The sequence below is a fragment of the Treponema sp. genome (genome assembly GCF_017430385.1).
Taxonomy (GTDB): Bacteria; Spirochaetota; Spirochaetia; order Treponematales; family Treponemataceae; genus Treponema_D.
Genome location: NZ_JAFRNB010000131.1, coordinates 57672 through 102502, shown reverse-complemented (window position 1 = coordinate 102502; position 44831 = coordinate 57672). Strand labels below are relative to the sequence as shown.

Here is a 44831-nt window from a genome sequence, read left to right as displayed (position 1 = left end):
CAGATTGCACAGGAAATAGGAAAAGTTCCGGTACTTTCTTTTGGAAACAGTGGCGGGGATGCTGCAATGCACAATTACTGTCTTTCAAATCCAAAATATAAGTCATGTGCTTTCATGCTGATTGCCGATGATGACGAAGATGACCATGCAAACCGCGAAAAAGCTTTGAAACTCGGCGAGCAATGGAAACAATCTGGCTATGTGGTCATTTCCATGCGCGACGATTTCAAAACAATTTACGGCGAAAACGTAAAGAAAGTTGACTTTAAGTTTTAGCCTGATTTTCAGGGCCGGGATTGCTCGCTAAAAGCGGATCCTAGCCCTTAATTTCCTTCACGGAATTATCATCGTTCAAAAGGACAATCTTCGGCTTCCAGCTGTCGGCGTCTTTTTCATCAATCTGAGTGTAGGTCACGACGATGATTTTATCCCCCGGCTGGGCAAGACGAGCCGCAGCACCATTAAGGCAGAATTCACCCTTTTTGCCAGGAATTATATAAGTTGCAAGGCGAGCACCATTATTGATGTTAAAAATCTCGACCTTTTCCCAAATATGCATCCCGGCCTTTTTGACAAGCTCCGTGTCAATAGAAATAGAGCCTTCATAATCCAAAATTGTCTGAGTAACAGTAGCCCGATGCAGTTTAGATTTCAAAACCTCGATATTCATACAATCTCCTATGAAAATTAACCACAGATGTCACAGATTACACAGATTAGAATTTTATTATAAGAAAATCTTTCGGGTTAAAACGAGAAATTTTCGTGTATCAAAATTTTTTAATCTGTGCCATCGGTGTAATCTGTGGTTTCTTATTATTTATTCAGTTCCAGTGCGATTCTCAGACCGTCCAGAACTAGCTGGCTTTCAACACGGTCGAAAAGCCCGGATTCTTTGAACAGGTTTGCAAAACCGCCCGTTGCAATCACGATTGGTTTTTCTCCGTGGAACACTTCTTTTGTGAAGCGCGAAATAAGCTCGCGGATTGAGCCGAGAGTGCCGTAATAAAGACCCGACTGAATCGCCGTTACTGTGGAATTTCCGCAGGCTCGTTCTGGCTCGACAATCTCAACGCTTGGAAGCTGGGCCGTACCCGAAGAAAGAGCGTGCATCATCATGTTGATTCCCGGCAAAATCGCGCCGCCAAAGTATTCATTTTCTTTTGTGATAACATCGACCGTCGTTGCCGTTCCCATGTCCACCACGATGATATGATTTTCGAGTTTTAACGAACTTGCTCCGATTGCAGCCGCAATTCTGTCCGCACCGATTTCACGAGGATTCGAGTAGCGCAGTTTGAGGCCGGTTTTGATCCCGGAACGAATCATGAGCGGCTCAATTCCAAAATATTTCACGCAGGCACTTGTGAGAGCGTAGTTCAAAGATGGAACGACAGAACAGAGCGCAATGTCCGAAATCAGTTTGGAGTCAATTCCGTTTTCGCGAAGCACTGAACGCAAAAAAATGCCAAGTTCGTCCGAAGAAGTGCCTTTTGTGGTGGCGCATCGGAAAGTGAGCACGATTTTTCCGTTCCTGTAAACGCCTCCAGAAAGCTGAGTGTTCCCGACATCAAGTGTTAAAATCATAAAATCTCCTAAAATCAACCACAGATTATGTGTTTTAAGGGGGAAAGCCTTTCCCCTGTGCCACACTTCGTTGTGGCACACCCCCATCTACGGGGGCTACCCCCGTAACGCCCCCAAAATCATATCTGACATTTCAGAATTTGTTTTGCCAGTTGCCACACATTCGCCATCGGATTTTAAAATCTTGAAGGGATGTTCCTCTTTGGTAATTTCAGACAAATCATTGTACACAACAAAATCAGCTCCGCTGTGACCGAACAATTTTGTGACCGCACGAGTTTTTTCGCTTTCGTCCGCATTGTTGGTCAGCTTAAAGCACACGACCTTTGCGTTTGCGTTGCCACCGAGCTTTGCCCATTCGTGCAGATTGTCCGCGATTTTTGGGGATGCTTTGAAAGTCACAGTCATTTCACTTCCTGAGTGAAGCTTGGGAGCGTTTTTGCCCGCCTTTACGGTTTGACCGCCAATCGTAATAGTGTCCGGCACAAAGTCGCTCACCGCTGCCGCATGAATCACAGCATCGTAGCAAGAAGGAGTAAGCTCGGCTTTTATTGCTTTCGCAAGATCTTCACCAGTCTGAAAAAAAATCATTTTAATAGAAGAATCTTGTGGTTTTATCGCGTTTTCTGCCGTAATCAAAGTGACTTCATTCCCTTTGCGGGCCAATTCATCGGCAAGAACGGCACTTGTCCGCCCCGTCGAAGAATTAGTCACCACGCGAACACTATCAATGTACTCACGGCATCCGCCGCCTGTAATTAGTATTTTCATAAGTTTTTTTATTGCCACACCAAGCGCACTCGTTGACGCGCTTGCTTAGATTCGAAATTGCTACGCAATTTCAGACTAAGAAATTAAGAACTTTATATATTGAGTTTCCGTAGGAAACTTGAATCAGTGTGACTATTTTAAATTCTCCCTTATAAAATCAAGCGTTCGCTCTGGTGAAATCAGTTTTCCCAATCCCACAGATCCGCAGGCCAGCCTTCCTTCTTCGGTCGGAAGAATTTTCGTTCCCCATGATTCCAGCTTTTTGAGATTTTCCTGTGTGGCTGGATGTGCGAACATGTTTGAGTTCATTGCAGGAGCAAGAAGAACTGGCTTTTCAAAATTGTTCGCAAGGAAGGTTGCGCCAAAAAGATCGTCACTCAGGCCAGATGCAAGGCGTGCGATGCAGTTCGCGCTTGCCGGGTAAATGATAATCAAATCTGCCCAGCTTTGTGCGAGCGTGATGTGCGGAATGCAGTCCGGCTTTCGCGCGAACATGTCAGGCGTGAGAGCTTCGCGGCGGCTCAAGCCCTCAAAAACTGCTGGCTGCAAAAACTTCAAGGCTCCGCAGCTCATTGTCACCTGAACTTCAGCCCCTTGCTTTACCAGAAGGCTCGTAAGCTCGCAGGCTTTGTAGCATGAGATTGAGCCTGTCACATGAAGTAAAATGTGCTTGTCTTTCATAAAATCGTCTCCTTCAAAAAACGGCTCCCAGTCGTGGAAACGGCTTATCGAAAACGCAGGCTAGCCTGCTACACGCTGTTTGTGCTTGTAACTATATACGTTTGCCGCTTACGCGGCAGCACAAACAGAGTGTTTTCGTAAGCCGTTTCGCTCCTTCGCGCCGTTTTTTGCATTAGCTGTGATTATTAAAATCAATCACCTTTCTACATTATCAATCAATCGGACTTCTTCGAGGAAGACTGCGGCATAGAGTCTGTTGTCTTTGGCCGTTACGTAGTCTACTTTGAAGCCGGCTTCTTCCAAAGCTTTTGTGATTTCAGATTCGCTTTTGCCGCTTGCCAGAATTTCGTGGAAGCGCGGGGCAAGGGCGAGCCCTTCTTTGCTCAGCTTGCGGTTTCGGCTTGAAATTGCAAGGCCGTTGGCTTCACGCACGATCGGGCATGGAACAAGCTCAACGTCCATGAAGAATGCCTTTACCATGCCGTCCAAAAGCTTGTACTGCTGATAGTCTTTTTCGCCAAAATATGCCTTTGTTGGCTGCACAATGTTCAAAAGCTTCATTACGACTGTGAGAACGCCGTCAAAATGCCCAGGTCGTTTTGCTCCGCACAGCTCGTGGCTGAAATCTTTTTCTGTGAGCATGTATTTGTAGTCATCCGGGTACATTACCGGGTAAGTCGGTGCAAAAAGATAATCAACTCCGGCTTTTTCAAGCATGGCACAGTCATCATCAAAGTTTGCAGGATAAGTCTCCAGGTCTTTTTTGTCGTTGAACTGAGTCGGGTTGAGATAAACGCTCACAACGCTCACTTCGTTCTCAGAAATCGCGCGTTTAATCAAAGAAAGATGTCCGTTATGAAGACCACCCATTGTCGGCACAAATCCGATTGTTTTTGAAGCAAGAGTTTTTCTCAATTCTTTAAATTCTTCTGGTGTTTTTATAATTTTCATAATTTGTTCTCCCAAAATTATTAACCACAGATTACACAGATTACTCAGATTTTTTTATTATAATCTGTGACATCTGTGTAATCTGTGGTTTTTATTTTGTAAATTGTTCTTCCGCATTCGGGAATGTTTTATTCTTACAGCCTTCGTCGTATTCGTTCAATGCTTTTTTGACAAGTTCTGCTCCTTCGATGAAGTGGCGCACGAATTTTGGCTTGAATTTTGAGAATCCCAGCATGTCGTGAAGAACGAGAACCTGTCCGTCAACTTCGGCACCGCCGCCAATTCCAATAATTGGAACAGAAACAGCCTTTGCCATCGCTGTTGCGACTTCAGAAGGAATACATTCCGCTACGATTGCAAAACAACCTGCTTTTTCGAGTGCGATTGCATCCTTAATGAGCTTTGCCTTTGCTTCTTCGGTGCGTCCCTGAACTTTGTAACCGCCCATCGCGTGGTAAAATTGTGGAGTAAGCCCCAGATGCCCCATGACAGGAATTCCAGATTCAACGAGATGCGAAATCAGCTCAAGGTTTCCGTCTGCACCTTCGATTTTTACGGAATCAGCCCCGGCCGCAATCAGCTTGCCCGCAGCCTCTGTGCCCCTCTCAAGACCGAGCCTTGTGCTCAAAAAAGGCATGTCCGAAACCAAAAATTTGTTTGGAAGCCCGCGGTGAACGGCCCTCGTGTGAAGTGCCATTAAATCGACTGTGGCGGGAATTGTGGTTTCTTCGCCGTGCATGACGTTTGCAAGGCTGTCGCCCACGAGAACGCAGTCAACGTTTGATTCGTTTACAAGACATGCCATTGTGTAATCGTAGCATGTCACCATAGAAATAACTGATTTTTCGGCCTTCCGCTTTGGGAAATCCGCTGGTGAGAGTTTAGTCATAGTACCTGCCTTTAGGTCAAGTCTAAGATAGAAATTGTGTAATGCTTGTGCGTAAAAAACGGCACATTGATGTTAAAGGTCAATTTTCTCAACGAGAATAACTGCCATGCACACTAATATATAGAAAGAAATGTTTTTGTACAAGAAAAAAAACTTATTTCCTACAGATCTTCGTCTTCGTAATCTTCGAAATCTTCATCTTCATCGTAATCTTCATCATCTTCAGCATATTGGTTCAAAAGTTCGTATAAAAAGGCATATTCATCATCTTCTTGTGCTTTTGGCTTCCCGGTCTGTTCAATATCCTCAAAATCCTCATCATCTTCAGCAGAAATGCCTGCACCGATATCGCATCCTTCAAAAATATTCTTCATGTAAATTGCGTTCGCCTTGTTTTTATCGTCAGCAAAAATGAAAACCTGCCCGGCCTTCTCGCTCGGAACGAACCCTGTCATGAAAAATAGGTCTGTATCTCCGGCAAACAAATCTACAACTTTAATGGAATCTTCCTTGCCAGCCTTCAGTTTTTCAAAATCAACGAAAGCAAGATAATAAATATGCTGTCTGTATTCCGAAGAATAAAGCGAGATTGTCAGAAATCCATATTTGCCATCGCCTGAAATTTTTCTGAGTGAAATTGTGATGTCTTCTGGATTTTTAAAATAATCTTTCAGATTGATTTTTTTGATTTCAGAGAAATTTTCATCCCAAAAAACGATGTATTCCTGATGCTTTCCAGAATCTTCCTTGATTAAAATAGAACCAATTCTGTTTTTCATGCTCAAATCTGCGGAAGAAACATTTTGGGCGGTCAGAAAATCTGTGAATTTGTGTTTTTCTTCTTTTTGCTTTGCCCAGTCATAAACAAAATAGCGTTTTTTCCCGTCAGAAGTTTTTTCGCTGGCAATAAATTTATTTTTGTCTTCACTGAATTGCTCAAAAAGCTTAAAATTTCGCCAGTCCGTGATTTCGGGGCGTTTAAATTCTTTTTCGCTGTGCTCATAGATGAAATATCCTGCCTTTTCGTCCATGTTGAACTCGACGAGAAGCCTGTTTTTGTCGAGCGGGAAGAGGTCGCTCACATAGCCTTTCCATGAAAGAACCGGGATTATCGAATTCTTTATGTTTGTGTCCGCATTGTAGACATGGAACATCTGCGATGAAGTTGTGTAGATAAAGCCTGTGTCACAGTCCGCGTAAAGGAATTTGTCTAGCCGTTCCCTTGGATATTCGCACAAAGTTTTCTGGCGCAAAAATCCTTTTTCGTTGAAGCTCAGAACGCTGTATCTTCCCCAGCCATCGACCGTGAGCGAAGAATTGTCTTTCCATGGAACGATTTTCCAGAAAATGTCATTTTTGAAAGAGCGTAATTTCGGGTCTATTGAATCATTTCGGATGAAAATTTTTTTTGCGGGAAGGGCGATTGAAAGCGTGTTCAAAGCCAGGATTGAAAGGACTGTAAGGATAACTTTTTTCATTTAATTTCTTTTCTCCGTGAAAATCCTAGCATTTTTATCGCGAAAGTTCTAGGACAAGAAATGCTGGCTTAAACTGATGATTTTCCTGCATGTTTTTTGAAAAACTTTTCCAAAACATATAGACCATACTGCGTATTTGTTTTATATTCACTTTTACATCATTAGTATTTTTTGGTGAAACATTGATTTAGGTGGTATTTCATGTTTAATCGTGAGGACTACATTTCTGATTCAGAATGGAATCGGTTCTTAGAGTTTTCAAAGGATTTGGAGACTCCCAATGTTGTGATTAATCTCAAACAGATTAAGTACAATTTCATCAAACTCCGCGATTCTTTCCCTTATGCGCACATTTATTATGCTGTCAAATCGAATCCGGGGGAGCCAGTGCTCAAAATGCTTGCAGAGCTTGGTTCAAATTTCGACATCGCTTCACGATATGAGCTGGATAAAATCATGGCTCTTGGCGTTACAGGCGACAGACTTTCTTACGGAAACACAATCAAAAAAGCAAGAGACATCAAGTATTTTTATGATAATGGCGTCCGTATGTTCGCAACTGACTCAAAGGACGACCTCAAGGCAATCGCCGAGAACGCTCCTGGAAGCCGCATTTATGTCCGCATGTTAATGGAAAACACCCAGAGTGCTGACTGGCCTTTGAGCCGCAAATTCGGTTGTCATCCGGACATGGCTTACGATTTGCTCGTTATGGCCCGTGAGCTGGGGCTTACTCCTTACGGTGTTTCATTCCATGTCGGCAGCCAGCAGCGCGATATTGGTGCATGGAACGATGCGATTGCAAAAGCTTCTTATTTGTTCTCATCCCTCGAAGAAGAAGAGGGCATCCGTCTTTCAATGATTAATATGGGCGGAGGTTTCCCTGCTCACTATATTCAGCCAACGAATGAGCTTGAAACTTACGCTTCGGAAATCACCCGCTATTTGCACGATGACTTCGGCGATGAAATCCCTATGATTATCCTTGAGCCTGGCCGTTCTCTGGTCGGTGACTGCGGAATTCTCACCAGCGAAGTAATCCTTGTAAGCCGCAAGAACAACACTGCATTGCAGCGCTGGGTTTATCAGGACTCAGGAAAATTCAACGGCCTTATCGAAACTTTGGACGAGGCTATGAAATATCCGGTCATCTCATCAAAAGACGGTCCTGGAGTTAAAGAAGGCGAGGTAATCCTTGCAGGCCCGACCTGTGACAGTGCGGACATTATGTACGAAGACTTCAAGTACAAGCTCCCGCTCTCGCTCAAAGCCGGCGACAAGCTCTACTGGCTCACGACAGGCGCATACACCAGCACCTACGCCAGCGTAGAATTCAACGGCTTCCCACCGATAAAGACTTACTTTATGTAAGTTTAAGTGCCTGCTTTTAGCGGGCATTTTTTTTGCTTTTTTCGGAAAAATATGATAAAATTATTGCAACTTTCTTCAATAAATAGTGTCTAAGATTCTGAGACACAACGCTTTTTGCGTTTTTATGAGGTTTTTGAAAAATGAATTTTTATTCTGACTATGTAGAAGGTGGAAAGGTTTACACAAATTACGAGGACTTAAAAAAGAATTTCAAAATCAAAGTCCCACAAAATTTCAATTTTTCTTACGACATAATTGACCGATACGAGGAACTGGAGCCGAACAAGCGTGCTTTGGTTTGGTGCGATGATTCTGGTGAAGAGAGAATCTTTACATTCGCCGACATCGCTCGCGAGTCTCGCCGAACAGCAAACTATCTCGTATCAAAAGGAATCAAAAAAGGCGATGCGGTCATGCTCATCTTGCGTCGCCGCTACGAATTCTGGTTCTTTATCACGGCCTTGCATCGAATCGGAGCTATTGCTGTTCCTGCCACAAACCAGCTTTTGCAGAAAGATTTGGAGTACCGCACAAACGCAGCCCAAATCAAAATGATTGTATCTTACGACGACACAATTCAGGAAGAAATCGAAAAGGCTCTTCCGGCTTCTCCAAGTGTAAAATCTTTGGTGACAGTCCAGAGTGATCGTGAAGGCTGGATTTCATATTCAAAAGAAATTTCTTCTTTCGGAACGGAATTCCCGCGTCCACAGGGCGAGCTTGCAACTCACAATGATGATGTCATGCTCCTTTACTTCACTTCGGGCACTTCCGGCTATCCAAAGATGGTTCAGCACAATTTTGCTTATCCTCTCGGTCACATCGTCACAGCAAAATACTGGCAGAATGTAATCGATGACGGCCTTCATCTCACGGTTGCTGAGACTGGCTGGGCAAAATCAGTCTGGGGCAAACTTTATGGTCAGTGGATTTGCGGTTCGGCAGTCTTTGCTTATGACATGGTTCAGTTTAAGCCGGGAATTATGCTCAAGAAAATCTAGCAGTACAAAGTCACAACTTTCTGTGCGCCGCCGACTGTCTACAATTATCTTGTTCGTGCTGACATCAACAAATACGATCTTTCATCACTTAAATATCTTGTTACGGCAGGTGAAGCCCTTAATCCTGAGGTTTACAAAAAAGTCTACGACGCTACAGGACTTAAAATGTTTGAGGCTTACGGTCAGACTGAGGCAACCGTTATGGCAGGCAACTTCCCTGGCATGGAACCAAAACCGGGCTCAATGGGAAAACCGGCTCCAGGCTACGACATTACAATCGTTCGCCCTGACGGAACAAAATGCGATCCAAAAGAACCTGGCGTTATCGTTGTAAATCTTGAAAACGGCCGTCCTTTCGGTCTTTTCACAGGCTACTATCACGACGAAGAAAAAACAAAGTCAGTCTTTGAGAACAACAAATACCTCACAGGCGACACAGCGTATTACGATGAAGACGGCTACATCTGGTTCATCGGCCGCAACGACGATGTAATCAAAAGTTCCGGCTACCGAGTATCACCATTCGAAATCGAAAGCATCTTGCAGCAGCACCCGGCTGTTCTCGAATGTGCCGTAACAGGAGTTCCAGACCCGCGCCGAGGCCAGGCAATCAAGGCTACAATCGTACTCACAAAACTCTACGAAGCAAGCGAGCAGCTTAGAATCTCAATCCTCGACTGGATGAAAGAAAAAACCGCAAGCTACAAGCATCCGCGCATCATCGAGTTCGTAAGCGCATTGCCAAAAACAATCTCCGGCAAAATCCGCCGAGTAGAAATCCGCGAAAACGACCAAAAAAAAGATGAAAAATAAACCACAGATGTCACAGATGAACACAGATTATATATTTCATACAAGATAACTCATCGTATTTTACGAAAGATTTTCACATATGAAATTTTTAATCTGTGGTTAAATTTTAAAAGTCTATTCCTTGATAATAAATGCCTTGCATGGATGCAAGGATAAAGCAAGGAGAGAAAATTCTGTTTGCCGTAAGGTGAACAGAATTTTCTCGTTAGAACAAAAAATACATGGATGTATTTTTTGTTCTTAAAAGTCTATTCCTTTCAAAAATCTTTCCTGGAATTCTGGGATGCCTGCCAGATTGATTTGAATTGCTTTTTTTGCCAGTGCTCTTGCTTTGTCTCGGAGAATATTTGAGAAGAGCAGGGCACTTGCTCCTGAAAGAGCCGCGTTCCCAAGCTGAATCGTTCGCTTTTCAAGCTGTGGCGGCAAAAGTCCGATAGTCGTTGCTTCACTTAAGTTGATTTTTGAGCCGAACCCACCCGCAATGCAGAATACCGGCGTTTCTTCGACATGTTCAAGTAAAAATTCCAAGCCTGTTTTGACCGCAGATTTTGCCAGCTGTAAGTTGCGGATATCCTGCTGAGACAGATAAACTGCCGGAGTCAGCTCAATGCAATAAGTTCCGTCGCCGAGTTTTGATTTTTCACGCGTAATTTTCCCATTTTTATCGATATATTTGTTTTTGAGCATGACTGCCGCCGCGCTGATTAAGCCTGTGCCGCACAAGCCACGCGGATTTTTCTCGCCGATTGTGTGATAGTTGAGCTTTTCGTGCATATAAGTCACTTTGTCGATTGCGCCCTCAATTGACGGCATTCCGCAGCTGATGTTTGCGCCCTCGAATGCTGGTCCCGAAGCCGCCGAAGTGCATAAGATTTTGCACGGCTTGTCGTCCTGTTCCGGAACATAAAGACAAAGCTCGCTGTTTGTGCCGATGTCCGCAAGAAGAAGCGGTGCCGTGATTTTTGATTCCCATGGACGGAGCGTTTGCGGCAAATTTTTGCCACCTGGAACCGGGAAACCGGCCGCGACCATTGAGCAAACTGTGTCCGCGCCGATAAATGCACCGACACAAGGCGGAAGATAGACTTCAGTTGATGATGGAATTACGCTTGATTCAAAAATCTGGATAAGTTCGGGCGTTGGTTTGTCCAGCTCAGGACTGTTTTGAACGACATTGCCTTCGCGGATTTGCCCCCATGTCGTTTCAATGTCAAAAAGACTTGCCGGCGTAAAAGGAGCAGCCGCCATATTGTTCACAGATGCCGCAGTCAGAAAACTGAGCATGGTTGTGTTACCTGTGATTACGATTGACTTGACTTGCGGTTGAAAGCCACGCGGAAGTTTTGTGCCAGCCTCAAAAATAGCCTTTGAGAACATTTTTTCGAGCTGCCGGATGATGCAGTAGTGAAGGGCAGATGAGCCTGTTTCGATAATTGTTGAGGAGCCTGTAAGCGGCGGACGGACGGCAAATGCAATGCGGCGGATAATGTCGTAACCGTAGCGAACCTGATTGTTTTTTTCAGCGACTGTCACAAGATGCTTGCGGTGTAAAAGCGACCAGACGCTCACCGCAACGGTTGTTGTTCCAATATCTACGGCAATTCCAAGCTCTGCTGGCGAAGTATTAGATTCTTGCTGCTCTGGAATCGTTGGCATAGTTCCCTCTGTGACAATTTGCATATAAAAAGAATACACCCAAAGAGTCGAATTTTCAATAATAAATTTCTGAATAAATCTTATATAATAGAAGACTTATTTGTGTTTTGTGAGCCTTAAGACGACCGTGAAAAGATTGTCCCTTGAGCTTCCGCGCGGCATACTTTTGATGCTTGCCACAAGTACCGGAGCGAAGGAACTCAGGTGATATGAAAAATCATAGCCGAGAGAGAATTTGAATCCGTTTCCCCAGTTCGTGCTTTCATGGTCTTTTTCGCCTTCATAAGAGAAAAAGTCCGTTCGCCTGCCCAAAGCATAGTCTACCGAAGCAAAAAGTCCGCCCAAATTCGGATAAACGCGGAATCCTGCAAGAAAAGCGTAATCAATAAGATAAACATGATTCGAGCCGTTCCAACGCAAGTCAAAAACACTGTCACCGCCGAACGCAAACATAAGATTCTCATTCATCGGAAGAAGAAAAGCCGCATCCGTCGCGATAATTGACTGATTCTTGTCCCCGATTTCATTGTTTCTGTCCTTTGTGTCCGAATCCCTGTAAAAAACATAGCCCGAACCGATTCCAACCTCAAAACCGGCCGTCGCAAAAGAGGGAAGTGTAAAAAAAGCAAAAAAAAACGCAGAAATCAAAAAAATCTTTTTCATAAAACTATTATCGGCAAAAAAACAATTGGAATTTAGAAATTGGGCGGTCCGGCACAAGTGCCGTCGGGCTTTTCGGGGTTGTCATTCGCTACGCGAACGGCTGTCGCCGCCCCGCCAAGTAACGGAGTTACGATGCATCCCTACCGCGCAGTTACCTTCCCGTTTGTTCCGTCGAAAATCCTTTTTTTGAAGTTTTCAAAATCAGATTCCGCAATTTCGCCTTTTATCGTGATATTTTCTCCGAAATCTTCGTTCGTTCCGTAGAGCGTGAAATTTTCAAAAATCTTTTTTACGATCTGATACTGCTGATAATCACACACGAGCGAGAATCCTGATTTTTCGACCAGTTCCTCAAACTCTGAGACCGCAAGCACATTCTTAACACCGTCGCCATAAGCATGAACAAGCCCGCCTGTTCCTAGCAAAGTTCCGCCGAACCATCTGGTAATCGTAACGAGCAGATTCGTAGCCCCGCTTCCTTTGAGAACATCAAGCATGGGTCGGCCTGCTGTTCCACCCGGTTCCCCATCGTCGCTCATCCCCATGATTTCGGCATTCTTTCCGCAGATAAAAGCATGGCAGACATGAGTTGCATCAGCATATTTTTGTTTCTGCGCCTTAATTTTTTCGCGCACCTCGGCCTGAGACGAAATCGGAAAAAGTTCCGAGAGAAATCTGGAGCCTTTGATTGTTTCTTCTGCTGAAAAATAGCCTTTTGGAATTTTCATAAAATTTGCTTCCGTTACTCAAGATAAGCGGCGAATACCCAGCCGTCAGCATTTGTGTTCGACTCGCCTTCTTTCAAAGAGTCATCATTGACTTCCTGGACGAGAACCCAGTTGGATTTTAGCCCGTCAATTGTGTCATTTTTTCCTTCTTCAACAACCTTTACGAGCGTTCCTGGATTGAATGTATAGAATGAGCTTGAGTCTGCGCTTTGTGAAGTACGAATTTTGAGCCTGCAGATTGTAGTCGCATAGTCGCCTTCTTTTAGGATATGGCTTTTTCCTTGTGGCTCGCAATGTCTTGTCCATTCATCGTTATCATCAGTGAATTTATAGTTAAATCTATAGAGGTTGTTTTTATCCTGTCTGTTGAAGCTCCATTCATTCCGTTCAGCGTCTCCATACTCATTGACTTGGTAAATATAGTGGTAAAGACCGTCCTTGCCGTAATAATGATAGCCTGTTCCAGAAGGTCCACCGTCCGTGTCACAATAAACATATTCCAAAATTTTTCCAAGCCGAGCGGCATTATCTTTTACCTCAATAGTGTAGATTATTTTCGAGATGTTTCCGCCGCCCATTCCGCCGTGGAACTGATTGTCTTCCAAAAATGGAATCGGGTGTTCCATGTTGAGCGGATATGCAAGAGAAAGTCTTCCGTCGGTCTCAATTTCCAGTTTGTAGCTTTTCCCGTTATTGTCGATGTAATTCGCAGCGAGCATCCTGTAGCCGCCTTGTAACTCTGCCTCATCATAAATTATATAAGAATTAAGAGTTTCATCAATTTCTTTTCTTGAAGGAGAAACCCAGCCGTCTTTTCCTGCGTGCGGGGCATTGCTTATTCCTGAGTTGCAAGCACTCAATGCCTGCTGATAAACAACTGACATGCTTCCGCCGTTGCCGTCACTTACCTTGCTGATATTTCTCCTGCTCGTGATGTCCAGACCGCGGATTATACCTTCGCAGGTGCAGGTAATATTATCTTCTTCATAGAAAGCATCGCAATAATAAAGCGGATAAAGTGTGCTCATATTGCCACCATAACCGATTACGCAAGAAACCTTTACTTTTGTTCCGGCCGGAATGATTGTTAAGGCTCCGACCGGATCCGCCGCCACCGCCTCTCGATAAAAAAGACAGTCCTGGATAGTCACAGCATCCGTTCGTTTATAGTTCTCGCAGCAATAGTTTTCAAGAACCAAATCGAAGGTATTATAGCTGGATTCCCATCGCCAGCCTGTGTAGTCTGAAATATAGGTGTTCCCGTCATTGTCGTTTTTAGGGAAAAAGTCAGCCTCATAGTATTTATTATCTTTTATATAAGAAAGAATTTCATTGTAAGAAAGTGGCGAATCTTTTTTGAGGTAGCCGCCGAATACCCAGCCGTATTCTCTTTCAAACGCGTCAGCCCATTTTTTGCGAGGCAAAAGAATTTTTACCCATGCGGAAGTGATTCCGTCGATTGTTACCTCTTCACCAAGCTCTTCGAGAAGAACATAGTCGCCGTGGTTTAAGTCGCACCGTCTTTCTGAATCAAGCCCTTGCTGTTTTCTGACTGTAAGGCCTGCTTTTGAATCGACATACATTCCTTTTCGCAACTTTCGGAACTGATAGAACGGAGCAAATGCCGGATTTTCATATTGCCTGACTTCGTACTCTTTGCCTGGGGCTGTCCTGAAATCACGGATTGCACAAGCATAAGCAAAATCAGAAGCAGCTTGAATTTTTCCTTCCTCAAAATCAATTTCGTAGGCACGGTTGGACTCATTGTTGAAAGGAAATAGAGACGAAGAACAATAATATGGTCTTTTAAAATTCATCTTATTATATTTCGAATCGCCATTACATGCAGAAAGTGCTGCAAAAACTGTTTCATGCTCTTCCCAAAGCTTATACAACTCGGCGATTGAAGGAAGATACCAGCCGTCTTTGTATGGCGTGCCTATGAGATGGCTTTCTCTGTCCTCACCATAATTTTGTGCGAACTTGAAGGCCTGATATGAAAATTCTTCTTCGGTGTCGTCTTCATCAATGAATTTCAGGAAGTCTTTGATTTCTTTGAAATTTTCAGTTCCGTCCAAATTTCCTTCAAAAGAATAACGGCCTTTTTCACCGCTTACTTCACATTGAATTGGTTCTATATTTTTATCATATATTTTTGAATCTTCATCTGCCCATGAATGGTGAGTTTTTCCTTCATGAACTAAGCCAATTCCCAAAACGCGTTCCCTGCCGTCATCAGAACATTCCGTTCCGACATAAAAAATCACGGCAATCGCATGGTGTTTTTGCCTTGGGTTAAGAGTCTTCCCGTCTTCCCATGCTGTCGCCGTTCCGTCCGAAAAAAGAATGTCGCCCACGCTGTCAGGAGCTGCCTTTTCGCCAATTGGAGTTTTTTCTTTGGTGTAAGTTATTGTTTTTGCCGGCTTTTTCGAGCATGAGGCAAGCGATAAAATTACCGCCGCTGAAAATAAAATTGTTAAAAATTTTTTCATGCTTCAATCTCTAGCTTTGGATGCAAAATCTCTTCGTACATCACAGGCACGGTTAGGTAAATCCGAACCATCGCCGTGTACATGTTAATGAAATAAATCATGTCGATGATGAAAACGAGAACTGAAAGCCCGGAAGTTTTGCTTTCCGGAATAAAATTGACAATAACTGCAAGAAAAACCGCGATGAAAAGCTGCTTTCCGCCCGCACGGAGCGCAAAAAGAATCAGTCGGAACACATTTTTGCGCATCATGAGGTTACTTTTTTTGAAAAGCTGAAGAAGGGACATCGAAGGATTGTCAAAATGAAGCTGGAAAACGAAAACAAATCGAATCAGAACGAAAAGTCCGAGAACGAAAAGCACTCCCAGAAAAATCCCAACCAAAGTGAGCATGTCCACGGCCACGCTCGAAAGAAGCTCCGGCTGACCTGCAATCTGGTCTGCGTTTTGAAGGGCTGAAAGGTCGATTTTATCAAAAGAAAAATCCGGATTGATTTTATAGAAGATAAATTTCGTGACAAAGCGTGCGACAAGCGAAAGAATGGCAATCAAGCCGCCAAAAGCTCCTATTACTTTGCCTGCTGGATTGAGCCGGCGGAATCCAATAAAAAGAAAGCCAAGATTTGTGTATTCCCGGCGGGTCATCTTTAAAAGCATTATCGCGAAGCCAAACTGAAAGCTGAGCCATACGCAGATTGCAAAAAAAGCGAGCAGAAAAGTCTCAGCCTTGACCACAAGAGGATTTGCTCCGTTAGACAGAAGCCTCATTACAGGTGAAAGAAGTGCAAAAGAAGCGAGCGTCTCCATAATCGACATGAGAAAGAGCGCGTACATGATTTTTCCGAGATATAAAGAAGATACTTGGTTTAATTTGACCATCAGTTGTTTTAGATTCATAGGACTAAGAGTAGCATATTTGTGAGAAAAATAACAGATTCTTTGAGCAGGAAGAAAAATGGATTTGCATGAAAAAATTGCACGAAAAAAGCCGCTCCAGAACGGAACGGCTTGTGTATTACTTTATTTATTCTGTTACATCAAATTGCTCAACATAAGTGAAAGTGACTTGTCGCTTTCCGATTCTCATATCGGCGAATTTGCCGTTTGAGTAGATGATGACCTCGCTTGCCGTATTGAGCCTCGTGTCAAGCAAAGTCCCTTTTAAGACAGTTTTTTCCGCATCAGGATCGGCTATATAGTCGTAGTCAAGAAAGACATATTTGTAGTCTTTGCTTGGTGTCAGGTAATCCATGGTTTGCTTTTTGCTGTTTATGTCGATGACGACTTTTTCGGTTCTTGTTACAGCCGTGAAGTCAAGGCTTTTAACCGTTTCAGCAGATGCAAATATGGTTGATGCGACGAAAACCGCAAATGTAGAAGCAAAAAGTTTTATGATTTTTTTCATAAAGCCCTCCTTCTGGTAATTAGAATCCTCGGGAACTCCCATATCCCCAAAAGATTCTGTAGTAACCAAGCTTCAAATACATTATAAGGCCGAATCCGCCAATTGTCCAATAATTTTTACAGTCCAAGCTCCAGCTGAACACCGTCAACCTTGATTGATTCGACCTCATGGGTGCTCAATCGGACGCCTAGCGTCTTTAAGCCCTTTTCTTCAAAATCCTGAGCCTTGAACTTCTCTTCGGTAACTTTGACCCGTGGCTTTTTGACATAATTGAGCGTGAATGTGAATTTTTCACGCGTGTCGATATGAAGCACTTCCATTCCGTCCGGAGCGAGGAAGTAGTCACGGTTCATAATCCAGCTTGGGATTCGGCACCGTTTGATTGAAGCGTAGCCCGTGGCCGGGTCGCGGAAAATAACCGTGAAAAGCACTTTTGGGAGCTTTTCCTTGTCGGCGATGTCGCAGAACCACATTCCTTTGTCGATGAAAAGTTTGTCAGGAACATCGGTGATTGCGTACATGCCGTTGCGGCGGACGCAGATGATTCGGTCGTACGGAGAGACTTTCATAAGCTCGTTTCCGCCAGAGACATTGATTCCCAGGTAACCTTTTTCGTCGTAGCGCAGGCTCTGGTCTGCCTTTGCCACTTTTTTGACATCCACGGCGTTGAAATTTGCGATTTGTGTGTGCCGCTCAAGCTCTTTGGCCGGGAATTTTGAGATTATTCCGTCGAGATATTCAATCGCGCAGTCGGTGAGGTGCTTAAGTTTGCGGGCGATTTCCTTTAACTTGGCGTTGATTTCCTTTACTTCGGCGCGGTTTTTGTTGATGTCGTAAAGAGAGATTCGGCGGATTGGAATCTGGAGCAAGTGCTCGACATCTTCTTTTGTGATTTCTCGGATAAGCTCGTCCTTGAAGGGCACGAATCCGTCAACAACAGCCTTGATAACAGCTTCCTGAGTCTTCATCTCCTCGATTTTTTTGTAAATCCGTTCCTCGATGAAGATTCGTTCGAGTGTGCGCAGGTGTAGCTTGTCGGTGAGCTGATCCCGCTCGAATTCAAGCTCGTCCTTGATGATTCCTGTGAGTTTGCCAGCGTAATACTTAATGATTTCGGTTGCCGTCATCGCGACCGGCATGTTGTCCTTGATTACGAGCATCTGACATGCGATTGATTTTTCGCAGTCGGTGTAGGCGTAGAGCGAGTCGATTACATCCTTTGAGTAAACGCCCCTCGGCAGCTTGATTTCGATTTCGCAGTAGTCGGTAGAATAGTCCTCGACAGAGCTGATTTTGATTTTGCCCGCCTTGTAGGCCGCGTCGATTGACTCCAGAAGTGATTTTGAGTCAGTATCAAGCGGAAGCTCGGTGATGATGATTTTCTTTTCGTCTGAAGTGTCGAACTTTGCGCGCGAGATGATTTTGCCGTTTCCATCGTTGTAATTCGAGACATCAATTAAACCGCCAGTCGGTGCGTCCGGGTAAATCTGGAACTTTTCACCCCGCAAGCATTTGATTTCAGCTTCAAGAACTTCCTTAATGTTGTAGGGAAGAATCTTAGTGCTCATACCGACCGCAATTCCCTCAGCACCCATAATCAGCGCAACTGGAATCTTCGTGCGGTAAACTTCCGGCTCCGTGCTCCGGCCGTCATAGTTCGGGATATAGTGGGTGATTTTAGGATTCGTGACGAAAAATTCTTTTGCCAGCGGATTGATTCGGCATTCAATGTACCTGCCGGCTGCCGCGGTGGCTCCTGTAATCAGGTTTCCGAAGTTTCCCTGCTTCTCGATGAAAATACTGATCCACTTGAATTTTGGGTCCCGCTGCGCAAAAAGCCCCTTGTTGGCCAGGGTTACTACAGCTCCGTAAATCGAAGCGTCACCGTGAGGATGATAGCGCATGGTCTGACCCACGACATTGGCGACCTTCTGGAACCGTCCGTCGTCCATCTCAAAAAGTGTGTGAATGATACGCCTCTGAACCGGTTTAAGTCCGTCCTCCAAATCAGGAATAGCCCTGTCACGGATAACATAAGAAGCGTATTCAATAAAGTTCTTGTCGAATAAATTTTTTACAAATGCCATTTTCTTTCCTATATTTTAATTTATAAAGGGGAATGTCTTCCCCTCGGCTACAATTCGTCGCTTTCGCTCCTCATTTTCGCCTACCCCTTCTGCGGGGAAATCCCCCCGCAACGCCCCCTGCGAATAAAGCGTATTCCAGAGTATTTATGAAGATTTAGCGATGATGAAACTATGTATTTATGCCATTTTTCTTTCTTGTGTATAAAAGTCAAAAAGAAAGTTATCAGAAGATAATTTTTCTTGAATGTTACTTTCAATTAGAGTTTGTAAAGAATACATGACATACCACATCAAAACAGGCGGTACAGCATTCCCTATTTGCTTATAAGCGAAATGCTCTGAAACTGGAAATAGAAAATTATCAGGAAATGATTGAATTCGTGCAGCTTCTCTTGGAGTGAATCTTCGATAAATTTCTTTGACGGGGTCTACTAAAAGAACAGGGTCTCTAGAATTTATACTTGTTTTAGCTAAGTGTGATGTGATTGTAAGGCATGGAAAATTTAAATCCTGCCAAAGACCTCTTTTCATATTATTTTTTGCATTTTTCATGCCTTGAACGGCTTTATCTGAGAAATAATATTTCTTATTGTCTATAGCAAGTTTATCAATAACTTTTGAAAGAGGTGTATAATTCTTTTCTGTTACAACTGGAGCCGGATATATAAAAGTTTTGTGGATGTCATTTCGAATTCCAACTATTATTACGCGCTCTCTCTTTTGAGGAATCCCGAATTCGACAGCTTTAACAAGTTTAAAATCAACTTTATAGCCGCATTTTTCAAATTCCAATTTTATTTTGTCTATAATTGTTCCCTTTTTTAAAGTCATCAATCCTTTTACATTTTCACAAATAAAATATTGTGGATGTTTTTCGTTCAAAAACCGAACTATTTGTTTATATAGATTTGCACGAGCATCGTCTGTATCTTTTGTTGGATTTACTGTTGAGAATGATTGGCATGGAAAGCCACCAACTAAAACATCAATATCATCTTCAATCTTTGTGAAGTCTGCATCACAAACATCGCCGCAAACTGCTTTATGGGAAAAATTCGCATTGTATGTTTCAACAGCTTTTGGATCAAAATCAATTGAATACACAATGTCAAAATTTAGTTTCTTGTATTCTTTGCCAAGATAGGAAAAACCTCCTAAAATTCCAAGGTCACTTCCACCGCAGCCACAGAAAAGAGAAGCAACTTTAAGCATTTTCGCCTCCGTTTTCGATTTTTATATCAATAACATCATCCACGGATTTTTTTGAAATTTCAATCCTGTATGTTAATGGAATGACGGAAAGTTTATCGTCTTCATTTTTTTGACAGGGATTTTGCATTGTATAAATAAAGACACCTGTTCTTGTAAAAAACACTCGGTAAATAAAATAGGAGTCTTGTTTTTCTTTTGCGGCAACCCATTCATTTCTTGTAATATTTACAGAATCATACCATTCTGAATCATCGATTTTGGGTGCTGTTACGCGGCGAGTCGCTTTTACTTCAATATATTTACCCATTTCAGGATATTCGTTATTTCCGATTTTTTTTACGGCCATAACTGATTGAATATCGTAGCCTAAGCCTTTTTGTTTTCCAAAGAGTATGACTTTATTTACTAATCTAGGATTATATTTGCCAACACGAGTTTTCTCGTAATTAAATACAAATTTTTCTCCCTCGTCTCCTAATTCAACGGTGTTTCCATAAGCTCTGTAGCCACCCTCTGAATTTGTTTCTACAGACAAGGCTTCTATTTTTGTAGTAAAAGCTTTTTCCACATTGCTTAAACTCCCATAATAAGAGTACCATCGAAGTTGAAGTTTTTTAAAATTTTCCGAATTTGAAACATCTTCTTTTGTAATTAAAAACAATGGGCTCGAATTCCATTCTTTTGAAAACAAAGACAAAGTTTCATTTTCTTTATGGTTTAGATAAAGTGTTTTTTTTCCATCAATATATACCAGGTTTGCAAGTTCCAGATAATTAATTTGTTCATTGATATGCTGCCAGTTCCAAGAAGATTCTTTTTCATTTTGTATATCACGGAATTTTTTTGTTTGCCTGTCTTTTTCAAGTAAATCTACGATTTCTGTTGGCGTAGCGTTTCTTTTTAATGCATCAAGAGAATTTAAAACATAAACGCCAACTTCTTTTTTGGTTAAATATATATTTCGTTTTTCAGCTTCTTCAAGAACACTAATTAAATAACAGTATTGGCGTATGGAAATTCCATCAAAAAGTCGTTGTTCAACAGTTTTCTGTTTTTGCATGACATTTGGAAATTGCATTTTATAACAAATATCTTTGAAAAATGCAGGGATATCACCATCAGCTAGAAATTTTTTAGTCCGATCTGAGCAATAAATAATATCATCTGCTCCATGAACATACATTCCAAAAAGTTGTCCTGCAATTTCGGTTCTATGATTTTTCAGAGTTTTTTCATCTCTTGCCGTCGTGGGTAGGTACGATATCAAATTCTCATTGAATTTTTTATCAAATTCCTTTTTAGGGAGAGGACAAATATCATTTATTACTTTTGCATAGGCTGGCAACAAATCTTCCAATTGTGACTGTGACTTACCACGAATAATATCACAGCGATATTGTTTATTTATATCGTACATGCTTTTACCTCTCTAATTCAAGTTTTAGTTGTTTTGCAATTTCTTCTGCCATTAACGGTGGTACAGCGTTTCCAACCTGTCGAAGTTGGCTTCCTTGGTTACCTAAAAAGATAAAATCATCGGGAAAGGATTGCAGTCTTGCACTTTCTCTAACGGTTGGAACTCTATTAAATTTATAATGAAAATGGTGATTATGTCCACAGTCAATTGTAAAACTTGGTTTTGTACTGTCAAGGCGTGTCCATGCAATATGAACTTTACGAGTTTGTTGTAGTTCAAGCGGCAAATCCTTGTAATTTCCGCCATCAGGAACCATGCTGATAATTTTTTTTGTTTTTTCAGTATGAATTGTAATTTTATGGTTATACAACTTATTTGTATTTTTACGCATAAGTTTTTGATAATCTGTTTGAGGTGGCAAAGGATAAACATTGCCATCTAATATTGTCTCATCTGGTAAATCAGATATAGCTTCTTTAGAAGTGATTTTGTTTTTTATCGTTGCATTCGGGAACTTAAATTCAAGTTTATCAGAAAATCCTACAAATACAGCTCTTCTTCTATTTTGAGGCACTCCATAATCAGAAGCAGTTAATATTTTATAAACAACAGTATAACCTAAGACAGAGAAATCTTGCATTATGGAATCTTTTACAATCCCTCCCCCAATGGATAGAATATTTGGGACATTTTCCATTACAAATGCCCTTGGTTTAAAATAATTCACGAATTTAACAAAGTTTTTATATAATTTGTTTCGTTCATCATCAATTATTCGCTTTCCGGCAACCGAAAAACCTTGACAAGGGGGGCCGCCAATTATTACATCTATTTTTTTACCGTTTAGAGTTGATTCAATATCTTTTGGTTCTAGCGTAGATAAATCGGCACAAATTCCTTTTGAGTTTTTATGGTTATAATTAAAGGTAGTTATGGCATCTTGCCAAGCATCTATTCCAAGAAGAATATTAATCCCAGCTTTTTCAAATCCAAGTGAAAGACCGCCACAACCGCAAAATAAATCTAAAGCATTTAACATCTCTTATATATATCAACCTCTTTTCCGTATATTATCCCATGCGTTAGGGCATGGAACATCTGCGTAGCAGTTCACCGACATCCGTGTCGTAACGAGAACTTCGTTCTCGCAGAAATAGATTGCTTTTCAAGAACGCGACATCCTTGTCGCGACCAGAAAATAAAGACACGGTTGGCGGGGAATGGAGCGGTTAGCGGAAGTGTGGAACGCCTGACCGTTGCGAAGCAACGGTAACGCCCAACTTCTAATTACTAAGTCCTCACTCCTAAATTTCTATACATCAATCTCTGCATTACTTAATAGGTGTTCCTCGATGAACTTCCTTCGCTCTGGGGTATTTTTGCCCATGTAGAAGGATAGCAGCTGCGGGATAATCTTAAGCTGGCTCACTTCGACCGGGGTTAGGTGCATTGTCTCCGGGGCGATGAACTGCTCGAACTCTTCCGGATTGATTTCACCGAGACCTTTGAACCGGTTGACCTCGCATCCTTTTCCGAGCTTTTTCTGCGCGGCATCCCGCTCGGCCTCACTGTAGCAGTAGATGTTTTCCTTTTTGTTCCGCACTCTGAAAAGGGGAGTTTCAAGAATGAAGACCCGGCCGCTTGTGACGAGCTCCTCGAAGTAACCCAGGAAGAATGTGAGCACGAGGTTTCGGATGTGGAAGCCGTCGTTATCGGCATCGGTTGCGATTACGATTTTGGCGTATTTGAGGTTTTCCACTGAGTTTTCTATTCCCAGAGCCATCATGAGCTGGTAAAGCTCGTCGTTCTTGTAGATGTCGCTCTGTTTTTTGCCGTACATGTTCTCTGGCTTTCCTCGGAGAGAGAAGATTGCCTGATAGTCGGCGTTGCGTGAGTGGGTCATCGTGCCTGAAGCAGAATCACCCTCTGTGATGAAAATCATTGAATTCTCGCCTTTTTTTCCGTCCTGAACGAAATATCGGCAGTCCTTCAATTTTGGAATTCGGATGCTGACTTTCTTTGCGTTTTCTTTTGCCTGTTTCTTTACGCTCGAAAGCTCGGTGCGGAGTTTTTCGTTTGCTTCGATTTTTGCCTTTAGCCGTTCCGCTGCCTTCGGGTTCTTGTGGAGCCAGTTGTCCAAGCCCGACTGAACTTCACCGACAATCCATGCGCGGATGTCTGTGTTTCCGAGCTTGTTCTTTGTCTGGCTTTCAAAAACCGGGTCTTTTACTTTGACCAAAACAGCTGCCGTAATTCCTTCGCGGATATCCTCTGATTTATAGCTTGACTGGAAGAAATCGTTCACGCCCTTGATGAAGCCTTCTTTGAATGCCGCAAGGTGTGTTCCTCCGTCACTTGTGTACTGTCCGTTTACGAAAGAGAAATAATTTTCGCCGTAAGAATTTGTGTGGGTGAAAGCGAACTGAAGGTGCTCGCCTGTGTAAGAGCCGATTGGGTAGATTGTCTCGGATTCAAGCTCTTTTGTGAGAAGGTCGAGAAGTCCGTTCTCGCTTGCGAAATCCTGACCGTTCAGGCGGATTGTGAGGCCTGAGTTCAGGTAGGCGTAGTTCCACATTCGTTTTTCGACATATTCCATGTTGAAGGAATATTTTCCGAAAATCTTCTCGTCCGGGACGAATTCAAAATATGTGCCGTTTTTTGTGCCCGGTTTTACCGCGCCCGATTTGTTTGACTGTAATTTTCCTTCGGCAAAGACAGCCTCAACGCATTTCCCGTCTCGGATTGAGATTACGCGGAAATATGATGAGAGGGCGTTCACGGCCTTTGTACCAACGCCGTTCATGCCGACCGAGAACTGGAAAACATCATCGTTGTATTTGCCGCCCGTGTTAATCTGGGAAACGCAGTCCACGACCTTTCCAAGCGGGATTCCGCGTCCGTAGTCACGCACTTTTACGCGGTTGTCTTTGATTTCGACATCGATTTTTGTACCGAATCCCATGATGAATTCGTCGATGGAGTTGTCGATGACTTCTTTTAAGAGAATGTAGATACCGTCGTTCTGGTTTGAGCCGTCGCCGAGACGACCGATGTACATTCCGCTTCGCAATCGGATATGTTCGAGAGCATCCAGATGAAGGATTTTGTCGTCTCCGTAATCTTCGGCTTTAACTTCTTTTTGTGCTTTCCCTGCGTTCGGGTCGGCCTTTTTTGCGGCCTCAAGCTTTTTCTCGGCCTCGGCAATCGCTTTTTTGTCAGATGCTAGTTTTTCAACTTCGCTGGCTGAGCCTGTCGAAGCCGCCTTCTTTGACTTTGCGACGGTCTTGGCGTTGTCCCACGCACGGAATGTGCCTGTCTCGTCGATTCCGGCGACAGGTTTCTTTGATTTTGAAGAAACCACAGATTTCACAGATGACACAGATTTTGTTTCTGCTTTCTGAACGCCTTTTGTGCTTGAGGTTGTCGCTTTTTTTGTTGCAGTAGTTTTCTTTTCTGCAGATGCTGCCTTTGGCTCGGCTTTCTTTACTGTTGTGCTTGCCGTTGTTGATTTTTTTGCGACTGTTGTTGTCTTTGCTGCTGAACTTGCAGCTTTTGCGGTGGTTGTTTTTGCAGATGCCACCTTCGTTGTTTTTACCGCTTTTTTTGTTTCTGCGGCTTTTCCCTCATTCTCTTTTTTAGTTCCACCCATAACATACAAGTATATATAAGAAAAGAGAAGTAGTCAATTTTTCGCCTTTCCTACATTATCTTTCCTTCGTTCCGAAATCCTTGCTCTCAAAACTGGTTTCCGAAATTACTCAGCTGCGTTAAATAGCTTTTCTTCATCCATCAAATTGTGTTCCAAAAAACTAAAATATCCTGTTTTTGTAATTATGATGTGATCCAGAATTGAAATCCCCAAAAGCTCCGCGGCCTGATAAAGCCTCAGCGTAGTCTTAATATCTTTCGAAGAAGGATTTGGATTTCCGCCCGGATGATTGTGGCAAAGCACGATGGCCGAAGCATGTTCCTTGATTGCCTCCGCAAAAACTTCCGGCGGCCTGATTATCGCCATATTGCTTGCTCCTATGCAAATTACGCGGATTGAAATAATTTCCATGGAACCGTTCAGCGACACGCATAGAAAATGCTCCTGCTTTTGCATGGTATAGCTTTGGATATATGGAATTATGTCGCTCGGGCTGTCCAGTGCCACATCGGGATTCTTGCCGATTCTCCTTCCGAGTTCTAATGCCGCCGCGATGATAAGGGCTTTTGATTTTCCCATGCCGTTTATTTTAACAAGATTTTCGACCAGATTCTCAGAATTTGATGACATCACGATTTCCAACACTTGCCTTGCAAGGTCTTTTATCGGCGTTTGTTTCGTTCCGCTTCCTAAAATCAACATGATAAGCTCCTCATTGCTCGGAAAAGACAATCCGTGCTGAATCGTAAGCTCCCGGATTTCGATTTTGTTTTTTTCTTCAAATTCTTCAACTGATGGAAATTTAATTATTCTGCTCATAATTTCTCCTGTATATATATAGGAAAAATTTTTGCATTTTTGGCAATGTAAATCGAAAATTCTTCAAAAAAAGTGAAAAAAATCAGAATTTTTGAGGGAAAGCCGATAATCTGAGCATGGAAAAATTAAATTTTAAAATCAGAATCAATTTCTTATGTTTGAAACATGCTTTTTTTGTTGTTTTTGGAATCATCCTCACATCAACAATTTTCTTTTCGTGCGTGACCCCGCCTGCCAGGGAAGAATGTTCGCGCGAACTTTTGGGAACTGGAATCAAAAATCAGGAGCAGCTTGTTAAATTCTTTATGAATCACAAGCCGGACGGCGACAAAGCAAAAGTCACTCGTCTTGCAGGATTTTATATTGAAGAAGCGGCAATCGAAGGAATCAATTCTGATGTTGCCTTCGTTCAGATGTGCCATGAGACTGGATTTTTGAGCTTCGGAAACCTTGTTTTGCCGGAAATGAATAATTTTTGCGGACTTGGCGCGATGGATGCTGAGCACCCGGGAGAATATTTTGAGAGCGAGCAGATTGGTGTGCGCGCCCATATCCAGCATTTGCAGGCCTATGCCACAACGCCGGAAGTCGAGCTGAAGCAGGAGCTTGTTGACCCCCGCTACAGCTGGCCGCACAAAGCAAAACTCGCCCATACCGTCCACGATTTAACCAAAAACTGGGCCACAGACCCGGAATATGGAACTAAACTGGACGGACTTCTTTCAGAACTTAGCCAATGGTAGTTCCAACATAATCTTTGCCGTCGAGGATTGCGCGAATATTTTCGATGTTTTTTCCGCCGGCACAGATTACCTTCAAGCCCATTTCCTGAGCTTTTTTGCTTGCGATTGGATCAAACGGACAGTTTTTGCCCGGAACCCATTCGTCACCGACCATTTTGCGGAAGTCTGCCCAAGAAATTGAATCGAGCGGCTTTGCATCTGGATTCTTGCGCGGATCATCGGTGTAAACTTTTTCGATATTTGAAAGATTTACAACTGTGTCCGCGTTGAATTTTTCTGCCAGAAGGACAGCATCGTTGTCAGTTGAGAATCCTGGCTTCCAGCCGGCTGCAAGCAAAATCTTTCCAGTGAAGTCTTTTGCAACGGTCGGGTCTGTTACGACAGCCTCTTTGCACAAATCGCCGAAACTAGCCTTTACGAACTGAGCGTTCAAACGAGTCGCCATGATTCCAATCCAGTCAGCCGCATCTGTTCCTGCATTTTCTGCTGTTCCTGTAACTTCGCGGAATGCTTTCTGATAAATACGAGCAGGACCACCGCCACCGACAACCAAAATCAATCTGTCATCAGGATTCTTTGAAAGGAAATCCTTTACCATCGCAACGAATTTTGAGACAAATTCAGTGTCTGGATACTCAGGCGCAACAATAGAGCCGCCAACAGACAAAACCTTTGTGTTCATAAAACCTCCTAATTCCTCATTCATAATTAATATAAGCCGAGTACAATCGGGTCGTTCCAGAGTGAGCTGTAGTTTACATTTCCCTCGCTGGATTCTTCCCAGATTGACTGTAAAGCGTACGTTTTCGGGCGGTAGACAATCTTGCTGTTTTGAGAAATTGTCTGCTTGATTATATTCCAGCCTTTTGAGAACGCAATATGCTGGCCGTCCAGGTTGCCGAAGTAGAATTCCGCGTTGTTTTCGACCGGCCTGAATGATTTGTACGGTAAGCCCATTCCAAGCGAAATATCCGCCGGAACCCAACCAAAACCTTCGAGATAAAATTCAGTCCACCAGTGCGCCTGCGTTTTCATTTCTGAGTCAACAAGAATTCCCGCGATAGGCTGGCTTGGAATCCCGACCGCACGGAGCAATGTTGTATAGAAAATCGCAAAGTCGTAGGCATCGCCTTTTTTTGATTTGAGCAAATCCAAAGGCGAGGCGTCACTTTTCCGAAGCTCATCCCGGATTTTGTAATACTGGATTAGATAATCATAAATCAGCTTAGCCTGCCTGTACGGATTTGTTTCGGTTTTCCCGTTCAGCGTGATGATTTCCTTTGCAAATGCCTTGACCTTTTCGTTTGAACTTTGAATCAGATCGTCCGCCTTTACGGAATTTTTGAAAAGAATCCTTGATTTTATGTCCTGAGAATACGGTTTAACCGCCTTTTCGTTGATTTGAGTCTGAACCGCGTAAGTTGAAACGACGAAATTATGGCTGAACCTGATTTTTTCGCTTTTTGACGTCGCTTTTTTTAGTTCAAGCTGATGAATGACCGTATTTTTGTAGTCAGAAATTACCGGCTCCGGAACACATTCCGTAAGCTCGACCATCGGCTGCCATGAAAGTGCAACCGGTCGCGGAACCCTGAGAGTGATGTTCGTGCCGTTTTTTGTATCGATTGAGTCGATGTCGGAATTCAGCTGAAGGATGTAAGTTTTCCTTGTGCTGTAAGATTTTGTTCCGGCCGCAAGCTTGATTTCTTCGTTCACAAAATTGCTCTTGCCCTTGTCCGTTTCGACATAGACCGTGCCAGTTGCCGCTCCGTCAGGAATGCGTACCCTGATTTCAGAATCACTCCAATATTCGTAATCGTAATCGCTTTCACTTGCGCTGATTACGCCGAAGTCAAAGTCTGCCGTAAGCTCGCCCTGGCCGCTTCCCAAAGAACTTTCCTCTGCGTTTGCCGTGAATACGACCCTGCTTGCTCCACGTGCCGTTCCGAAGTCCGAGCCTTTGATTGTGAGGAGTGTGCCGTAGCTTCCAGACGGCGGAGTGATTTCAGTGATGACCGGCTGCAATGTCTTGATGTTCTTTGGAACAGCCACAGGAATTCCTGCCTCATTTGCAAAAAAGCCCGGTTTTGATTTGCCAGATTTTGTTACGACGATGACAAGACCGTCCTGCACATTGCTAGGAATCGTGAGCTTGATTAAATTTTCTGTCCATGTGAGATAGCCCGAGGCTGTGATTCTGTTGCCGCCGATTTCGACATAGTTGGTGCCGCGGATTGCCCCGAAATTTGTACCACGGATGACCATTGTGTCGCCCGCCTGACCGACTACAGGAATTACCGATGCGATTACAGGTATTTTCTTTGATTTTACTGTGGCGACTGAAATTGCGGAAAGTGCCACGACTATTATGAAAACATAAGAAAGCACCCTGAATAAAGAGTACTTTCTGAAAAGGAGAGAAAATGTATTTTTGAAGCTTCGTTTACTGCTGTTCTGTTTCGTTTTCTGTTTCATTTGGAAGTTCCATTATCTCCATATTATTACCGATTTCATGAAAATTTGGAACAGAAAACTTGATGGAAGATGATGGAAAATCCGGAATGAAAGGATCTACAGCCGTAAGCCGCTCGCGGAACCGCCTTCCGATTGAAGGTGCGTTCTGTGACTGCCGTGTGCCGAAAGAAGTGCTTGCGCCGTAGCTTGATGCGAGGTTTGTCGCGTAGATTGTCTTTTGCTCGACAGACAAAGTTTCAGTGCTTTCTGATGCAGGGGAGTCTGCCTTTGCGATTGCCGTGCTTTCAGAAGCTGGGGCTGGAGCGGCCTGTTTCTGCACGGACTCAGCCTTTTTTGGCTCAGATTTGACGGCGAGCATTTTCGGCAAGTCTTCCTTGTTGATGTTGCCGTCAATCACGACATCTTTTTTGGCGATTGGCTCAATGCTCTTTTCCTTCATTATTGAGATTGCCGCAACTGCCGTTTCCTTGGCTTTGCTGAGCGAATTATAATGAAGCGGAATGAACACGACTGCGAATACAGCTGCCGCGGCCGCAAATGATGAAGCGTATTTGATGAACGGAGTGACGAAAGATTTTGGCTCTCCTGCAAATTCGACGTTCTTTGCGTAACGCATTTTTGTCTGCAATCGTGCAAAACTTTCTTCGATAAATTGGTCCGAGACTGATTTTTCGTTTGAATCTTCCTGCAAAAGCGAGTGAAGTTTTTGCATTTTTTCAAGACGGGACTTCTCGCCCGAATCCGCCTGAACAATGCTTTCGTACTGAGAAACAAAACTCTCGGGCATTTCGCCGTCGATGTACACGGAATGTAAATCTTTTTCAAGAGATGTAGACATCATCAGCCTCCAATATCTTTTCAAGCTGCTCTCGCGCACGGAACATGCGGATTTTGACATTGCCTTCGGTAATGCCGAGCACCTTGCCGATTTCCTTGTAGTTGAGGTCTCCGTATTCGCGCAAAATAAGAACTTCGCGCAAACCTTTCGGGAGTTTGTTGAGAGCTTCGAGGGCAATTCGCTTTGCGTCTTCTTTGAGAAGATTTGTGTCCGCACTTTCGGAAGACTTTTTGCTTTCGTAGAGAACTTTGTGATAAGCCTTAGCCTCACGGGTCTTTCGTTTTGCATAATTGAGGCTTGCGTTTTTTACGACACGGATGAGCCAGAATTTTGCATCGTCAAGGCTTGGAAAGACCATTTGTTTTTCACTCGCCTTGATGTAAGAATCGTGAACTAAGTCCTCAGCTGCCTCTTCGTCATTCACAACACGCCATGCCACTTTGTAAAGCAGCGGAAATGTCTCGTTGTAAATGGCCCTGAAGTCAGACGGATTGCCAGCCGCATAAGTTTTGTGAATCTGTGAATCCGTCATTTTCCCTTCCTCGCATATACTAACAATGATGTCTGATATTAGTTACAAATTTTTGTTATTTTTTTTAGGGCACTGCCGCTTTGCGGCCGGGCTATCCGCCCTTCGCTAAATGCCCTACAGGATGTAGGGTAAAAGCTAAGAGAGAATTTTCTGAAAGAAAATTCTCGTTGGAATCACAAAATCCAAGGATGGATTTTGTGTTCCTTAGTCTCTTTTCCAGGTCGGCCCCTGTGGGGTGTCTATGATTGTGATTCCTCGGGCTGCCAAATCATTTCGAATCTGGTCTGCTTTTGCAAAATCCTTTGCTTTCTTGGCTGCTGTTCGCTCTGCAACAAGGGCTGTGATTTCTGCTGCTTCCGGGTCTCCTGCGTGGTCGTCAAGATGAGCATTTGCTTCCTCGGCCTGTTTTTTTGCAATCTCAATTGCGTTCTCAATTACAGAGAGCGAAATAACTTTGTCCATCGTGAAAATGTCTGCCAAAGCTGCACTTGCTTTCTGATTTTTGCCGTTTGAAGCTTTCTGTAATGCCGAGAGAGCGACAGGAGTTGCCAGATCGTTCTCAAGTCCTTCTTTAAATCGCTTGAGGTTCTCGCTTTCTGTCATTGAAGAAGCGATTTTTCCCAAGATGTCTGCAAAGTTTTCTTTTGTAAGCTCGATTTTTTCTTCGTCTTTTGTTTTTTTGATAAGTTTTGCAACTCGCTCATTTAATGCTGCGCGACCGTTTTTTGCGCTCTCCATTCCGTCAAGAGAGAATACGAGCGGCTTTCGGTAGTGACCGCCCAAAAGGAAGAATCGGTAGTCGAGCGGAGCGTAGCCCTTGCTTGTGAGTGAATAGCCTTTTTCGGCCGGCAAATCTGTCTGGAGCGTGATGAAGTGCCCGCTTGATTTGGACATTTTTCCGCCTTCAAGAATAAGGAATTCGTTGTGAAGCCAGTATTTTACCCACGGACCTTCCTTGCGCTCTTCTTCTGTAAAGCTTCCTTCGCTCTGAGCGATTTCGTTTGTGTGATGAACAGGAACATGATCGATTCCGCCTGTGTGGATGTCGATGTGCTGACCGAGATATTTCATGCTCATTGCAGAACATTCGATGTGCCAGCCAGGATAACCGCGACCCCACGGAGAATCCCATGTCATGGCCTGATTTTCAAATTTAGATTTTGTGAACCAGAGAACGAAGTCGCCAGGGTTTCGCTTGTTCTCATCGATTACGACTTCTTTGCGCTTGCCTTTGCCTGCGACGAGTTTTTCCAAGTCAAGATTTGCAAGTTTGCCGTAATCAGGGTAGGTTGAGATGTCGTAGTAAAGGTTTCCGCCAGCCATGTAAGTGTGGCCGTTTGCCTCAAGCTTTTTGATAAGCTCAATCATTTCGTTGATGTGCTCTGTTGCCTTACAGATTACATCCGGGTGGCGGATATTGAGGGCATCGATGTCCTTCATGAATGCTTCGGTGTAAAATTTTGCGACTTCAAGAACGCTCTGGTGTCGCTCTTCGGCTGTTTTGAGCATTTTGTCGTCACCGTCATCGCCGTCGCCAGTGAGGTGGCCGACATCCGTGATGTTCATTACATGCTTGATGTCGTAGCCTAAGAATTTGAGTGTCTTATCGAGGATGTCAAGGAAAACATAGGCACGAAGATTGCCGATATGCGCATAATTGTAAACCGTAGGTCCGCATCCGTAAAAACCGACATGATTCTCATGAATCGGCACGAATTCCTGCATAGTGCGTCCCATTGTATTGAATAATCGTAAAGCCATAATATCACCCTTTAAATTTCTCACAGAGGGCACGGAGTTCACAGAGAGTGTGTTGAACAAGGTATATTTGAAATATCTCTGTGTTCTCTTAAACTCTGTGAGGAATTTAAAAGTTCTCTGTGGATAAACCTCTGTTTTCTTTCTATAATATTCTTGATGAAAACTATAGAACAAATCGCACAATTTTTCAATGATAGCGAATATTTTACAGGAAGCGTTAAAATTAACGAGAATCTTGCAAAGCATACCACGATGAATGTCGGTGGTGAAGCAAAACTCTTTTTGGAGCCGAAGGATGGAGAGAGCCTTGTTTTTGCTGTGCGTTATTTTATAGAGGAAAATGTAAAATTTTTTGTGCTCGGCGGTGGCTCGAATGTGATAATCAGTGATGCTGGTCTTGATGCGGTGATTTCTACCCGAAAAATGAATCAGGTAAAATTCCTCACAGAGGGCACGGAGCACACAGAGAGCTTGATTGAGGGTGAAAAACTTCTTAACCCTGAAAGCCCTCTGTGCTCTCCAAATCTCTGTGAGAAATTCAAAAATCCTTTAAATCCGTGTGAATCCTCGTTAATTTTGGAAGTTGATTCCGGTTCTTCCTGGGGCAGCGTGATTTCTTTTTGTAAGAAGAATAATCTGGGCGGATTTGAGAGCTTTTCGGGGCTTAGCGGAACTGTGGGGGGCGCTCTTTTTATGAACGCGACATGCTTCGGGCTAAGTGCCTGCGACAATTTGCTAAGCGTGCGCTATTTTGATTTAACAGACGGTAAAATCCACGAATACGAGAAAGTTGATTCCGACTGGGGGTATAAGAAATCTCCGTTCCAAATTGGAAGAAAAGAATTTGATGCGGATGGACACGAATTAACTCGGATGAAAAATGGGGATTTTAAGGGGGAACCCCTTAGGAGTGGGGGTAGCGGAAAACGCGATAGCGGTTGTAGCGAGGGGGAGACTTCCCCCTTCCCATTGCTAACTGCTCATTGCTCATTGCTCATTTCTAAAATAATACTTTCTGCAAAATTTTCTGTCAAAAACGGCTTCGATTCCAAAAAATCTGAAAAGTGCATGAGTGAACGCCGCGAAAAAGGGCATTTCCGTGCACCAAGTTCTGGCTCTGCCTTCAAAAACGACGCGGTTCACGGAATTATCGCGGGCAAAGTGATTGACGAGTGCGGATTGAAAGGCTTTTCGGTTGGTGGCGCGCAGATTGCTCCGTGGCATGGAAATTTCATCATCAATCCTGAGCGAAAGGCTACGGCAAGAGACATCAAGGAACTTTCTGCCCGAATCAAGGAGATTGTGCTCGAAAAGACTGGATTTTCGCTTGAAAATGAAATTTTATTCATAGAATAGAAAAAAAATAGAGACAATTTTAAACTTTTGCGTTATACTGAGAAGAAGGCGGATAAAAAAGTGCTTCAATTATCATTTGTAACTTTTAAAAAAGACACTTATGTTTTGGTCGAAGGAAAAGAAAATCCTGACCGTTTTTACATTATTCAGAGTGGGCATGTAAAAATTACTCATCAGACAGAATTGCCTGGTGCCCAGAATGTCGTTCTCGGTCCTGGTGATTTCGTAGGTGTTATTTCTTGCATGGCACGCCGTGCTCAGATTGAAACCTGTATAGCTATGTCCGATGTTGTCTGTATTGCCGTTCAGCGTGATCAGTACATCGAGCTGATTGAGAAAAACACTGCCGTTGCTCTTAAAATTATCCGTACTTTTGCTAACCGAATGCGTGTCGTCAATGAGACTCTCATGGAGCAGACTCAGTGTGCGACTTCCCGTGAAGATTACGAGCAGTTATATAATGTCGGTGCATATTTTGATTCTCAGCAGCAGTTTGATATTGCTTTCTTCGCTTATTACCAGTATGTCAAAATGGAAAAAAACAGCGAAAATGCAAAAAAAGCTCTCAAACGAATCGCTGTTCTTAAGCAGCGTGTAAATGCGCCTTATGTTGAGCCAAGCCAGGATATGATCCGAAAATATCCGCGCGGTTCAATGGTTTTCTCTGAAGCTCAGAACGGCCCAGATATGTTCATCATCAAGGCCGGTTCAATCAAAATCTCAAAGGTCGTTGACGGCACCGAGGTCACTCTTGCCATGCTGAAAACTGGCGACATGTTCGGTGAAATGGCTTTGCTTGAGAAAAAGCCTCGTTCTGCAAACGCAATCGCCATGGATGACTGCGTTCTCATGTCAATCAACATGCAGAACTTCAACCAGATGGTCGCAACTCAGGCTCAGATGGTTGACCGCCTTACAACAACCCTTTCAGAGCGGCTTTGGTCTATGCAGAGACAGCTTGCAAACACATTGCTTCATTCAAATCCTGTCGCCCAAATGACTGATATGCTCGCGCTTCAAATCGAAAAAATGCGGGTTAATGTTGGAAAAGGCACGCAGTTTATGACTAACTTCACGGTTGAGGATATTGCGACTATGTGCGGTCTTTCAAAAAATGATCAGGCCCGCTGCCTTTACAATTTCATGAATTCTCCGATTGTCAAAATTGAAAAGGGCAAAATCTTTATTCCTGATTGTCTTGAGCTTTTGAAGCAGGCTGAATTCTACCGAAAGCAGTTCCAGCGTCAAAGCCAGAATAAAGACTAAAACTTATCAAAAAAAAACCGAAAATATAACTGATGAAAAAGATTTTATTCGCAGTTTTCGCGTTTTTTCTCTCAGCACAAATTTTCTCCCTGCCTAACGGATATTCTTCTGCAAAATTGGGGATGGATATTGATTCTTTAAAGGAAGCTCTCAAAAAAGATCATCAGTTTGGTTACCGCGGGGACAGGGATGTTTCTCTTTCTCCTTCGGACGGCCAGTTTTTGATTGAGACTGACGGCTCGCAGTTCGGATTTTCTTTTCTGGGCAGATGCTGGTTTCAGTTTGCGAACGACAAGCTTTATATAATCACCCTCAACTTGGACAGGAACAAGGTTGATCATTATTCAGTCTTCTCAAAACTCTGCGAAAAGTACGGAAATCCTGACGAGCTTTCGCCGAAAAAATCAGTCTGGCGGGACGGAGATGTGATTCTGTCACTGGAAAAGCCTCTTACTCTCAAATACACGGATGCAAAGGCTTTCGACAGCAAAAAAGATTCTTCAAATGTTGAAAAAACAACTGCCGAAAAAGCCCGCGACAAATTCTTGGATTCATTATAAAAATTCGACTCTGATGCACGCGGATAAACGCGATTTAGGTATTGTATTTTATGCGAAAAATTTTCTTTTTATTCACGATTTTCTCATTGATTTTTATTTCTACGGCATGTACTTCCTCTAATAAAAGACTTCCTGTTAAAAAACTTGTGCTCGTGAATTCGGAGGGCAAGGAAATCGTCGTGAAGGCGGAAATTGCCTCGACTTTTGATGAGCGCAAGAACGGCTTTATGTTCAGGCAGGAAATCCCTGACGGCACGGGGATGCTTTTTATTTTTGAGGAAGAGCAGATTCTGGACTTCTGGATGAAGAACACTCCGCATCCGCTCTCAATTGCTTATATCGACAAGAACGGAAAAATCCGCGACATTCTGGATATGACACCGTACAGCCTCGCGAATATTACGAGCAGCACAGAAGTCCTTTATGCGCTGGAAGTTCCGCAAGGCTGGTACGGCAAGGTGAATGTAAAGGTTGGAGACAAGCTTAAACTGAATTTTTAAACATCCAGTTTAGAAAGTTCCATTGCGGCGATTTTGTCATCCGGGTCGATTTCAAGAACCGTCTGGAAGTAGCCGGCAGCCATGCCTGGATTCCCTTCCTTGAGAGCCAAATATCCCAGATTTGAGATGATTTTTGTATTCTCGCTGTCTTTGGCCAGGGCTTTTTCGAGCAGTTTTTTTGCTTCTTTTATGTTGCCCTGCTCCAGAAGACAGATTGAAAGCTCGTTGTAAGTGTCGCTTGTGTCGCCGCCTTCGAGCGTGAGTGCTTTTTCAAATGCCATCTTTGCCTCATCGAAGCGGGCGAGTTTTCTCATTCCCCAGCCAAGCATGAACCATGCGTTCCAGACATTCGGGTTCTTTTCAAGGAATTTACGGATTTCCTCAACGCCTTTTTCTTCTTCGCCTCGGTCTATCAGCTGGTATGCAGCCTTGAAGTGGTCGTCGTCCATGTTGCGGTTTGCGATATTGTCCAGAATCTGCTGCGCACGGTTCTTTTTATAGACTCCGTTTTCGCCAAGCTCCTCGTCCTTTGTGTCGCATGTCAGGGCAAGGTATGTCTCAAAAACATCTTTTGCTTCCCTGTACTTGTGCTGCTTGAGGTAGTAGAAGCCCGCGTTGAAGAAAGCGTCCGGCAAAGGCGGTTCTGCTTCGAGGGCCTCGCGGTAGTAGTTGAGCGCGTCTTCATCGTAGGCATCGGCATCGTCGTGAAGACCTGAGCGGCGGTAAGAATCTGCACGCTGGTCAAGGAAAAGTGCCATGTTGAGGACGATTGTCATGTCTTCCGGGTCAAAGCCGTGGAGAGCGCGGAAAATTTCTTCGGCAAGCTCAAAGTCTTCGTTTTTTGCCTTGAGAATTGCCGCTTCACCGAGTTCTTTCTTTAGGTTTGGGCGTGCGTGGCTTAAGATTGAGCGGTAATACAAGATGTGCTCGTTTTTTGGATCATAAGCCATGATTGTGAGAAGACCGGCAAGAATCTGCTCTTCGGTAAGTTCCTTCATGTTGAATGAGCCTGGATCGTCATCAGCCTTTTTTTGTACCGGAAGAGGAATGGTTGTGTCGAGGTGGAACGCTTTGTCTGAAAGTGAGAAACCTTCCGGAATGTCGATGAAATAAACCGAGTCCAATGGAGAAGCTGGATTCATAAAAACTCCTGAAAAAAAAAGAATTGAAAGATAGTAAAAAATACGCCTACCGGAAAACCGATAAGCGTTTTGCTGACTGGAATTAGTTTTGTGTAGAAGCTGCAGGCTGTTGCTCGGCGGGTTGTGGTGGAGCCGATTGAGCTTCTGCTGCAGGTGCCGCAGCTTCGGGAGCCGGAGCAGCCGGGGCTGGCTCGGCCTGAGGCTCGGATGCCTGTGCCATGACCGCAGCCTGTGCTTCCTGAGCAGCCTTTTGCTGTGCAATTTGTTCGGAAGCAGAGAGCTGAACCTTGCGGACGGCCGTTAAGTATGTGTTCAAGTGCATTTTGAAAGACAGAGGAAGCGAACTTTCGTCGAATTTGAGGCTCGCGATACAGATGTCCTTGCGGCCGGGAATTAAATCTGCGGCAACGATAGTGCCACGGATGGATAGTATTTCGCTCGGCTCGTTGAATTCGAGACGGAGAACTGCTTCTTTGCCTGTGAGAAACTGCGACAAGCCGATAAGAACAACTCTTGCTCCTGAGAAAGAAATGTCGCGTACTACACAATGACGCGGAACGCTTTGAACTACTACATTACATTCTTCTTTTGCAAGGTTGAGCTTGCGTTTGCTGTCTTCGTTGATTGGGATACGCTCTTCGCGGCGGCGAACTGCATTTGCGTTTGCCTCAAGCAGACGGCCGCAGATTTCGATAAGGTCATCCGGCGGACGAGCCGTGAACTGGAGCGTTACGATAACCAGGTCTTTGGAATTCATGTATGGGCGCATTTCAGCAACCCTTGATGAAACAAGGAAGGTTATGATGCCGTCGTCTTCCTGCTCGTTGAAGCAAAAGCGCAGATTGGCTGTCGGATTGTTCTTTGCGGCAAGAGCCTGAAAAGCTCCGCCCTTTGTGCCGACAATAATCTTGGCATGCTGGAATGACGTTGAGTTGATAATGCAAGGCCACTGACCGCCGTTACATTTTACATAGACCTGGCGCGGATCGAGACCGAGCGCACGAATTATGTCTTTTGTGAAAGTTATTTCTGTGTCGCGGTATTGGTCATAATATTTTGTAAGCTGTTGGCTAGTAGCAATTCCCATATCCTTAATAATACCTTATAAAAACTATATCGTCAACAAAATCATTTGTTTTTGAAGCCTAGAAAAACGGCGGATTTTCTGCGGGTTTTGTAGGACAGGGCATTTTTTCCGTTTATGAAAAGCGAGCTGGAACCGCCACCGTCCATCTGCATGGCATCGCTTGCGCCGAGCGAGAGAATTATGTCCGCACATTCCGGGTAGGAAAGGCCGGTGCTTTGAGATCTCTTTTCTCCTTCTACTACAAGAAGATAGAGAGTCCTTCCGTCTTTTGAAAGCCCTATTGCCGTGCGCGAGTCCTTTGTTGCTGAGAATGGCTGTTTCTGGAAATCTTTGAGAATTGTGAAAAATCCTCCAAAAGCAAAGTCATATTCAGTGAAGTCTTCCCTAGTCTGATTTTTGAAAATCTTCGCGCTGTAACCCGAATCTTCTTTTTTAAGGCAGAGCGCGCTGTATTTTTCGATTGGAGGTGATATGAGTTTTTTTTTGGCAACATGGATTCCACAGATTTTGCGAGTTGAGCTGAGCAGGGAAACTTTTTTGTTTTTGTATATGCCGTCGAAGGGCACGGTGTTCACGCTGATGAGCGATTTTGTTTTTTTGGCGAATTCTTTTGCGGACATTCCCTTGAAGAATTCGGTTTTCTGGCCGTTTTTTTGAATGAAGTCTTTCTCAGAATTCGGAAAAGTTTCTATTGATATTGCTTCGCTTGTAAGGTCGATTTTAATGCAGTGGTATCGGAGCGGGGTAGTGTTGTCTTCGTGGAAAAGATATTCTGCCCAATCTGCATCCTGAATTTTCTGCCATTGATCTTGAAGCGGCTTTTGTAAAGAATTGTTTGTTGCACAGGAAAGAACTGCTAGTATTGGGAGAAGTGAAAGAATGGAAAGAAAATGCCGTAATGCTTTTTTCATATAAAAAAACCTCTGCAAGATAGCAGAGGTGAAGTTCCTTAGTAAGCAGAGCGCGAATCGTGTGATTTGCGAGTCTTCTTCATCATTTTGCGCTGAAGAGTCTTGTTCTTGCGGTTAAGGATTGTAGATGGTTTTTCGTAGTACTCACGCTTTTTGTATTCGCGGATGATACCTTCTTTTTCAACCATTCTCTTGAAGCGTTTTATTGCTTTCTCGAGGTTCTCTGTATCTTCTACCAAGATTGTTGCCATTGTGTTCACCTCCTCACTACCGAAGAATCCGTAAGTTCGGAAAGTTTATCATAAATTACGGATGTATTCAAGCGTTCGCCAGCATGTTTTCCAAAGAATCTTCGTGTCTGTGCAAATCTTTTTCCTGTTTTTCGCGGTTGAGATCCATTACGAAGCTGATGAAGTAATCTTCGAGCGTTTTGTGAGGGCCTGGAATATTGAGCCTTTTTCGTGCGCGCGCATTGTCACGGCGGAGAGAATATTGTTGGAAGAAGTCGCGGTAATCTTCGCTGACATCGGTTTTGACATCAGTGCCGAGGAATGAAGAGACTTCATCACGGCCGATTGCGGCGATTCCTTTTTCACGCAGAAGACTTTTGAGCTTGGTGATTTGCTCATAAGAGATTCCGAAAAGAAATTCTTCCATTGCTTGATTTACGCCCTGCTCACCGAGCTTTGTCTTGATGAACTGAGACCATTGCTCGTCGAGCTGGAAGGAAATCATGATAAGCTCGCTTGTACCCATCATTGTGCCGAATGCAGGGGCAAGCCTTGTCCTGGCCTTCCAAACTGACTGCAAGACCGGGGAAATGTCGGAAATATTCTGGTCGGCGCGGTGTTCCCAAAGAAGAAGAAGCGCAAGTGCAAGCTGCCGGCGGGTTTCCATTGTCAGGCTTGTGTCCCTGATAAGGTTGAGATAGACATCCTCAGCAAGGAGAAGGAACATCATGGAGATTGTCTCGTCATGGATGAGCGTTATGAATTTTGGATCCAAATCCGCTCTTTTTGCAATTTTTTCGAGTGATGAGAAAGTGTGCAATTTTGCGACGAGGAAGCCCTTACCCAGCGTAGCTTTTGACGGAAGCTGCAGGGTTGTATCGCCTTCACGGTTTGAGTTGATGAGAGAGTCGATTAGGGATGTAGGCGTGCGTGTGCCACCTGTTAAATCAGCGCGTTCCAAAAGTGAAGGGAAGCTTGCGATTGATATTGCGAGTTTTTTGAGATCGTCAATTCGTTTGTTTAAAGGCGCAAGCTGGTTTGCATGTTCTCCAGTTAGGCAATCACGGAGTTTGTGAACTAACTCCCTCTGGTGCTCCGTGAATACGATGATTCCAGTGTCGATTTCTTGCTGAGACTGTTCGGATTGATTGAAGAATTCATTTATGTCAACGGTTGTGAATTCTATTTTATTGTCGTTCATGTCTGTTACCGTAAAATGAAGCTCCGAAATCGTTGTAATTCCAGATAGCTTATTATATCACATTTTTGTCTAATTTCAATATTCTTTCGTGCCGATTGTAAGAATATGAAAAAATATGTCTTTCTGTTATTTTTGACGGTTTTCTCAGTCGCCGCAAGTTTTGCTGCTGAAGACATTTTGATTCATCCTGAGGACTTGCGTTTGGTCTACGATGACGGCGCGAATTTTGATTCAGCGAAGGGCTATCATCTTTATATAAGGAAGAAAACCCGGATTGAATCCGTCATGCTCGTTGAGACAACGAAGGATCCAGAAGGCAAGGAAGACAATTACGCTTACCGTGCGCTTGAATATAATTCGATAAACGGAGATGAAATCCGCTACCTTAACGGAAAAGTCCTTGATTCGCCGGGGGCAAAATATCCGCTGATGGACTCAACGCCGGAGCCTGACCCTGTTTTTGGCGAGGCCTTCCACATCTTCATCCCTTCAGAAATTGCTTATGGCTATCCGTGGACCCGAAACGGAGTTCTTAAAATCGGTCGCGGAACATTCATCAACATCCGCTCTTTTGAAAAAAAATATGGTGACTACACCGGAGACTATGCTGACAATCCTTTCATGTTTGATTTAGGAAAAGCCGTTGCGAAAAAAAGGCCACTTCCGCCACCTGAGCCTGAGCCTGATTTTCCTGAAATTGAGGAGCCTGCTGTAAGAGAGCCGGAAGTTCCTGCGCCTGTCCCGGAGCCTTTGGAGCCGGAGAGCGTGGATGAGGAGCCTGAGGTAATTCTTCTTACTGATGATTACAATCCTGATGCGGCGGAGAGCTTTAAGAATATCGCGGCTTTTGGCGGCGGAGAAATGGTCTACTCGAAAGGCCCGGAGACTCTCCCGGATGATATAATGGCCGCTTTGGATAGAATCGGTAACAAGGATGAAGCCGATGTCGTTTTCGCGATTGACACCACCGGCAGCATGAAGGACGATATTCAGAAACTGAGGAAAGTCTGGATTCCGCAGATGTTCGAAAAAATAAAGGATTTTAAAAGCCTTAGACTCGGACTTTTGCTTTACCGCGATTACGGTGACACTTACAAATGGATGAATCTTCCTGTAAAGAAATTTGAATTCACCGATAGAATCGAAGATTTAAGGAAGAATCTGAATGGATTCCATATTTACGGCACTGAGGGCGGTGACATTCCAGAGGCTGTTTATGAGGCACTTTTTGCCTCGCTTGAATATTACAACTGGCGCAGCAGTGCGGAACGGAAAATCATTCTGATTGGCGACGCAGAGCCGCATCCGAAACCTCGTGGAAGCGGAAAATATTCAAAGGAACTGGTCGCAAGTCTTGCCGAGCAGAAAGGCATAAAAATTGATGCGATAATCGTGCCCGACAACAAAAGCGACCGTGGAAGATAACTGCTGTTTTATCCGTGGATTATTTCTTTTTCCTGATTTTGTCCATTTCGAGCTGTGAAAGCTTGCTGTATGAGCCCGGAAGCGAGCCTGGCTGTGCGTTTTCGTAGATGCTCAAAATTTCGGTGAATACAGCTTCGGCCTGTTTGTATTTCTTTTGCTTCATGTACAAGTGTCCGATTTCATAAGATGCCTCAAGATAAACATCCGGCGTGTCGGCAAATCGTTCGGTGACGGCCTGATAATAGCACAAAGAGGCCTTGTATCTGCCGTTTTCAAATTCATTCTGGCCTTTTTGGATAAGCTCCTGCGCCGTCAAATCTTCAGGAATTTCTTTTGGCACTGACGAGCAAGATGCGAAAATTGCCGCAAAAAGGGCGGCAGCAAAAATTGATTTTAGAGTCGTTCGTTTCATACAGTAATAATAACAAATCAAAAGAAAAAAGGAAACAAGCAAACTGGGGGCGTTGCGGGGTGCGGTTCTGGCATAGCCCTTACCGAGACTCGTCTACAAACTCGTCTTACGAGTTTGTTCGCCTAATGGCGACCGACTCCCTACCCCGCAGAGGGGGTAGGCGACGCGCGGTTCAGGCATAGCCTTCACCGAGACTCACCTAGAAAGTCGTCTCACGACTTTCTTCGCCTTCGGCGACCGGCTCGCTAAGGGGGAGACTTCCCCCACTTTTTGTGTTAAAATAATTTTATGTATCACTTCATCGTAAATGTTCATGGGGGGAGTGGCAAGGCTTTCCTTAAATGGAATAAAATGCGTGCGCTTTTAAGGGCAAAAAATGTCGAATTTAAGGTTCATGTTCCCCAGAGGGTAGGACATGCCACCGAAATTGCAAGAAATATTTCTTCTTTGCCCGAAGATGACATTAAGATTGTCATCGTTGGCGGCGACGGAACGATTAACGAGGTTCTTAACGGAATCACAGATTTTTCTCGCGTGAAGATGGGACTTATTCCGACTGGTTCAGGCAATGATTTTACCCGCGGAATGAAGCTTCCACGGCACAATCAGAAAAAAGCCCTCGACATCATTCTGAAGTCAAAAGGTGATACAAAAATTGATTTGGGGCGTAGCACGGTTCTTTCGACTGGGGATTCGCGGATTTTTGGAATCAGCTCAGGTTTTGGACTTGATGCGATTGTCGGAACCGGGATTAACGAGGCTAAAATCAAAAAAATCCTTAACTGGGTGCATTTGGGCAAACTCAGCTATGCTTTTTTGACCGTGCAGACTCTTTTTACGATGAAAACTTATTCTGTTTCGCTCAAATTTGATGATGATGCGCCGCTTTTCTTCAATAAACTGATTTTCCTTGCGGCGATGAACTTTAAGGCTGAGGGCGGCGGCGTTCCGATGACTCCAAAAGCCAGGGGCGATGACGGGGAGCTTTCAATCTGCATGGCGGCAGGGGTGCCAAAGTTCCTGACATTCCTTCTGTTCCCGCTTCTTTGCATGGGCTTGCATTCTCATTCCAAAGGATTTTATCTGCGCAACTGCAAGTCTCTTGTGCTTGAATCTGATTCAAAGAGCATCCTTCACACGGACGGCGAGCTTGTCGGCAATGTGGACAAAGTGAAATTCGAGGTTCTGCCTCAAAAATTGACCATGCTGGTTTAAGGGAGTCTCATTCTGGAAAAAAACGCGGATTCAGCATCTGTTTTCTCATTTTGGAAAGATTTGACTCCGAATCAGTCGGCTTTTCTCGAAAATTCTGTCCGCACAGAGGTTTTTCTGGCCGGAAAATTGATTCATCGCTCGGAAGAGGGGTGTCGGGGGCTGATGGCGGTCATTTCTGGCAGCTTGCGAGTTTATTGCGTTTCTGAGGAAGGGCGTGAAGTTACTCTTTACCGGGTTGAGTCCGGCGAAATCTGTGTTCTTTCGGCTTCGTGCCTTATGGATTCGATTGTTTTTGATGTTCTGATTGAGGCTGTTGAAGAAACTCGCGTGCTAATGATTCCGTCGGCAGCTCTTCACAAAGTCGAGCAGGAAAATCCGCTTGTGGAGCTTTACATTTACAAAAACGCCACGGAAAAATTTTCCGAAGTTCTCTGGACGATTCAGCAGGTTCTTTTTATGAAAATTGACCAGAGAATTGCGCTTGCTTTGCACGATGAGAGATTGCGACAGAAGAGTGATGTCCTTTCTATTACGCATGAAGATTTGGCAAAGCAGATCGGCAGTGTGCGCGAGGTTGTTTCCAAAACGCTCAAATATATGGAAGAAGAAGGACTAGTCCGTCTTGGCCGCGGCAAGATTGAGATTCTGGATAGGGATTTTAAGGTAGAAAACGACCCGCTTGCGGGGCAAAACTCACGAGGTGAGTTTTGAGTGAGTCTCGGTGAAGGCTGTGCCTGAACCGTGTCTTTTGTGTAACTTTATCACATACCTTTTTTGATTTTCTGGCTATCCTTATGCTAAGAGGTGGCTATGAAATCAAAAAAATATGCCCGGGTAGATGAGTCTCGGTGTGTGGCCTGTGGGGCTTGCACGAATGTTTGTCCGCGCGGGGCAATTTCTGTCGTTCAGGGATGCTTTGCGCGTGTTGATTCTGAGATTTGCGTGGGCTGCGGCTTGTGCGGTAAAACTTGCCCTGTGGGTTGCATTTCTCCTGTAGTTCGGGAGGGTGCGGCATGAAAACTAAAAAATGGTACAACTATCTTTGGATCTGGTCGATCGTGTATTTTGCGCTTGGATTTTTTAACATCCTTTTTGCGTGGCTCGGTATGGTTGATTTTATCCTTCCGCTGATTTTTGCAATTGCCGGCGGAAACAAGGCTTTCTGCAACAAGTTCTGTGGGCGTGGGCAGCTTTTTAATCTGCTGGGGGCTTCGCTCAAACTTTCCCGAAATAAAACGACTCCGCGTGCAATCAGTTCAAAATGGTTTCGCTACGGTTTTTTGGCGTTCTTCCTTACGATGTTCGGCAACATGGTTTTTCAGACATGGCTTGTGGCGAACGGTGCAGAAAATCTTCGCCAGGCTGTCAAACTATTCTGGACTTTCCGAGTTCCGTGGAAATGGGCGTATAATCCGGCATTTCTGGGTGAAAGCCTTGCATGGGTCGCACAATTCAGCTATGGTTTTTATAGCCTTATGCTGACTTCGACTCTTATCGGGCTTATCGTG

The 44831-nt window shown here is 43.9% G+C and carries 42 protein-coding genes and 1 pseudogene (1 of these 43 only partly in view); 13 read left to right on the top strand and 30 right to left on the bottom strand.

Annotated features, from left to right (window positions below; translation table 11 throughout):
* Nucleotides 1-276 (top strand): hypothetical protein (locus tag IJJ71_RS09850; protein WP_296846675.1); only part of this gene is annotated, 276 nt, incomplete at its 5' end.
* A 40-nt stretch (nt 277-316) separates the two neighbouring features.
* Here the strand turns inward: IJJ71_RS09850 and panD are convergent.
* The 7 genes from panD to IJJ71_RS09815 all read right to left on the bottom strand — a co-directional run bounded on the left by panD (nt 317) and on the right by IJJ71_RS09815 (nt 6357).
* Nucleotides 317-670, bottom strand: a complete 354-nt coding sequence (gene panD, locus IJJ71_RS09845; protein ID WP_296846673.1) for an aspartate 1-decarboxylase — start codon at nt 668-670, stop codon at nt 317-319.
* 146 nt (nt 671-816) lie between these two features.
* Complete coding sequence (locus tag IJJ71_RS09840; protein WP_296846671.1) at nt 817-1587, bottom strand: type III pantothenate kinase; 771 nt, start codon at nt 1585-1587, stop codon at nt 817-819.
* Between the two features lie 96 nt (nt 1588-1683).
* Nucleotides 1684-2358, bottom strand: coding sequence for a phosphopantothenoylcysteine decarboxylase domain-containing protein (locus IJJ71_RS09835; RefSeq protein ID WP_296846669.1), 675 nt, complete (start codon nt 2356-2358; stop codon nt 1684-1686).
* 132 nt (nt 2359-2490) lie between these two features.
* The gene (locus tag IJJ71_RS09830) at nt 2491-3039 is read right to left on the bottom strand and encodes a flavoprotein (RefSeq protein WP_296846667.1); all 549 of its coding nucleotides are present in this window, start codon (nt 3037-3039) and stop codon (nt 2491-2493) included.
* 195 nt (nt 3040-3234) lie between these two features.
* The gene (panC, locus tag IJJ71_RS09825) at nt 3235-3990 is read right to left on the bottom strand and encodes a pantoate--beta-alanine ligase (protein WP_296846665.1); all 756 of its coding nucleotides are present in this window, start codon (nt 3988-3990) and stop codon (nt 3235-3237) included.
* Between the two features lie 91 nt (nt 3991-4081).
* Nucleotides 4082-4879, bottom strand: a complete 798-nt coding sequence (gene panB, locus IJJ71_RS09820; protein WP_296846663.1) for a 3-methyl-2-oxobutanoate hydroxymethyltransferase — start codon at nt 4877-4879, stop codon at nt 4082-4084.
* Between the two features lie 161 nt (nt 4880-5040).
* A complete protein-coding gene (locus tag IJJ71_RS09815; RefSeq protein WP_296846662.1) occupies nt 5041-6357 on the bottom strand; it encodes a hypothetical protein in 1317 nt (438 codons plus the stop codon).
* A gap of 201 nt (nt 6358-6558) precedes the next feature.
* Here IJJ71_RS09815 and IJJ71_RS09810 point away from each other — a divergent pair, with 201 nt between their 5' ends.
* Together IJJ71_RS09810 and IJJ71_RS09805 are read left to right on the top strand one after the other, a co-directional pair.
* Complete coding sequence (locus tag IJJ71_RS09810) at nt 6559-7728, top strand: type III PLP-dependent enzyme (RefSeq protein WP_296846661.1); 1170 nt, start codon at nt 6559-6561, stop codon at nt 7726-7728.
* Nucleotides 7729-7868: 140 nt separating this feature from the next.
* Nucleotides 7869-9542: pseudogene (locus IJJ71_RS09805) on the top strand (AMP-binding protein).
* 240 nt (nt 9543-9782) lie between these two features.
* Here IJJ71_RS09805 and IJJ71_RS09800 read toward each other — a convergent pair.
* The 12 genes from IJJ71_RS09800 to IJJ71_RS09745 all read right to left on the bottom strand — a co-directional run bounded on the left by IJJ71_RS09800 (nt 9783) and on the right by IJJ71_RS09745 (nt 25669).
* The gene (locus tag IJJ71_RS09800; RefSeq protein ID WP_296846660.1) at nt 9783-11222 is read right to left on the bottom strand and encodes an ASKHA domain-containing protein; all 1440 of its coding nucleotides are present in this window, start codon (nt 11220-11222) and stop codon (nt 9783-9785) included.
* 72 nt (nt 11223-11294) lie between these two features.
* Nucleotides 11295-11861, bottom strand: a complete 567-nt coding sequence (locus IJJ71_RS09795) for a hypothetical protein (RefSeq protein ID WP_296846658.1) — start codon at nt 11859-11861, stop codon at nt 11295-11297.
* A gap of 140 nt (nt 11862-12001) precedes the next feature.
* Nucleotides 12002-12589: a YigZ family protein gene (locus tag IJJ71_RS09790; RefSeq protein WP_296846657.1), complete on the bottom strand. Its 588-nt coding sequence runs from the start codon at nt 12587-12589 to the stop codon at nt 12002-12004.
* A 14-nt stretch (nt 12590-12603) separates the two neighbouring features.
* Complete coding sequence (locus IJJ71_RS09785; protein WP_296846656.1) at nt 12604-15081, bottom strand: SH3 domain-containing protein; 2478 nt, start codon at nt 15079-15081, stop codon at nt 12604-12606.
* Nucleotides 15078-15977, bottom strand: coding sequence for a hypothetical protein (locus IJJ71_RS09780; RefSeq protein WP_296846655.1), 900 nt, complete (start codon nt 15975-15977; stop codon nt 15078-15080). Before IJJ71_RS09780 ends, IJJ71_RS09785 begins: the two co-directional genes overlap by 4 nt.
* A gap of 127 nt (nt 15978-16104) precedes the next feature.
* A complete protein-coding gene (locus IJJ71_RS09775; RefSeq protein WP_296846652.1) occupies nt 16105-16485 on the bottom strand; it encodes a hypothetical protein in 381 nt (126 codons plus the stop codon).
* Nucleotides 16486-16601: 116 nt separating this feature from the next.
* A complete protein-coding gene (locus IJJ71_RS09770; protein WP_296846650.1) occupies nt 16602-18572 on the bottom strand; it encodes a DNA topoisomerase IV subunit A in 1971 nt (656 codons plus the stop codon).
* A gap of 177 nt (nt 18573-18749) precedes the next feature.
* Nucleotides 18750-19784 (bottom strand): DNA cytosine methyltransferase, encoded by a 1035-nt coding sequence (locus tag IJJ71_RS09765; RefSeq protein ID WP_296846648.1) that lies wholly within the window; start codon nt 19782-19784, stop codon nt 18750-18752.
* Nucleotides 19777-21201: a protein NO VEIN domain-containing protein gene (locus IJJ71_RS09760; protein ID WP_296846645.1), complete on the bottom strand. Its 1425-nt coding sequence runs from the start codon at nt 21199-21201 to the stop codon at nt 19777-19779. Before IJJ71_RS09760 ends, IJJ71_RS09765 begins: the two co-directional genes overlap by 8 nt.
* A gap of 4 nt (nt 21202-21205) precedes the next feature.
* The gene (locus tag IJJ71_RS09755) at nt 21206-22240 is read right to left on the bottom strand and encodes a DNA cytosine methyltransferase (RefSeq protein WP_296846642.1); all 1035 of its coding nucleotides are present in this window, start codon (nt 22238-22240) and stop codon (nt 21206-21208) included.
* Nucleotides 22241-22513: 273 nt separating this feature from the next.
* A complete protein-coding gene (locus IJJ71_RS09750; RefSeq protein WP_296846677.1) occupies nt 22514-24304 on the bottom strand; it encodes a DNA topoisomerase IV subunit B in 1791 nt (596 codons plus the stop codon).
* 651 nt (nt 24305-24955) lie between these two features.
* The gene (locus IJJ71_RS09745) at nt 24956-25669 is read right to left on the bottom strand and encodes a JAB domain-containing protein (RefSeq protein ID WP_296846640.1); all 714 of its coding nucleotides are present in this window, start codon (nt 25667-25669) and stop codon (nt 24956-24958) included.
* A 116-nt stretch (nt 25670-25785) separates the two neighbouring features.
* On the opposite strand from IJJ71_RS09745, the gene IJJ71_RS09740 reads away from it, so the two are divergent.
* Nucleotides 25786-26412, top strand: a complete 627-nt coding sequence (locus IJJ71_RS09740) for a glucosaminidase domain-containing protein (protein ID WP_296846637.1) — start codon at nt 25786-25788, stop codon at nt 26410-26412.
* Here the strand turns inward: IJJ71_RS09740 and pyrH are convergent.
* The 5 genes from pyrH to cysS all read right to left on the bottom strand — a co-directional run bounded on the left by pyrH (nt 26399) and on the right by cysS (nt 32018).
* Nucleotides 26399-27094 (bottom strand): UMP kinase, encoded by a 696-nt coding sequence (gene pyrH, locus IJJ71_RS09735; RefSeq protein ID WP_296846635.1) that lies wholly within the window; start codon nt 27092-27094, stop codon nt 26399-26401. The two genes, IJJ71_RS09740 and pyrH, sit on opposite strands and share 14 nt — an antisense overlap.
* A gap of 26 nt (nt 27095-27120) precedes the next feature.
* A complete protein-coding gene (locus IJJ71_RS09730) occupies nt 27121-28887 on the bottom strand; it encodes a transglutaminase domain-containing protein (protein WP_296846634.1) in 1767 nt (588 codons plus the stop codon).
* Nucleotides 28856-29725 (bottom strand): hypothetical protein, encoded by an 870-nt coding sequence (locus IJJ71_RS09725; protein WP_296846633.1) that lies wholly within the window; start codon nt 29723-29725, stop codon nt 28856-28858. The genes IJJ71_RS09730 and IJJ71_RS09725 overlap by 32 nt, the downstream gene beginning before the upstream one ends.
* On the bottom strand, nt 29709-30257 hold the full coding sequence (locus IJJ71_RS09720; RefSeq protein WP_296846632.1) for an RNA polymerase sigma factor: 549 nt from the start codon (nt 30255-30257) through the stop codon (nt 29709-29711). The genes IJJ71_RS09725 and IJJ71_RS09720 overlap by 17 nt, the downstream gene beginning before the upstream one ends.
* Nucleotides 30258-30461: 204 nt before the next feature.
* Nucleotides 30462-32018, bottom strand: coding sequence for a cysteine--tRNA ligase (cysS, locus tag IJJ71_RS09715; protein WP_296846631.1), 1557 nt, complete (start codon nt 32016-32018; stop codon nt 30462-30464).
* Nucleotides 32019-32174: 156 nt separating this feature from the next.
* Here cysS and IJJ71_RS09710 point away from each other — a divergent pair, with 156 nt between their 5' ends.
* Genes IJJ71_RS09710 through IJJ71_RS09695 form a run of 4 tightly spaced genes read left to right on the top strand, consistent with a single transcriptional unit; the run spans nt 32175 to nt 35700 of the window.
* Nucleotides 32175-33374, top strand: a complete 1200-nt coding sequence (locus tag IJJ71_RS09710) for a UDP-N-acetylmuramate dehydrogenase (protein ID WP_296846630.1) — start codon at nt 32175-32177, stop codon at nt 33372-33374.
* A 60-nt stretch (nt 33375-33434) separates the two neighbouring features.
* A complete protein-coding gene (locus tag IJJ71_RS09705) occupies nt 33435-34640 on the top strand; it encodes a Crp/Fnr family transcriptional regulator (RefSeq protein WP_296846629.1) in 1206 nt (401 codons plus the stop codon).
* Nucleotides 34641-34672: 32 nt separating this feature from the next.
* Entirely contained in the window at nt 34673-35200 is a 528-nt protein-coding gene (locus IJJ71_RS09700) for a hypothetical protein (protein ID WP_296846628.1), read from the top strand.
* A 50-nt stretch (nt 35201-35250) separates the two neighbouring features.
* Complete coding sequence (locus IJJ71_RS09695) at nt 35251-35700, top strand: DUF192 domain-containing protein (RefSeq protein ID WP_296846627.1); 450 nt, start codon at nt 35251-35253, stop codon at nt 35698-35700.
* Here IJJ71_RS09695 and IJJ71_RS09690 read toward each other — a convergent pair.
* The 5 genes from IJJ71_RS09690 to IJJ71_RS09670 form a co-directional block, all read right to left on the bottom strand.
* The gene (locus IJJ71_RS09690) at nt 35697-36842 is read right to left on the bottom strand and encodes a tetratricopeptide repeat protein (RefSeq protein ID WP_296685273.1); all 1146 of its coding nucleotides are present in this window, start codon (nt 36840-36842) and stop codon (nt 35697-35699) included. The two genes, IJJ71_RS09695 and IJJ71_RS09690, sit on opposite strands and share 4 nt — an antisense overlap.
* 82 nt (nt 36843-36924) lie before the next feature.
* Nucleotides 36925-37929: a PilZ domain-containing protein gene (locus tag IJJ71_RS09685; RefSeq protein WP_296846626.1), complete on the bottom strand. Its 1005-nt coding sequence runs from the start codon at nt 37927-37929 to the stop codon at nt 36925-36927.
* A gap of 41 nt (nt 37930-37970) precedes the next feature.
* Entirely contained in the window at nt 37971-38840 is an 870-nt protein-coding gene (locus tag IJJ71_RS09680) for a phosphodiester glycosidase family protein (RefSeq protein WP_296846625.1), read from the bottom strand.
* Nucleotides 38841-38878: 38 nt separating this feature from the next.
* On the bottom strand, nt 38879-39091 hold the full coding sequence (gene rpsU, locus IJJ71_RS09675; protein ID WP_184658955.1) for a 30S ribosomal protein S21: 213 nt from the start codon (nt 39089-39091) through the stop codon (nt 38879-38881).
* A gap of 67 nt (nt 39092-39158) precedes the next feature.
* On the bottom strand, nt 39159-40271 hold the full coding sequence (locus tag IJJ71_RS09670; RefSeq protein ID WP_296846624.1) for a hypothetical protein: 1113 nt from the start codon (nt 40269-40271) through the stop codon (nt 39159-39161).
* A 105-nt stretch (nt 40272-40376) separates the two neighbouring features.
* Here IJJ71_RS09670 and IJJ71_RS09665 point away from each other — a divergent pair, with 105 nt between their 5' ends.
* Entirely contained in the window at nt 40377-41696 is a 1320-nt protein-coding gene (locus tag IJJ71_RS09665) for a vWA domain-containing protein (protein WP_296846623.1), read from the top strand.
* Between the two features lie 19 nt (nt 41697-41715).
* Here IJJ71_RS09665 and IJJ71_RS09660 read toward each other — a convergent pair whose 3' ends face one another.
* Entirely contained in the window at nt 41716-42108 is a 393-nt protein-coding gene (locus tag IJJ71_RS09660; RefSeq protein WP_296846622.1) for an outer membrane protein assembly factor BamD, read from the bottom strand.
* Nucleotides 42109-42396: 288 nt separating this feature from the next.
* Between IJJ71_RS09660 and IJJ71_RS09655 the strand changes: the two genes are divergently transcribed.
* From IJJ71_RS09655 to IJJ71_RS09640, 4 genes are all read left to right on the top strand, one after another.
* Nucleotides 42397-43323 carry a diacylglycerol/lipid kinase family protein gene (locus tag IJJ71_RS09655; protein ID WP_296846621.1) on the top strand — a complete coding sequence of 309 codons (927 nt, stop codon included), beginning with the start codon at nt 42397-42399 and terminating at the stop codon, nt 43321-43323.
* A gap of 60 nt (nt 43324-43383) precedes the next feature.
* On the top strand, nt 43384-44034 hold the full coding sequence (locus IJJ71_RS09650) for a Crp/Fnr family transcriptional regulator (RefSeq protein WP_296846620.1): 651 nt from the start codon (nt 43384-43386) through the stop codon (nt 44032-44034).
* A 99-nt stretch (nt 44035-44133) separates the two neighbouring features.
* Nucleotides 44134-44340, top strand: a complete 207-nt coding sequence (locus tag IJJ71_RS09645; protein ID WP_296846619.1) for a 4Fe-4S binding protein — start codon at nt 44134-44136, stop codon at nt 44338-44340.
* Nucleotides 44337-44831, top strand: the 5' portion of a protein-coding gene (locus IJJ71_RS09640; protein WP_296846618.1) for a 4Fe-4S binding protein. It continues 99 nt past the right edge of the window; the window shows 495 of its 594 coding nt (coding positions 1-495); the start codon lies at nt 44337-44339; its stop codon lies beyond the right edge, outside the window. Before IJJ71_RS09645 ends, IJJ71_RS09640 begins: the two co-directional genes overlap by 4 nt.

Excerpts from the sequence above, each read along its gene's own strand:
- panD (WP_296846673.1), bottom strand. The coding sequence starts at position 670 with ATGAATATCGAGGTTTTGAAATCTAAACTGCATCGGGCTACTGTTACT.
- IJJ71_RS09840 (WP_296846671.1), bottom strand. The coding sequence starts at position 1,587 with ATGATTTTAACACTTGATGTCGGGAACACTCAGCTTTCTGGAGGCGTT.
- IJJ71_RS09835 (WP_296846669.1), bottom strand. The coding sequence starts at position 2,358 with ATGAAAATACTAATTACAGGCGGCGGATGCCGTGAGTACATTGATAGT.
- IJJ71_RS09830 (WP_296846667.1), bottom strand. The coding sequence starts at position 3,039 with ATGAAAGACAAGCACATTTTACTTCATGTGACAGGCTCAATCTCATGC.
- panC (WP_296846665.1), bottom strand. The coding sequence starts at position 3,990 with ATGAAAATTATAAAAACACCAGAAGAATTTAAAGAATTGAGAAAAACT.
- panB (WP_296846663.1), bottom strand. The coding sequence starts at position 4,879 with ATGACTAAACTCTCACCAGCGGATTTCCCAAAGCGGAAGGCCGAAAAA.
- IJJ71_RS09815 (WP_296846662.1), bottom strand. The coding sequence starts at position 6,357 with ATGAAAAAAGTTATCCTTACAGTCCTTTCAATCCTGGCTTTGAACACG.
- IJJ71_RS09810 (WP_296846661.1), top strand. The coding sequence starts at position 6,559 with ATGTTTAATCGTGAGGACTACATTTCTGATTCAGAATGGAATCGGTTC.
- IJJ71_RS09800 (WP_296846660.1), bottom strand. The coding sequence starts at position 11,222 with ATGCAAATTGTCACAGAGGGAACTATGCCAACGATTCCAGAGCAGCAA.
- IJJ71_RS09795 (WP_296846658.1), bottom strand. The coding sequence starts at position 11,861 with ATGAAAAAGATTTTTTTGATTTCTGCGTTTTTTTTTGCTTTTTTTACA.
- IJJ71_RS09790 (WP_296846657.1), bottom strand. The coding sequence starts at position 12,589 with ATGAAAATTCCAAAAGGCTATTTTTCAGCAGAAGAAACAATCAAAGGC.
- IJJ71_RS09785 (WP_296846656.1), bottom strand. The coding sequence starts at position 15,081 with ATGAAAAAATTTTTAACAATTTTATTTTCAGCGGCGGTAATTTTATCG.
- IJJ71_RS09780 (WP_296846655.1), bottom strand. The coding sequence starts at position 15,977 with ATGAATCTAAAACAACTGATGGTCAAATTAAACCAAGTATCTTCTTTA.
- IJJ71_RS09775 (WP_296846652.1), bottom strand. The coding sequence starts at position 16,485 with ATGAAAAAAATCATAAAACTTTTTGCTTCTACATTTGCGGTTTTCGTC.
- IJJ71_RS09770 (WP_296846650.1), bottom strand. The coding sequence starts at position 18,572 with ATGGCATTTGTAAAAAATTTATTCGACAAGAACTTTATTGAATACGCT.
- IJJ71_RS09765 (WP_296846648.1), bottom strand. The coding sequence starts at position 19,784 with ATGCTTAAAGTTGCTTCTCTTTTCTGTGGCTGCGGTGGAAGTGACCTT.
- IJJ71_RS09760 (WP_296846645.1), bottom strand. The coding sequence starts at position 21,201 with ATGTACGATATAAATAAACAATATCGCTGTGATATTATTCGTGGTAAG.
- IJJ71_RS09755 (WP_296846642.1), bottom strand. The coding sequence starts at position 22,240 with ATGTTAAATGCTTTAGATTTATTTTGCGGTTGTGGCGGTCTTTCACTT.
- IJJ71_RS09745 (WP_296846640.1), bottom strand. The coding sequence starts at position 25,669 with ATGAGCAGAATAATTAAATTTCCATCAGTTGAAGAATTTGAAGAAAAA.
- IJJ71_RS09740 (WP_296846637.1), top strand. The coding sequence starts at position 25,786 with ATGGAAAAATTAAATTTTAAAATCAGAATCAATTTCTTATGTTTGAAA.
- pyrH (WP_296846635.1), bottom strand. The coding sequence starts at position 27,094 with ATGAACACAAAGGTTTTGTCTGTTGGCGGCTCTATTGTTGCGCCTGAG.
- IJJ71_RS09730 (WP_296846634.1), bottom strand. The coding sequence starts at position 28,887 with ATGAAACAGAAAACGAAACAGAACAGCAGTAAACGAAGCTTCAAAAAT.
- IJJ71_RS09725 (WP_296846633.1), bottom strand. The coding sequence starts at position 29,725 with ATGTCTACATCTCTTGAAAAAGATTTACATTCCGTGTACATCGACGGC.
- IJJ71_RS09720 (WP_296846632.1), bottom strand. The coding sequence starts at position 30,257 with ATGACGGATTCACAGATTCACAAAACTTATGCGGCTGGCAATCCGTCT.
- cysS (WP_296846631.1), bottom strand. The coding sequence starts at position 32,018 with ATGGCTTTACGATTATTCAATACAATGGGACGCACTATGCAGGAATTC.
- IJJ71_RS09710 (WP_296846630.1), top strand. The coding sequence starts at position 32,175 with ATGAAAACTATAGAACAAATCGCACAATTTTTCAATGATAGCGAATAT.
- IJJ71_RS09700 (WP_296846628.1), top strand. The coding sequence starts at position 34,673 with ATGAAAAAGATTTTATTCGCAGTTTTCGCGTTTTTTCTCTCAGCACAA.
- IJJ71_RS09695 (WP_296846627.1), top strand. The coding sequence starts at position 35,251 with ATGCGAAAAATTTTCTTTTTATTCACGATTTTCTCATTGATTTTTATT.
- IJJ71_RS09690 (WP_296685273.1), bottom strand. The coding sequence starts at position 36,842 with ATGAATCCAGCTTCTCCATTGGACTCGGTTTATTTCATCGACATTCCG.
- IJJ71_RS09685 (WP_296846626.1), bottom strand. The coding sequence starts at position 37,929 with ATGGGAATTGCTACTAGCCAACAGCTTACAAAATATTATGACCAATAC.
- IJJ71_RS09680 (WP_296846625.1), bottom strand. The coding sequence starts at position 38,840 with ATGAAAAAAGCATTACGGCATTTTCTTTCCATTCTTTCACTTCTCCCA.
- rpsU (WP_184658955.1), bottom strand. The coding sequence starts at position 39,091 with ATGGCAACAATCTTGGTAGAAGATACAGAGAACCTCGAGAAAGCAATA.
- IJJ71_RS09670 (WP_296846624.1), bottom strand. The coding sequence starts at position 40,271 with ATGAACGACAATAAAATAGAATTCACAACCGTTGACATAAATGAATTC.
- IJJ71_RS09665 (WP_296846623.1), top strand. The coding sequence starts at position 40,377 with ATGAAAAAATATGTCTTTCTGTTATTTTTGACGGTTTTCTCAGTCGCC.
- IJJ71_RS09660 (WP_296846622.1), bottom strand. The coding sequence starts at position 42,108 with ATGAAACGAACGACTCTAAAATCAATTTTTGCTGCCGCCCTTTTTGCG.
- IJJ71_RS09655 (WP_296846621.1), top strand. The coding sequence starts at position 42,397 with ATGTATCACTTCATCGTAAATGTTCATGGGGGGAGTGGCAAGGCTTTC.
- IJJ71_RS09645 (WP_296846619.1), top strand. The coding sequence starts at position 44,134 with ATGAAATCAAAAAAATATGCCCGGGTAGATGAGTCTCGGTGTGTGGCC.